This window comes from Streptomyces sp. NPDC014623 (genome assembly GCF_043088245.1).
Lineage (GTDB): Bacteria > Actinomycetota > Actinomycetes > Streptomycetales > Streptomycetaceae > Streptomyces.
In genome coordinates, this window is the sequence record NZ_JBIBZU010000002.1 from 57,672 (window position 1) to 108,333 (window position 50,662).

A 50,662-nucleotide genomic window follows, 5' to 3' on the forward strand; every position below is an offset into this window, starting at 1 on the left:
ACCGCTCCCATGTGGTGGACGCCGTCGACGCGTTGCTCATCGAGGGCCGGGCCGTGGCGGAGGGGAAGCTGTACGAGACGGTGCGCGCCCACGGTCTGCCCCAGCCGCTGTGGAACGTGGAGCTGTCGCTGCCGGGCGGCGGCTCCCTGGGAGGCGTGGACGCGTACTGGCCGGAGCAGGCGGTCGCGCTCGAACTGGGCACCCGCTCACCCCGGGAGGAACACGTGGTCTTCGCCGCCGAGCGGGAGCACCTGGAGCGGCTCGGGGTCACGGTGGTGCGGGTGACGCCGAAGCAGCTGCGCGGGCCGGCGGCACAGCTGCCGGTGGTGCTGCGTACGGCGCTGACGGCGGCGGCGGACCGCTGGCCGGCTGTGCACGTGGTGGTTCTGCCCCGGTGAGTGGCGTGATGGCACCGTTGGCGGATCTACGCCATGTCCCTTTCTCGTTCCCTCCGGCTCTCCACAAACCCCTGTCTTTTACGAAAGGCTGAGCGGTCATCGGGTACCGAATTCCGGACTCTCTCTTTCTTTCACCACACAGGGATGCTGATGACCAAGGAATCCCCCAGCTCCATACCCGGGGCGAGACGCGCGGCGCGCATCGCGGCCGCAGCCGGTCTGGCGGCCGCTCTGGCCGCCTCCGGCGCAGCTCCGGCCTTCGCCGCCGGCGACCCGGCGACCTCCCCGGTGAAGCCCGCCGCGGCGGGCGCGAAGGGCGACAAGCTGGGCGAGGCCGACGCCGATGTACTGGCGAAGGCCGAGGCCAAGGGCGAGAAGAACATCACGATGATGGTCGCCACCACCCCCGGTGCGACCGAGCAGGTCGCCGCGCAGCTGGACGCCGTGAAGGGGTCGGTGCCGGGGCGGACGTACGACAAGCTCGGCTATGTCCGGGCGACCGTGCCGACCGCGACCGCCGGTGCCACCATCAAGGCGGCGCAGAAGCTGTCGTCCGTCCTCGGCATCGATCTCGAGCAGGAGATCGAGCTCGACGACCCGACGCCCTCGGGCGACCGGGCCGCCGGGGCGAAGCAGCCGAAGGCGACCGGAAGTTACCCGGCGCCGGGTAAGAACACCCCGGCGAAGAACCCGTACAACCCGTCCTTCGAGACGGGTGCGGTCGACTTCGTCGAGCAGCACCCGGAGGCCGACGGCCGCGGGATCACCATCGGTGTCCTGGACTCCGGTGTCGACCTCGGCCACCCCGCGCTCCGGAAGACCACCACCGGCGAGCGCAAGATCGTCGACTGGGTGACGGCCACCGACCCCGTCAGCGACGGCGACGGAACCTGGCTGCGGATGGACCAGACCGTGACCGGCCCGACGTTCACGAACGGCGGCACGACGTACTCGGCGCCGGAGGGCACGTACGGCTTCCGCGTCTTCAAGGAGTCCGCCACGCGCGGCGGCGACATGGCCGGCGACCTCAACCGTGACGGTGACACCACCGACCAGTGGGGCGTGCTCTACGACCCGGTCACCGGTACCGCGCGGGTCGATCTGAACGGCAACGCGGACTTCGGCGACGACACCGCCATGAAGCCGTACAAGGACAAGCACCAGGTCTCCTACTTCGGGACGGACGATCCGCGGACCCAGGTCGTCGAACGCATCCCGTTCGTCGTCGAGACCCGCGAGGACGTCGTCTTCGACGCGGCCGGCAACACGGCCGACTACGTCAACATCGGGGTCATCCAGAGCGAGCACGGCACGCACGTCGCGGGCATCACCGCGGCCAACGGCCTGTTCGGCGGCAAGATGAACGGCGCGGCGCCCGGCGCCAAGGTCGTCTCCTCGCGTGCCTGCACCTGGTCCGGCGGCTGCACCAACATCGCGCTGACCGAGGGCATGATCGACCTCGTCGTCAACCGCGGCGTCGACATCGTCAACATGTCGATCGGCGGCCTGCCGCCCCTCAACGACGGCAACAACGCCCGCGCCGAGCTCTACAAGCGGCTCATCGACATCTACGGCGTCCAGCTGGTCATCTCGGCCGGCAACGAGGGCCCGGGCGTCAACACCATCGGTGACCCCGGCCTCGCCGACCACGTCATCTCGGTCGGCGCGTCCATCTCCAAGGAGACCTGGGCCGCCAACTACGGCTCGAACGTCACCAAGAAGTACGACATGCTGCCCTTCTCCTCGCGCGGTCCGCGTGAGGACGGCGGCTTCGCGCCGATCCTGACGGCTCCGGGCGCGTCCATCAACACCACGCAGACCTGGATCCCCGGCGGTCCGGTCAAGGAGGCGGGGTACTCGCTCCCCGCCGGCTACTCCATGCTGCAGGGCACCTCGATGTCCTCGCCGCAGGCCGCCGGCGCGGCCGCGCTGCTGCTGTCCGCCGCGAAGCAGAAGAACATCGAGCTGCCCCCGGCCGACCTGCGGACCGCGCTCACCAGTACGGCCACCCACATCAAGGACGTGCCCGCGCACGCCCAGGGTGCCGGTCTGATGGACATCGTCGGCGCGTGGAAGCAGATCGAGAAGAAGGGCGCGGCGGCGCACGAGTACACGGTGAAGGCCCCGGTCGACACCGCGATCGACTTCGCGCTGAAGACTCCGGGCTTCGGCACCGGGCTGTACGACCGTGAAGGCGGCCTGAAGGCCGGCCAGAAGAAGTCGTACGACGTCACCGTCACCCGCACCACGGGTCCGGACAGGGCCGTCAAGCACAAGCTGTCCTGGAAGAACAACGACGGCACCTTCGAGCTCACCGGTCCGGGCACCGTCTCGCTGCCGCTCGGGAAGCCGGTGACCGTCAAGGTCCGGGCGAAGCCCCGTACGGCGGGCGTCCACAGCGCGATCCTGGTCGTGGACGACAAGAAGACCGTCGGCGTGGACCACCAGGTCCTGTCCACGGTGGTCGTCGCCAAGGACCTGGTGAAGCCGGGTTACGCGTTCTCGACGACCGGCTCGGTGAAGCGCAACGGCACCACGTCGTACTTCGTGAACGTGCCGGAGGGCGCCGAGACCCTCGAGGTCGCGATGAGCGCCCTGAGGTCGGGCAGCCAGACGCGGTTCATCTCCCTGCACCCGTACGGCGTGGCCGTGGAGGACAGCTCCACGATCTACTGCTACCCGAACTACGAGAACCCGGCCAACACGTGCCGCCCGGACACGCGCTCCTACAAGGACCCGCAGCCCGGCGTCTGGGAGATCGAGGTCGAGTCCCGCCGTACGTCGCCGCTGCTGGACAACCCGTACAAGCTGGACGTCTCGCTGCTCGGCGCCACCTTCGACCCGGCGGTGCAGACCATCTCCGAGGCGAAGATCGGCACCCCGGCCGCGGTCGACTGGACGGTCACCAACAACGCCGGTGACCTGGAGGGCTCGCTGAAGGGCGGCACGCTGGGTTCGGCCGGCGTCGAGCGACCGTCGATCTCCACGGGGGGCTCGTACGTCAAGACGGTCACCATCGGTGAGGGCGTCGAGAAGCTGGACGTCGCCATCGGCAACACGTCGGACGCCAACGCCGACATCGACCTGTACGTCTACCGGGGCGACACCGAGGTCGGCGCCTCGACGACGGCGGGCTCGGAGGAGTCGGTCAGCCTGGTGGACCCGGCGGCCGGCACCTACACCGTCCTCATCGACGGCTACTCGGTCCCGGCCGGGACCACCGAGTACGACTACCGCGATGTGTACTACGCGCCGTCGCTCGGCGAGATCAAGGTCGACGAGTCCAAGGCCGTGAACCTGGCCAACGGCGCGTCCGCCGAGGTCGGGGCCGAGGTGCTGGTCGCCGGAGCCGCCCCCGAGGGCCGGCAGTTCTTCGGCGAGGTCCAGCTGGTGAACGCCCGCGGCACCGCGGCGGGCACCGGCAGCGTCGTGATCGAGAAGGTCGCGCCGTAACGACCGTGACCGTGTGATTCCGACGACACACGCGGACTGTGGGGCGGGCGCCCGCAAGGGCTCCCGCCCCACAGCCCTGTCCGGGCCCCGTCCGCCTGGCGGACAACGGATTGGACAAGGGAGCTGTGGACATACACATCATGGACCGGCAATCGTGCCTGTTCGCATCTGTGAGGGAGTTCCAGTGAAGGTCGGAATCGTCGGCGCCACCGGTCAGGTCGGCACAGTCATGCGCAGGATCCTGGCCGAGCGGAAGTTCCCCGTCGCCGAGCTGCGCCTCTTCGCCTCCGCGCGTTCCGCGGGCTCCACCCTCGCCTACGAGGGCAAGGACATCACCGTGGAGGACGCGTCCACTGCGGACTACTCCGGGCTGGACATCGTGCTGTTCTCCGCGGGCGGCGCGACCTCCAAGGCGCTGGCCGAGAAGGTCGCCGCGCAGGGCGCCGTGGTGATCGACAACTCCTCCGCATGGCGCAAGGACCCCGAGGTCCCGCTGGTGGTCTCCGAGGTCAACGCCCACGCGATCAGGAACCGCCCCAAGGGCATCATCGCCAACCCGAACTGCACCACGATGGCCGCCATGCCCGTGCTGCGCCCCCTGCACCAGGAAGCGCGGCTCGACGCGCTGACCGTCGCCACCTACCAGGCGGTGTCCGGTTCCGGTGTCGCCGGTGTCACGGAGCTGCACGGCCAGGTCTCCGCGGTCGTCGCCGACGCGGACAGGCTGACGCACGACGGTGACGCGGTGGACTTCCCCGAGCCCGGTGTGTACAAGCGCCCGATCGCCTTCAACGTGCTGCCGCTGGCCGGTTCGATCGTCGACGACGGTTCCTTCGAGACGGACGAGGAGCAGAAGCTCCGCAACGAGTCCCGCAAGATCCTCGAGATCCCGGAGCTCAAGGTGTCCGGCACGTGTGTCCGGGTCCCGGTCTTCTCCGGCCACTCCCTCCAGATCAACGCCCGTTTCGCCCGCCCGATCAGCGTCGAGCGCGCCTACGAGCTGCTGAAGGACGCCGAGGGCGTCGAACTCTCCGAGATCCCGACCCCGCTCCAGGCGGCCGGCAAGGACGCCTCCTACGTGGGCCGCATCCGGGCCGACGAGACCGTCGAGCACGGCCTCGCACTGTTCGTCTCCAACGACAACCTGCGCAAGGGCGCCGCGCTGAACGCGGTCCAGATCGCGGAACTGGTGGCGGAGGAGCTGAAGGGCTGAGCCGCCGGCACGGGAAAGGGCAGCCCCCGGTCTCCGGGGGCCGCCCTTTCCCATGCCTCGGAGGGCGAGGTGCCGCCGCAGGGGGACGAGGGCGATCCGCTCCCCCGGCTCGGCGCCGCGGGCAGCAGCGCAGGGGAACTCCGCTCTCCGTGGCCGTGTACGGGACGCAGGGCCGGCCCGCGCCGCGCCGGTCTTGCGGAGGGTGTCGAGGGCGAAGGCGTCGACCGGCAGCGCCTGGTGGGTGGTCATGATCCGGGCGTGGACCGAGGGCCCCCGCGGGTCCGGCGGAAAACGGACATCGCGTTGCCCTCCCCCACGTGGAAGGATGACGAAAAACGTCGCACATCAAGGAGATGACCGCGTGCCTGGCACGAATCTGACCCGCGAAGAGGCACAGGAGCGGGCGCGCCTGCTGACCGTGGACGCGTACGAGATCGACCTCGATCTCTCCGGCGCGCAGGAGGGCGGCACCTACCGGTCCGTCACCACCGTGCGCTTCGACTGCGCCGAGGAGGGCGCGGAGACCTTCATCGATCTGGTCGCCCCGGCAGTGCACGACGTCGTGCTGAACGGCAAGGACCTGGACATCGCCGCCGTCTTCCGGGACTCCCGGATCACGCTGAAGCACCTCCGGGCCGGCGCCAACGAGCTGAAGGTGGTCGCCGACTGCTCGTACACGAACACCGGCGAGGGACTGCACCGCTTCGTCGACCCGGTCGACGAGCAGGCCTACCTCTACACCCAGTTCGAGGTGCCGGATGCCCGCAGGGTCTTCGCCAGCTTCGAGCAGCCCGACCTGAAGGCGACCTTCCGGTTCACCGTGAAGGCGCCCTCCGGCTGGACGGTGATCTCCAACTCGCCGACGCCCGAGCCCGAGGGCGACGTCTGGTCCTTCGAGCCGACGCCTCGCATCTCCACCTACATCACGGCCCTGATCGCCGGTCCGTACCACGCGGTGCACAGCACCTACGAGAAGGACGGCCGGTCCGTGCCGCTCGGCATCTACTGCCGGCCGTCGCTCGCCGAGTACCTCGACGCCGACGAGATCTTCGCGGTCACGCGGCAGGGCTTCGACTGGTTCCAGGAGAAGTTCGACTACGCGTACCCCTTCGCCAAGTACGACCAGCTCTTCGTCCCGGAGTTCAACGCCGGTGCGATGGAGAACGCGGGCGCGGTCACCATCCGCGACCAGTACGTGTTCCGTTCGAAGGTCACCGACGCGGCGTACGAGACACGCGCCGAGACCATCCTCCACGAGCTGGCGCACATGTGGTTCGGCGACCTGGTCACCATGGAGTGGTGGAACGACCTCTGGCTGAACGAGTCGTTCGCCACGTACACCTCCATCGCGTGCCAGGCGGACGCGGAGGGCTCGAAGTGGCCGCACTCCTGGACCACGTTCGCCAACTCCATGAAGACGTGGGCCTACCGGCAGGACCAGCTGCCCTCGACGCACCCGATCATGGCGGACATCCGGGACCTCGACGACGTCCTGGTGAACTTCGACGGGATCACGTACGCGAAGGGCGCCTCGGTCCTGAAGCAGCTCGTGGCCTACGTCGGCAAGGACGCGTTCTTCAAGGGCGTGCAGGCGTACTTCAAGGCGCACGCCTACGGGAACACACGCCTGTCGGACCTGCTGGGCGCGCTGGAGGAGACCTCCGGACGTGACCTGAAGACCTGGTCGAAGGCATGGCTGGAGACGGCAGGCATCAACATCCTGCGTCCGGAGATCGAGACCGACGAGAACGGCCACGTCGCCTCCTTCACCGTGCTCCAGGAGGCCCCCGCGCTCCCCGCCGGGGCGAAGGGCGAGCCCACGCTGCGTCCGCACCGGATCGCCATCGGCTGCTACGACCTCGACGAGGCCGGGAAGCTGGTCCGCACGGACCGGATCGAGCTGGACGTGGACGGCGAGCGCACAACCGTGCCGTTCCCGGCCGGCACGGCTCGCCCGGCGGTCGTCCTGCTCAACGACGACGACCTGTCGTACGCGAAGGTCCGCCTCGACGAGGAGTCCCTGCGGGTCGTCACCGCGCACCTGGGCGACTTCACCGAGTCCCTGCCGCGTGCTCTCAGCTGGGCGTCGGCCTGGGACATGACGCGCGACGGCGAACTCGCGACGCGCGACTACCTGGCTCTGGTCCTCTCCGGGATCGGCAAGGAGACGGACATCGGCGTGGTGCAGTCGCTGCACCGGCAGGTGAAGCTGGCGCTGGACCTCTACGCCGCCCCGGAGTGGCGCGAGGCGGGCCTCAACCGGTGGACCGAGGCGACACTGGCGCATCTGCGTTCGGCGGAGCCGGCCGGTGACCACCAGCTGGCCTGGGCCCGTGCCTTCGCCGCGACGGCCCGCAGCCCGCTCCACCTCGACCTGCTGCAGGCACTGCTCAACGGCACGCAGGAGATCGAGGGCCTGGCCGTCGACACGGAGCTGCGCTGGGCGTTCGTGCAGCGCCTGGCCGCGACGGGTCTCATCGACGAGGAGGAGATCGCCGCGGAGTACGAGCGCGACAGGACGGCGGCGGGTGAGCGCCACGCGGCGTCCGCACGCGCGGCCCAGCCCTCCGAGGAGGCGAAGGCCGAGGCCTGGGCCTCCGTCGTCGAGTCGGACAAGCTGCCGAACTCCCTGCAGGATTCGGTCATCGGCGGTTTCGTGCAGACCGACCAGCGTGAGCTGCTGGCTCCGTACACGGAGAAGTACTTCGCGGCGGTCAAGGGCGTCTGGGACTCGCGCAGCCACGAGATGGCCCAGCAGATCGCGGTCGGCCTGTACCCGTCCCTCCAGGTCTCGCAGGAGACCCTGGACGCCACGGACGCCTGGCTGGAGTCGGTGAAGCCGAGCGCCGCTCTGCGCCGGCTGGTGTCGGAGTCCCGGGCGGGCGTGGAGCGTGCGCTGAAGGCGCAGGCGGCGGACGCGGCGGCGGCCGCCGCGTAGCCGGGAGTGAGAACCGCCCGGCGGGCAGGCGCATGGCGCGCAGCCGTCCGCCGGGCGGGGACCTGGGGCCACGGGAGCCGGAACTACGCGGCCGACTCCCGGTGGCGGCGGGCCAGTGCGGCCGCGCCCGTCTCCGTGAGCGAGCCGTGCAGACGCATCCGGGCCACTCCCCCGTCGGGGTAGGCGTCCAGGCGTACGTGGGTCACCACGGCCTCGGTGTCCAGGACGAAGCGGTGCAGGGTGTCGGGCTGGACCCGGGTACGGGGGATGATCTCGAACCATTCGCCCGAGTCGCCGTCGCGGCCGTGGAGGCCGATCCAGCCGGCCGCGTTGCCCTTGAGGTAGGCGGTGTCGATCTCGACCGCGCGCACCGCGCCCTGGGCGGGCAGCCTGAAGCGCACCCAGTCGTTCGTGTCCCGGACCCGGCGACGGCGGTTCTCCCAGCCGTCGTCCATCTTGCGAGAGGTACCGGGCAGGATGATCTGGGCCGGCGAGGAGTAGAAGCGGTCCGAGGCGTCCTCGTACATGCCGCCGTTCAGGATCGAGATCAGGTCGATCGTGCCCAGCGCAGCGAGCCAGGCCGGGTCGGGGACGACCTCGCCGTGCACGCGGAGGCGGGCGATACCGCCGTCGGGGTGCTGGCAGATCCGCACGTGCGTGTAGCGGCGGCCGCCGGTGACCTCGAAGCCGTTGGCGGCGTGGCCGCGTACGGGGGCCGGCGGGACGAGCTCCTCCCACTTCACGTCGTCGGCGAGCAGTTCCTCCGGCCCGGGGGCGCCTTCCACGGCCGTCGCCTGGACGGAGACGCGCTGCGGGTAGTTGCCGCGGAAGTGGGCGGTGTCGACGACGATGCCGCGGATGATCCCGGGGGTGCCCAGCCGGACGATCGCCCAGTCGTGGTCCTCGGGGGCGGGGAAGGGGTGGTCCGCGTCCACGCCGCGGCGGCGGCGGGTCTCCCAGCCGTCCATGATCTTGCCCTTGTGGCCGAAGCGCTCGGGGTCGAAGACGGCGGGTTCGCGGATCAGGAGGTTCTCGCGCTCGGCGAAGAACTCGTCGTTGGCCGCGATCACACCCGCGCCCAGGCGACGGTCCGCGAGATCGACGAGCTCGGTGAACGGGAAGTCGCCCGCGCGGTAGTCGGCGTAGGGGTCTCCGCCGCCGTAGGGGGCCGCGTCGTTGGCGTGCGGGTCGCTGGAATCGGGCTCCGTCTGGATCTTGTCGGTCGGCATGGGTCCACTGTGCCGCCCCACCACCGATCAGGTCCATCGAAAGTTTTCACATGGTTCTTTCATTCCTGCTTAAAGGAATGGGCCGCCACCTCCTGCAGCGCCGACAGCACCCGGGTGACCGCCGGTCCGTGTTCCGCGCCCCGCCGCACCGCCGCCACCACGTGACGGCAGGGCCGGTCCGCCCCCAGGACCCGCATCACCACGCCGTCGCGGGGCCGGTCGGAGGCGGAGACCATCCGGGGGACCAGGGCGACGCCCATGTCCGCCCGCACCATCGCGAGGATCGCCGTCCAGCCGGCGGCACTGTGGGCCTGCTCGGGGACGAAGCCCGCGGCCTCGCACGCGGCGGTGGTGATCTCCGACCACGGACCGGACCCGCCGAAGATCCAGGCTTCCCGGGAGAGGTCGGCCAGCCGCAGGGCAGGGGCGCCGGCGAGGCGGTGACCGGCGGGCAGTGCCACGTCCAGCGGATCCGCCAGGAGCGGCAGCAGGGCGAAGCGGGGGTCCCGGGCCGTCGGGGCGTGCGCGGCCAGGGAGAGTGCCAGGTCCACCTCGCCGGCCGACAGCAGCTCGTACGCCTGGGCCGCCTCCGCCTCCCGTACGCGCACCTGGGGGCCGGGCCGGTCCTCGGCCGCCAGGAGCTGCACGGCCGGTACGACGAGGGCGGGCACGGCGGTCGAGAAGGCGCCGACCCGGACCTGGCCCGCCTCGCCCCGCAGATAGCCGGCCAGCTCCGCGTCGGCCCGCTCCAGCTGGGCGAACACCGCCTCGGCGTGGCGCAGCACGAGATGCGCGGCGTCGGTGAGCCGGACGCGGCGGCCCTGCGCCTCCAGCAGCGGCACACCGAGCTGCCCGGCGAGGTTGGTCAGCTGCTGCGAGACGGCCGAAGGGGTCATGCGGAGGACTTCGGCCGTGGCGGTGACCGTGCCGCGGTCGCGCAGGGTGCGCAGGATGCGGAGCTTCTTGACGTCCCACTCGGTCATGGCCGAAACCTACCCGGCTCCCGGACATGCCGGTGCGCCGCCGGTACGTCGTACCGGCGGCGCACTCGCGCGATCTGCTAGGCCTGCTTCTCGGACTTGTCGAGGACCATGACGAGCCCCGCGATCACCAGGAACAGGACGAGCGGTGCCGCGACGTAGAGACCGAGGGTCTCCATCACGTTCAGGCCCGGGCCCGGGTCGTCACCGTCGTCGCGGGTGAGCGCGAGCGCCGGGGACGACATGAGCAGCATCATCAGCGTCGTACCGGCCGCGACGGCGCCGGCGCGCATAGCGTTCTTCTTGTCCACGGTGCAAACGTAGCGAACGCCTACGAGGGGCGCGCGCCCGGGGGTGCCGTACGGGCCTCGGGGCCGTCCGTGAGGACGGCCATCAGCCTGTGCAGCCGGGGCGAGGCGGTGATCTCCTCCAGCGTGACGGGGTGGCCCTCCGCATCGGCGACGGGCAGACGCCAGTTGGGGTACTGGTCCCAGGTCCCGGGGAGGTTCTGGGGGCGGCGGTCTCCCACGGTGTCAGGGAGCCAGATCCCGGCCATCCGGGCCGGGGTGCGCCGCAGGAAGCGGTGGACGGCGCGGACGGCCGCCTCCTCGTCGCCGTCGCCCTCGGGGAGCAGCCGGAGACGGGCGAGGCAGGCCAGCCACTCGGAGGTGTCGGCGGCGTCCTCGGCGAGCTCCTGCTCCAGGCTCCGGGTGAGCAGCCCGAGCCGGTGGCGGAGCGTCACGTGCTCGCCCGTCAGCCGGGCGGCGGTGGAGGGCAGGTCGTGGGTGGTCGCCGTGGCCACACAGTCCTGACGCCACTGTTCGGGGGCGAGCGGGCGCCCGGTGCCGCCCCAGTCGCGCTCGAACCAGAGCACGGAGGTGCCGAGCACCCCGCGCCGGGCGAGCGCCTCGCGTACGCCGGGCTCGACGGTGCCGAGGTCCTCCCCCACGACGACGGCGCCGGCCCGGTGCGCCTCCAGGACGAGGACGGCGAGCATCGCCTCGGCGTCCTGGCCGACGTACGCGCCCTCGGTGGGAAGGCGCCCCTCGGGCACCCACCAGAGCCGGAAGAGGCCCATGACGTGGTCGATGCGCAGAGCTCCGGCGTGGGCGAGGAGGCCGCGCAGGAGATGGCGGTAGGGGGCGTAACCGGACGCCGCGAGGGCGTCGGGACGCCAGGGGGGCAGTCCCCAGTCCTGGCCGTGGGCGTTGAAGGCGTCGGGGGGTGCGCCGACCGACATGCCCTGTGCGAAGGCGTCCTGCTGGGCCCAGGTGTCGGCACCGTCGGGGTGGACGCCGACGGCGAGGTCGTGGACGATCCCGACGGCCATCCCGGACTCCCGCGCGGCGCTCTGGGCGGTGGCGAGCTGGGTGTCCGTCAGCCAGGCGAGCCGGCAGTGGAAGTCGACCCGGTCCAGCAGCTCGGTGCGGGCCCGGGTGCTCTGCGGGGAGCGGGGGTCGCGCAGCCCTTCGGGCCAGGAGCGCCACCGGGGACCGTGCACCTCGGCCAGGGCGCACCACAGGGCGTGGTCCTCCAGGGCCTGCCCCTGCTCGGCGAGGAAGTCGCAGTAGGCGGCGCGGCGGCCGGGAGTCAGGGGGACCTCGTGGATGATCTCCAGGGCCTGCTGCTTGAGGTCCCGGACGGCGTCCCGGTCGATCAGCGCGCCCTTGTTCAGCACGGCCTCGCGCAGTGCCGCGGCTTCCTGGCGCAGGTCGTCCAGGGCCGCCCTGCCGGGCTCGGCGACATGGCCGTACTCCGGGATCGACTCGATGTGCAGATGGACGGGATCGGGGAAGCGGCGTGAGGAGGGGCGGTACGGCGACGGGTCGGCCGGCCTGCCCGGTACGGCGGCGTGCAGCGGGTTGATCTGGACGAAGCCGCTCCCCTGGGTCCGTCCCGCCCAGGTGGCGAGGTCGGCCAGGTCGGCCAGGTCGCCCATGCCCCAGGAGCGTGCGGAGAGCATCGAATAGAGCTGGACGAGGAATCCGTGCGTACGCGCGGGCGGCTGGGGTACACGGTCCGGAGCGACCACGAGCGTGGCGGTGGCGTGGCGGTGGTCCGGGGTGCGGAGGGTCAGCCGGTGCACGCCCAGGGGCGGTTCGGTCCACCAGGGCGGTGCCACCGGCGGCTCCCCGGCCGGGTCCGGGGCGGGGAGTACGCGCATGCGCAGGGCGGAGGGCGTACCGGTGGCCGCCGGTTCGGGGTCGACCGTCAGGACCGCGCCGGGCGGCAGTTCGGTGAGCGCGGCCGGCAGCGGCTCTCCCGACCAGACGACCACCGTCGGCGGGAGCAGCCGGGAGACCGCTGCCGATTCGGCTGCGGCGAGTGATCTCCGCACCTCCGCGGGCGTGCCGGCGTCGACGCCCAGCGCGGCGAGCACGGCCGTGACCGTGTCGTCGGGGACGGGCACCGTGACATCCGCGGACGGGGAGAAGGAGGTGGCGACGCCGTGCAGTGCGGCGAGCCGGGACAAGCCCATTCAGACTCCTGGGGACTCCATGCCCCAAGCGGTGCCGGGTGCTGTCGGCTCGCTGGTCAGAGGGGCGACGGCGGCGAGCGGTGGCTCGCTCGTGAGAGGTGTTGCGTCGGCGAGCGGAGGCTCGCTGGTCAGCGGCGGCTCGGTGATGAGCGGGGCACTGTCGGTGAACGCGGGCTCACCGGTGAGGTGGGAGACGTCCGCGAGCGGCAGCTCGCTGATCATCGGAGGGGCGGTGAGGAACGAGGACTTCTCGCCTGCCAGCGGTTCGGGGTCCGTGGGGCTCGGCACCTGTTTGGAGAGGGCGGAGAGCAGAAGCTGCGCGGAAGCGGGCATGGTGGCCTCCTGGCCGTGGACGACAGGACACAGCAGACCTACCCAGCGAGCGCCGGAGCAGGCGTGGGCGTGACACAGGCGTTATGACAACGACCCCAACGTGCTGTGGGTCACATTTCGTTCCCCCGCACGCCGGGTATGAGATGTTTTCGGCCACTCGGTGCCCCTTCCCGGAACGCCCACGCGCCACGCCGGGCAATACACCGGGCATGTCCGGCATACCGGCCACGCGCATTGACACCCCCGCGCCCGGGTGGTGGGCTCGGACGTCATTGCCGGGCGAGGTCAGAAGAAGGAGTACGGCGTGCAGCTCGGGCGCAGGAGACATGCGGCGGCCGTCGCCGTCGCCGTGATCGGCGGGCTGCTCAGCCCGTTCGCGCCGGCCGCCGTCGCGGCCCCCGTGCCGTCCGTCGGCCCCGCCGAGACCACGCCGGACCGCGCGGGTGACACACGGCCGCCCGCCGTCTGGCCCCGGCCGCAGGCCATCGAGGCGTCCGGTCAGGCCGTCGCCCTGGGGACCGAGGTCACTCTCCTGGCCGACGCGAGGGCGGACCCGTACGCCGTCGAGGCGCTCAGGACGCTCCTGCGCGACGCCGGCGTACGCACGGTGCACGACGCCCTGCCCGGCAGCGGACCGGTGATCCGGCTCGGTGGCACGGACGCGGGCCTGGCGCTGCGGGCCCTGCGCGCACCCGAGCGCGCCGATCTGCCGTCCGGGGGCTACCGCCTCGCCGTCGGCAGGGCCGGCGGCCGGCCCACCGTGGCCCTGGACGGCGTCGGCGAGGACGGCCTCTTCCACGGAGTCCAGACCCTGCGCCAGCTCGTGAGGGGCGGTGCCGTCGCCGGAGTCGTGGTCCGCGACTGGCCGGGAACCGCCGTGCGCGGGATGGCCGAGGGTTTCTACGGGCAGCCGTGGACCCGCGAGGAGCGGCTGGCCCAGCTCGGCTTCATGGGGCGCACCAAGCAGAACCGCTACCTCTACGCGGCCGGCGACGACCCCTACCGGCAGGCCCGCTGGCGTGAGCCGTACCCCGCCGGCGAGCGCGCCGGCTTCCGCGCGCTGGCCGAGAAGGCGCGGGCCGAGCACGTGACGCTCGGGTGGGCCGTCTCGCCCGGTCAGACGATGTGCATGGCCTCGGACGCGGACGTGCGGGCGCTCACCCGGAAGATCGACGCGATGTGGGCCTTGGGAGTGCGGGCCTTCCAGCTGCAGTTCCAGGACGTCAGTTACAGCGAATGGCACTGCGACCGGGACGCGGAGACGTTCGGCAGCGGACCCGAGGCGGCGGCCAGGGCCCAGGCCGGGGTGGCGAGCGCGGTCGCCCGGCACCTCGCCGGCCGGCATCCGGACGCGGAGCCGCTGTCGGTGATGCCGACCGAGTTCTACCAGGACGGCGCCACCGACTACCGCACCGCACTCGCCGCGGAGCTGGACGACCGGGTACAGGTGGCCTGGACCGGCGTCGGGGTCGTGCCGAAGACGATCACCGGGCAGGAACTGGCGGGCGCGCGGGCGGCCTTCCGCCACCCCCTGGTCACCATGGACAACTACCCGGTCAACGACTACGCGCAGGACCGGATCTTCCTCGGCCCGTACACCGGCCGTGACCCGGCGGTCGCCGGCGGGTCGGCGGCGCTGCTCGCCAACGCCATGGAGCAGCCCTCGGCGTCCCGGATCCCCCTGTTCACGGCCGCCGACTTCGCCTGGAACCCGAAGGCGTACCGGCCGCAGGAATCCTGGCAGGCGGCGATGGACGACCTGGCGGACGGCGACGCCGCCGCCCGGGCGGCTCTGGGGGCCCTGGCGGGCAACAGCGCCACCTCGGTGCTGGGCGGCGACGAGTCCGCGTACCTCCGGCCCCTGCTGAGCGCGTTCTGGTCGTCGCGTCCGGCCGCGGGCGGGACGGACGCGGCGTCCCGCGACAAGGCCGCACGTGAGCTGCGGGCCGCCTTCGGTGTGATGCGTCAGGCCCAGGAGCGGCTGAAGGGCCCGGCGAACGGCCGGCTCCAGGACGAGGTGCGGCCGTGGACCGGTCAGCTGGCCCGGTACGGCGAGGCGGGTGAACTCGCCGTCGATCTGCTGCGGGCCCAGGAGCGCGGCGACGGGGCGGCCGCGTGGCAGGACCGGCTGGCGCTCGAATCACTGCGCGAGAAGATCGCGTCGAGTACGGCGACGGTCGGCAAGGGTGTCCTGGACCCCTTCCTGGACCGGGTCCTCAAGGAGGCCGACGCGTGGAACGGCACCGACCGCGACGCGGGGACGGTGAGCCGGGACGCGCACGGCTACACGGTCCGCTTCGACCGCGCCCGCCCGCTGGAAGCAGTCACCACGCTGACCCGGCCCGGCGACAGGTCGGCGGACCCGGTCCTCCAGGCCCATGTCCCGGGCGAGGGGTGGCGCGGTCTCGGCTCCCTGTCCGCGGCGGGCTGGACACAGACGGAGGCGAAGGGCCTGCGGGCGGACGCGCTGCGGGTCACCGTCCCGTCCGCCCGCCCGCTCCTCGTCGGCCCCCCGGCCCCGGGGGCCATCGGCGCGCCCCCGTCCTCGTACACACCTGATGTGCGGGCGCTCGTCCCGTGGTTCGGTGACGAGCCGGCGGCCCGGCTCGCTCTCGCCCGCGAGCGGACGGACGCCGTGATCGGCGGCGGTACGCAGCGGGTCGAGGCGCGGCTGGCCGGCGGGCGCCCCGGCGTGGTGAAGGGGAAGCTCACGGCGAAGGCGCCCGAGGGCATCGAGGTGAAGCTGCCGGAGGAGACGACGGTGACGCGCGGCTCGCGCACCGACGTCCCCGTGGACATCACCGTGCCGGACGGCACCCCGGCCGGCGAGTACGAGGTGCCGCTGCGCTTCGAGGGCGAGGAGCGCACCCTGACCGTCCGGGCCTTCCCGCGCACGGCGGGCCCCGATCTGCTGCGTACGGCCGAGGCGTCCTCGTCCGGCGACGAGACCCCGGACTTCCCGGCGGCGGCGGCCTCCGACGGGGACCCCGGAACCCGCTGGTCCTCACCCGTCGAGGACGGCGCCTGGTGGCAGGCCGAGCTGCCCGCGCCGGTCCGCCTGGGCCAGGTCGTGCTGCGGTGGCAGGACGCCTACGCCTCCCGCTACCGCGTGCAGGTCTCCCCGGACGGCCGCACCTGGCGTACGGCGGCCACCGTGCGGGAGGGCGAAGGCGGACGCGAGTCGGTCCGGATGGACGCGAAGGACACCCGCTTCATCAGGATCCAGGGCGACGGCCGGGCCACGCGGTACGGCTACTCACTCTGGTCGGTCGAGGCCTACGCCGTCGCCGGACAGGACCGCGAGACCCCCTGACCTGAGGCCGGAAGGGCCTCCTCGACGGCCCCGGGGCGCCGAAGACCCGGTCTCTCAGGCGGAAACGCCGTCGATCCGGGCCATCACGTCGTCCGCGCCGAACGGCTGCAGGTAGGGCAGCCAGCGCGGGTCCCGGTGCCCGGTCCCGATGATCCGCCAGGCGAGACCACTGGGCGGCGCAGGCTGGTGGAGCAGCCGCCACCCCAGCTCGGGCAGATGGCGGTCCGCCTTGACGTGGTTGCAGCGGCGGCAGGCCGCCACCACGTTGTCCCAGACGTGCTGCCCGCCACGGCTGCGCGGGATGACGTGGTCGACGCTGGTCGCGGCGGCCCCGCAGTACACGCAGCGACCGCCGTCCCTCGCGAAGAGCGCCCGGCGGGTGAGTGGAACGGGCCCCCGGTAGGGGACCCGTACGAACCGCTTGAGGCGGACGACGCTGGGCGCCGGCACGGCACGGGTGGCACTGTGCATGAAGGCGCCGGTCTCCTCGAGGCAGATGGCCTTGTTCTCGAGGACGAGGACGAGCGCGCGGCGGAGAGGTACGACGCCGAGCGGCTCGTACGAAGCGTTGAGAACCAGGACGTGCGGCACGGTGGATGCCTCCTTGTACGCCGGCGACGCGTGGCTCGCGCCGGGACGATCCGATCTCAGTTTCTCCTCATGCCTGGTCCGAGCGCCACCACGTGCGGGTAACGGGCCGGAGGGATTTTCCTCACGACAGGGGGTCCGCACGGTCCGGGCGCCCTGCGACAGCTGCGCCGCCCGGGCGGAAGGACCCGCTGTGGAACGGGCCACACCCCGTGCGTCCCGGGTGAGACGTGTCTCTCCCCGCCCCACGGCAACGATCCGCTCCCTCTGCTTCGTTACTGTGGTTGGTCTGCCGTCGCCCCACCTGGAGGTCCCCGCCGTGTCCCTGTCCGCCCTTCTGGCCGCGGCTCCGTCACCCGGTGCCGCGGGCTCGCTGGACGAAGCCGCCGAAAGGGCCGGGAACGCCGCAGGCTGGGTCGAGGAGAACTGGTCCACCTGGCTGAACACCGGTCTTCGTATCCTCCTCATCGCCGCGATCGCGATCGTGCTGCGCTACCTGATCCGGCGTGCCCTGACCAACCTCATCGACCGGATGAACCGCAGCGCCCAGGCGGTGGAGGGCACGGCCCTCGGCGGTCTGCTGGTGAACGCGGAGCGCCGCCGCCAGCGCTCCGAAGCCATCGGTTCCGTGCTCCGCTCGGTGACGTCGTTCCTGATCCTCGGCACCGCGGCCCTCATGATCCTGGGCGCCTTCCAGATCAATCTGGCCCCGCTGCTGGCCTCCGCGGGGGTCGCCGGTGTGGCGCTGGGCTTCGGCGCCCGCAATCTCGTCACCGACTTCCTCTCCGGCGTCTTCATGATCCTGGAGGACCAGTACGGCGTCGGTGACACGGTCGACGCGGGTGTGGCCTCCGGCGAGGTCATCGAGGTCGGCCTGCGGGTCACCAAGCTGCGTGGCGACAACGGCGAGATCTGGTACGTCCGCAACGGCGAGGTGAAGCGGATCGGCAACCTCAGCCAGGGCTGGTCCACGGCCGGTGTGGACGTCACGGTCCGCCCGACGGAGGACCTGGAACTGGTCCGCAAGGCGATCGCCGAGGCGGGCGAGGCCATGACCAAGGAAGAGCCCTGGTCGGAGCGGCTGTGGGGCCCGGTGGAGGTCCTCGGGCTGGACGCGGTGCTGCTGGACTCGATGACCGTACGGGTCACGGCGAAGACCATGCCGGGCAAGTCGCTGGGCGTCGAGCGCGAGCTGCGCTGGCGGATCAAGCGGGCACTGGACGCGGCCGGCATCCGGATGATCGGCCCCCTCCCCCTCCAGACCGACGGGGAGTCCACCGCCGATCCGACGGCGGCCATGGCGGCCCCCTCGGCGTACGCGTCGGCGACGTCACCGCAGTCGCTGGCGGCGACCCCGATACCGCCGTCGAACCTGTCGAAGTGACCGGACACGCACAGCGCCCCCGCAGGTAACGCTTTGGTTGCCTCGGGGGCGTCTCCCATTGACGGTTCCGTGGCACCGCCCTACCTTCCTCCCATAGATAGGAAAGTTTACTAACAGAAGGTGGGCGTCACCCATGGCCGGAACCACACCGGGCACTCCCCGCGTTCTGCGCGCCATGAACGACCGGGCGGCGCTCGATCTCCTGGTCTCACAAGGCCCTCTCACCCGTACGCGCATCGGCGAACTGACCGGGCTGTCCAAGCCCACCGCCTCCCAGCTGCTGGCGAGGCTGGAGGGCGCGGGACTGGTCCGCTCGACGGGCAGCCAGAGGGGGCGCCCCGGGCCCAACGCCGTGCTCTACGAGATCGATCCGGCGGCCGCCCACGTCGCGGCGCTCTCCGTCGGGCCCACCGGTATAGACGCCGTCGTGGCCGACATCACCGGCACCGTGGTCGGCTCCTGCCGTGTGGAGGCCGAGGCCGTCGCGCAGGACGTACGCCACCGCACCGCCCAGCTCGTCGCCGAGGCCGTGGACGGCGCCCTGCGTCCGACCGGTCTCGGCCATGACGACCTCTACGCCGTGGTGGTGGGCACCCCGGGCGCGATCGACCCGCACACCGGACAGCTGCGCTACGCGCCCCATCTGCCCGGCTGGCATTCCCGCACCCTGCTGGCGGACCTCGCCGAGGTGGTCGGCAGGCCGGTCGTCATCGAGAACGACGTGAACCTCGCCGCCGTCGCCGAGCAGTACGAGGGCGCGGCACAGGACCACGACCACTTCGTGCTCGTCTGGCTCGACGAGGGTGTGGGCGCCGCGATCGTGCTGGGCGGCACCCTCCTGCGCGGCGCCACCGGCGGCGCGGGGGAAATCGGTTACATGCCGCTCCCCGGCGCCCCGCTCGCCCGGGGGGGTGCGGCCGACTGGGCGGGCCCCGACGCGGGCGGCGGCTTCCAGAGCCAGGTCTCCGTGCCCGCCGTCCGCGGCCTCGCCGGAGGCAGACCGCTGGCCGACGCGCTCGCCGACGCGGGCGTGCGCGCCGAGGTCGCCCGCAAGCTGGCCGTCGGCATCGCCTCCGTCGTCGCCGTGGTCGATCCCGAACTGGTCGTCCTCTCCGGTCTCGTGGCCCAGGCCGGCGGGGAGGAACTCCGCAGGCAGGTCGAGGCCGAGATGACCGGTCTCGCACTGCCCAGACCGCTGCTGCGCGTCAGCGACATCGAGGGGGACCCGATCCTGACCGGCGCCCTTCGAACGGCCCTCGCACAGGCGCGCGACAGCGTCTTCGACACGGCCTGAACCGCCCGCTCCCCACCGTGCCGCCCGTACCCGGCGGTGCGCACGGCACCACCATGCCCGGCGAGCCCCGTCCCGCTCCCCTGCTTCCCCCCTTTCCCTCTGCGAAGGAGATCCGCCATGGCGCTGTGGCGCATTCGTACCCGCGTGCCCCTGGCGCTCTTCCAGTTCTTCTACTGCTGGAACGACTACTTCGGCCCGCAGATCTACGCCGCGCAGAATTCCGGCGCCCGGACACTGAGCTACGGCCTGGAGTCGTTCAAGAGCGCCCACTCGGTCAACTGGAACCTGACCATGGCCGCGACACTGCTCGTCATGGCACCGGTCATCATCGTGTTCTTCTTCGCACAGAAGGCCTTCGTCGAAGGCGTCACCCTCACCGGAGTAAAGGGCTGAGAAGCATGAAGCTCGCAGTAGTTGGCGGCGGGTCCACCTACACCCCCGAACTGATCGACGGTTTCGCGCGGCTGCGGGACACCCTGCCGGTCGAGGAGCTCGTGCTCGTCGACCCGGCGGCCGACCGGCTGGAGCTGGTCGGCGGCCTGGCGCGGCGGATATTCGCCAGGCAGGGCCACCCGGGGCGGATCGTCACCACCTCCGACCTGGACGCGGGGGTCGCCGGTGCCGACGCGGTGCTGCTCCAGCTCCGCGTCGGCGGGCAGGCCGCCCGGAACCAGGACGAGACGTGGCCGCTCGAATGCGGCTGTGTCGGCCAGGAGACCACCGGGGCGGGCGGTCTCGCCAAGGCGCTGCGCACCGTCCCGGTCGTCCTCGACATCGCCGAGCGGGTACGCCGCACCAATCCCGATGCCTGGATCATCGACTTCACCAACCCGGTCGGGATCGTCACCCGGGCGCTGCTCCAGGCGGGGCACAAGGCCGTCGGCCTGTGCAACGTGGCGATCGGCTTCCAGCGCAAGTTCGCCGCGCTGCTCGGCGTGACGCCCGCCGAGGTGCACCTCGACCATGTCGGACTCAACCACCTGACGTGGGAACTCGGGGTGCGTCTGGGCGGCCCGGACGGCGAGGACGTCCTGCCGAGGCTGCTCGCGGAGCACGGCGACGCGATCGCCGGCGACCTGCGCATGCCCCGGCAGATCGTCGGCCGGCTCGGCGTCGTCCCCTCGTACTACCTGCGGTACTTCTACGCGCACGACGAGGTCGTCCGGGAGCTCGGCACGAAGCCCTCCCGGGCGGCCGAGGTCGCCGCGATGGAGAAGGAACTCCTGGAGATGTACGGGGACCCGGCCCTGGACGAGAAGCCCGCCCTGCTGGGCAGGCGGGGCGGCGCCTTCTACTCGGAGGCGGCCGTGGACCTGGCGTCCTCGCTGCTCGGCTCGGGCGGCTCCGCGGTGCAGGTGGTCAACACGTACAACAAGGGAACCCTGCCGTTCCTGCCGGACGACGCGGTGATCGAGGTCCAGGCCCGGGTCGACGGCACGGGCGCGGCTCCGCTCGCCGTGCCGGCCCTGGACCCGCTGCACGCGGGGCTGATCGGGCACGTCACGGCGTACGAGGACCTGGCCCTGGAAGCGGCGTTGCGCGGTGGGCGCGAGCGGGTCTTCAGGGCGCTGATGGCGCACCCTCTGATCGGCCAGTTCGAGTACGCCGAGGCGCTCACCGACAAGCTGATCGCGCACAACCGGGAGCACCTGGCGTGGGCCTGACCGCACATGTGCTCGCGATCGACGCGGGCAACAGCAAGACCGACGTGGCCGTGCTCGGTGCCGACGGCACGGTCCTCGGTGCCGCGCGCGGTGGCGGCTTCCAGCCGCCGGCCGTCGGGGTCGAGGCGTCCATGGACGGGCTGGCGGAAGCGGTCCTGCCCGCACTCGCGCAGGCGGGGGCAGCCGGCGTCACGCATGTCTCGGCCTGTCTCGCCAACGCCGACTTCCCCGTGGAGGAGCGGGAGCTGGCCGAGGCGCTGCTCGCCCGCGCATGGGGCCGCACCGTGGAGGTGCGCAACGACACCTTCGCGATACTGCGCGCGGGGGCCGACGGGCCCCGGGGGGTGGCCGTGGTGTGCGGGGCGGGGATCAACTGCGTGGGGATGCGGCCGGACGGAGCGACCGCCCGCTTCCCGGCGATCGGCCGGATGTCCGGTGACTGGGGCGGTGGTTCGGGTCTCGCGGAGGAGGCGATGTGGTTCGCGGCGAGGGCCGAGGACGGCCGCGGTGAGCCGACCGAGCTGATGCGGACCCTGCCGGGGCACTTCGGGCTCGACTCGATGTACGCGCTGATCGAGGCCCTGCACCTGGGACACATCCCGTATGCCCGCAGGCACGAGCTGACGCCGGTGCTGTTCTCCACCGGCGCGGCCGGTGACCGCGTCGCGCGTGATCTGGTGAACCGGCTCGGCGACGAGGTCGTGGCGATGGCCTCGGTCGCGCTGACCCGGCTCGGCCTGCTGGAGGAGGAGGTGCCGGTGGTGCTGGGCGGCAGCGTGCTGGCGGCCCGTCACCCGGCCCTGGACGAACGGATCGCCGCGCTCCTCGCCGTGCGCGCCCCGAAGGCGGTCGCCCGGGTCGTGTCGGCCCCGCCGGTGCTGGGCGCCGCGCTGCTGGGTCTGGACCACACGGGCGCCGCCCCGGAGGTGCACGACAGGCTGCGGACGCAGTACGCCTGAGGAGCCCGGTCCCGCGGGCGTCCCCCGGCGGTTTCCGCCGGGGGACGCCCCTCGTGCGAGGGAACCGGTCGGGCGTTTCTGACGTATTCATGGTGAGGGGGGCGGGTCCGCGCCGGGGGCGGCCCCGAGGCCTGACCGGCCCATCTCCCCGATCGCCTGCGCCGGCACCGATCGGGTGCGGGGCCCGGCGCGGGATCCGGGCGTTCCTGGTGAATGGCGGCCCCTGGGTCCATACTTCTGGCCAGGACCAGTCGTCCCCCGGTCGGCCGGGAGGATCCGGCCGTCGTCAGTGACCGAGGGGGAGGTCAAGTGACATACCCGCCGAGCGGGACCGCGCTGCGGGAGCCGGATCAGCCGCCCGCGCCCCCGGCCGTGCCCGCGCCGCGCCGTGGCGTCCCGTCCGAGGCCGTCGAGCGACTGCGTGCCGCCGCGACGACCGAGCCGGGCAGGCTCCGGATCATCGGCGCCGCGCTGGCGCTGCTGGTCGTGGCGTTCGGAGCGGTCACCTACCTGGAGATCTCCGGACGGTCCTCGTCCGCGGACGACGTGGTGACCCGCAGTCAGCCGCTGAGCGCGGACGCCGCGAGCATCTACCGGTCGCTGGCCGACGCGGACACGATGGCGGCGAGCGGCTTCCTGGCGGGGGCGGAGGAGCCCGGGGACGTGCACGGCCGGTACGAGGCGGACATCAAGGAGGCCTCCCGGCTGCTGGTGAAGGCAGCGGCGAGCACCGACGCCTCGGCCCCTTCGTACCGGGAGATCACCACGCTGGGTGAGCTGCTCCCGGAGTACACGGGGCTGATCGAGCGGGCCAGGGCCAACAACCGGCAGGGGCTGCCGCTCGGCGGCGCCTATCTGCGCTACGCCAACCAGAAGATGACGGACGAGCTCCTCCCGGCGGCCGAGCGGCTGTACGCGGCGGAGACCGGCCGGCTCGGCACCGACTCGGCCGACGCGCGGCGGTGGCCCTTGTTCTCGCTGGCCTTCGGACTCGTGGCACTGGCCGCGCTGGTGTGGATGCAGCGGCGCACCTATCGCAGGACGAACCGCGTCTTCAACCGCGGGCTGGTCGCAGCGACCGCCGCGGCCACCGTGGTGCTGCTGTGGCTGGCCGTCGGACACACCGTGGCCAGGGCCGGGCTGCACGGCGCGATGGTGCACGGGCAGCAGTCGCTCGATGTCCTCAACAAGGCCCGGATCAGCTCGCTGAAGGCGCGCGCCAACGAGAACCTCACGCTGGTCGCGCGAGGCGCGGCCCTGACCCCGGACGGCATGCGGGACCAGTACGAGACCGACTACAGCACCGGCATGAAGGCCCTCGGCGCCCAGCTCGAGAGCGCGGAGGAACTCGCCGACGACGCCACGGGGAGCAAGCCGGTGGCGGACGCCATCCTCACCGTCTCCGAGTGGCAGGACCGCCACAGGAAGGCCAGGGCGACGGACGACCGGGGCGAGTACGACAGTGCGCTGCAGCAGGTCATCGGCCCGGAGGACTCCACGGGTGCGTCCTTCGAGAAGGTCGACGACGCACTGGAGCAGGCACTCGGCCTGGAGCAGGGCGAGTTCGACGCGGCGGCCGAGGACGGACGCGGGGCGCTGCGCGGGCTGCCGGGCGGAGCCGCCGTGCTCGCCGTGCTGGGCGCGGTCGCCGTGACGGCCGGGGTCAACCGCAGGCTCTCGGAGTACCGGTGAGGGGACGAGCGATGACCAGGGCGGAAGGCCGGGCCGCGCGCGGCGGGCTGCGCGGCTGGGGCGGTGTGACGGGCATGGCGGTGGCCTGTGCCGTCACGGCCTCGCTCACCCTGCTGCCGCTGGCGCACGGCGACGGGGCGTTCGGCGGGCGGAGCGCGGGCCACGGGGCCGCCTCCGCGCCGCCCGTGGAGGCCCAGGAGTGCGAGGACCCGGAGGCGAGCGTGCCGGCGTCGGACGAGGACGGCCCGGGCATCCGGAGGATCAGGGAGCGGGGGAAGCTGATCGCCGGCGTCGACCAGAACAGCTTCCGGTGGGGTTACCGCAATCCGCACCGGGATCCGGAGGCCGGCGGCACACTCGAAGGCTTCGACATCGATCTGGTGCGGGCCATCGCGAAGGACATCCTCGGCGACCCCGATGCGGTGGTCTTCCGCGCCATACCCACCAACCAGCGCATCGCGGCGCTGGAGCACGACAAGGTGGACGTGGTCGTACGCACCATGACGATCAACTGCGAGCGCGCCGCCCGGGTGTCGTTCTCCACGGCCTACTTCCAGGCCGGTCAGCAGGTCCTGGCCCCGAAGGGTTCGGCCGTCAGCGGGTACGACGAGTCGCTGAAGGGCAAACGGGTCTGCACGGCGGAGGGCTCGACCGCCTACGACGCGCTCGCCGAGCAGTCCTTCGGCGCGGTCTTCCAGGACGAGCACGACGGCACCGAGCTGGACGAGGACCGGCTGACCGTCCCCAGCCAGCTGGACTGCCTGGTGCGGCTGCAGCTCGGTGAGGTCGACGCGGTGGTCACGGACAACGCCCTGGCGGCCGGCCAGGCGGCCCAGGACCCGACGGTGGAGCTGAAGGGCGAGGGGCCGTTCACCACCGAGTACTACGGCGTCGCCGCGAAACTGGGCGCCGACGATCTGGTGGCCCGGATCAACCATGTGCTGGTCGCCTACCGCCAGGGCGGTGGGAACAGCCCCTGGATGAAGTCGTACCGCACGTGGCTGGCAAAGGGGATGCCCGGCATCACGGGCCCCCCGGCGCCCGAGTACCGCAGCAACTGAACCCGCCGGGCCCCGGGCCCGGCGGCCGACAGGGAGAGGTGATCGATGGGCGTGGCGGGATCCTTCCCCGGCTTCGCGGGGAGGCCCCCCGGCCCGGTCATGGACCGGGACGAGGCGGACCGTGCGCTGGCCCGGCTCGGTGCGGAGCACGAGGCCATCGAGACCTCGCTCCTCGCCCTGCAGGACCACGCCGGCCGCCGGCTCCTGGAGGGCGCCGACCTGAGCGGCGTCACCAAGGAGCACTGGGCCGCGGCCGAGCAGTCGATCACTCTGCTGTGGGGGTACTTCGACGCCTACGCGGGGGCGCTGGCCACGGCCCGGAAGATCCGGGCCGTGCGCCGCCACCCCAGCAAGGACGACCTGGCCGCCCTGACCGCTCTGCTGCGCGGTGACGGCGTGACCGTCGCGAACCCGGGAGCGGTCCCCTCCGCCGTCGGCCCGGCCAGGCTTTCCGAGCGGTTCACGCTGGAGGAGCTGGTCGCCCGGATGAACGACCTGTACGCCCGCTCGCTGGACGTGGTCGTCGCCGCGGACTCGGTGTGGTCGGCGCTGCCCGCCCGGATAGACCTGCTCGCCGCGGAACTGCGCCGCACACGCTCGCTGGCGCACTCCGTGGGTGTCCGGCCCGGGGAGCATCCGGCCGGGGACGACCTGGAGGCGATCACCCAGGAGCTGATCACGTTGCGGGCGCAGGTCATCTCCGATCCGCTGGCGTTCTGGCTGCCCGGGCCCGGCAGCGCGGCACCCGGCGGCGGGCGCCCCGACACCGCACGCTACGACCGGGCGGCCCGCGCCCTCGATGACGTACGCCGGGAGATCGAGGCGGTGCTCGCGGTCCGGCAGGACGCCGAGCAGCGCCTGGTGCGGCTGCGTGACGTCCTGTCCCGCGCCGACCGCACGCTCTCGGAGGCCCGCTCCGCGCGCGGTGAGGTGCTGGCGAAGATCGCCGCCTCGGAGGTGCCCGCCGTCAGCGGGCCTCCGACCGCGCTGCAGGAGCGGCTGGCCACCGCGTCCGAATACCGCAGGCACGCCCAGTGGAACCGGCTGTCACCACTGCTGGACTCGCTGGAGCGGGAGGCCGAGGAAGAACTGCTGCGCGCCCGTGACTCGCTGACGTCCGTGACGGCACCGCTCGCGGTCCGTGCGGAGCTGCGCGGCAGGCTCGACGCCTACAGGGCGAAGGTGGCCCGGCACGGCCTGGCGGAGGACCCGTTCCTGATCGAACGGTACGACGCGGCCCGCCGGATGCTGTGGAGCGCACCGTGCGATCTGCGGGTCGCCGAACAGGCGGTGCTGCGCTATCAGCAGGCCGCCGCCGACCTGCTGGCACCGCACCGCACGGGCGGGTACGACGGACAGGGGGAGACACCATGAGCACGGAGTGCCAGCGCCCCTCGTGCGAGGGCTGCTACGAGGACATGGGCGGTGGCGAGCTGTACTGCGACACCTGCGGCCTCGCGCCGGTCGTGTCGCCGACGGGCATGGTGAGTTCGCCGCCCACCGGCATCGCGGCCGGCGGCAGGGGAAGCGGCAGCACCTCCCGGCGGACCGGTTCGCAGGCGTCCGCGCGTTCCTCGTCCCGCTCGTCGACCTCACGGCGTCCGGTGTCCGGGCGGCTCTCCCGTTCCTTCTCCAGGGGCTCCACGTCCCGCTCGGTGTCGGTGCGTTCCTCGGGCGCCCCGACGAGCTCCGTCTCCGGGCGCGGCAGGCTGGGCGCGGGCCTCGTCCTCGTGCCCGACGTACCACGGCCCGACCCGCACACCGCGGTGATGGCGAATCCCGAGGTCCCCGAGCGGAAGCGGTTCTGCTCGCGGTCCGACTGCGGCGCGCCGGTGGGCCGGGCCCGTGGGGGCCGGCCGGGCCGTACCGAGGGGTTCTGCACCAAGTGCGGTCATCCCTACTCCTTCGTGCCCAAACTGCGTGCCGGTGACATCGTGCACGGGCAGTACGAGGTCGCGGGCTGCCTGGCGCACGGTGGGCTCGGCTGGGTCTATCTCGCGGTGGACCGCGCGGTCTCCGACCGCTGGGTGGTCCTCAAGGGCCTGCTGGACACCGGGGACCAGGACGCCATGGCGGCGGCCATCTCCGAGCGGCGCTTCCTCGCGGAGATCGAGCACTCCAACATCGTCCGCATCTACAACTTCGTGGAGCACCTGGACCAGCGCACCGGTTCGCTCGACGGTTACATAGTGATGGAGTACGTCGGCGGGAAGTCGCTCAAGGAGATCGCCAACGAGCGCCGTACACCGGCCGGGAGGCGGGATCCGCTGCCGGTCGGGCAGGCCTGTGCGTACGGGATCGAGGCACTGGAGGCGCTCGGTCACCTGCACAGCCGCAACGTGCTGTACTGCGACTTCAAGGTCGACAACGCCATCCAGACCGAGGACCAGCTCAAGCTCATCGACATGGGCGCGGTGCGCAGGACGGACGACGACCGGTCGGCCGTCTACGGCACCGTCGGGTACCAGGCGCCGGAGGTGGCCGAGGCCGGCCCGTCCGTGGCCTCCGACCTCTACACCGTCGCGCGGACGCTCGCGGTGCTCACCTTCGACTTCCAGGGGTACACGAACGTCTTCGTGGACTCGCTGCCCGATCCGGACGGCATCGACGTGTTCCGGAGGTACGAGTCGTTCTACCGGCTGCTCGTACGGGCCACGGACCCGGATCCCGCCCGCAGGTTCTCCTCGGCCGCGGAGATGGCGGAGCAGCTGACGGGTGTCCTGCGTGAGGTGGTCGCCCTGCAGACGGAGCACCCGCGCCCGGCGCTCTCGACGCTGTTCGGCGGGGAAACGCGTGTGACGGACACGGAGTTGTTCGCGGAGCTGACCGGCGAGGTGTCGCGGCTCGGCGTACGGACGGCCGCGCCCGGCGGCGCGGGACGCTTCGGACGCCGTCGTGGGGCGGCCCTCCCGGCAGCCGCCCTCCCCGACCCGGTCCTGACGGGCGCCCCCGCCGCCGTTCCCGTCGCCCCCGCCGGGCCTGCCGCCCCGGCCGGCGCCGGTCCGCTGCACGTCCCGGACACCCATGTCCGGGGCGGCACCGGAAGCGGCGCGCCGGCGTACACGCAGCCGCGGGTGACGGTTCCTGCCCCTCGGGCGGCGGCCTGGGGCCCGGAGGCGCCCCCGGCCGTGTACCAGGGCGCCGCGCCCCGGCTCGCCGTGTTCGACGCGCGGGCGGCCTCACTGGCGCTGCCGGTCCCCCGGGTCGACCCGAACGACCCCGCCGCCGGTTTTCTCGCCGGGGTGATGACGTCGGCGCCCGCGGAGCTGATCGCCGCCCTGCACTCCGTGCCCGCCGCCTCGCTGGAGACGCGGCTGCGGGAGCTCCGCGCCCGCCTGGAGATGAACGAGACCGGTGCCGCCGTGCGGGTGCTGGCGGCGGTGGAGGCGCAGCACCCCGATGACTGGCGGGTCGTCTGGTACCGCGGAATCACCTCGCTGGTGACCGGGGACGACGAGGTCGCCGCACTGTCGTTCGACGCGGTCTACGACGCCTTCCCCGGTGAGCCCGCGCCGAAGCTCGCGCTCGGCGTCTGCGCGGAGGCGCTGGGGCAGCTGGACAACGCCGCGGAGTACTACCGCCTGGTGTGGGCGACGGATCCGGGCTTCGTCAGTTCGGCGTTCGGTCTGGCCCGGGTGCAGCTCGCCGCCGGGGACCGGGCCGCGGCGGTGCGCACCCTCGAGTCCGTGCCCGAGTCGTCGATCCACTACACGGCGGCCCGGGTGGCCGCCGTGCAGGCCCGGCTCCGTGAGCGGGCCCCGCACGAGCCGCTGGCCGAGGATCTGGCGGCCTCCGCCGACCAGGTGACGGCCCTTCGGGAATACGGCCTGGACGCCGTGAGACGGGAACAGTTGTCGGCTGAGGTTCTGGGTACGGCACTCGACTGGGTACTCTCCGGTAGTCCCACGGCTCAGCCGTCGGTTCCGTCCTCCCCCGCAACCGCGGGCCGAAGGACGGTGCTGGGCAGCGAGCTGGACGAGCGGAGCCTCAGGTTCGGCCTCGAACGCTCGTACCGGATGCTCGCCCGGCTCGCGCAGCGGGGCGACGAGAGGATCGAACTGGTGGAGCGGGCCAACCGCCTCCGCCCCCGGACCTGGGTGTGAAGATGTCACAGATCCACCAGCAGGCCTCCTTGCCGGGGTGCCCCAGCTGTGAGGAACCGCTGGAGTCGGGCGACCGCTTCTGCGGAGCGTGCGGGTACGACCTCGCGGCCGTGCCGGCGCCGCCGGCCGGCCGTCCGACGGCCGCCGTCACCGTGCCCCCGCAGGGCGCGGGGGCTCCTGCCGCCGCCGATGCCGTCGAGTGGCCTCCCGCCGCCGGGACGGACAGCGCCGACGTCCCGGCGCCCACGCACCGCCCGGCCGACCTCCCGGGCGTCGACTCGGGCGGCCGGCCCCTGCCCACCGCGGACCGGGTGGCGGTCCGCTCCGACGAGCCGGGCGGCCCGGACGGCACTTCCGGCGGCTCCGAGCCGGCCGCGCCCGACCCCCGTACGGCGGAGCACGCCGCCGCCGCAGCCTCGGCGGCGGGCCCCAAGGTCTGTGTGGCCTGCCGCTCGGGCCATGTGGACACCGACGGCTACTGCGAGAACTGCGGCCATGCCCAGCCCCGTGAGCGGGACCACATGGAGCAGGAGCTCGGCGTGGTGGCGGCGGTCAGCGACCGGGGTCTGCGCCACCACCGCAACGAGGACTCGTTCGCGGTGTCCTGCACCGCCCTGCCGGACGGTTCACCGGCCGTCGTCGCGATCGTGTGCGACGGTGTCTCGTCGGCGAGCCGCCCCGACGAGGCGTCGGCCGCGGCGGCGAGCGCCGCCAACGAGTCGCTTCTGGAGTCGCTGCCCCGCGGAGTGCATCCGCAGCAGGCCATGCGCGAGGCGATCCTGACCGCGTCCGAAGCCGTCAACGCGCTGGCCCAGGAGCCCGGGCAGGCGTTGGAGCACGATCAGCACCGTCATCGGAACGCACCGGCCTGCACCCTGGTCGGCGCGATCATGGCGGGTGGCCTGCTGATCGTCGGCTGGGTCGGCGACAGCCGTGTCTACTGGGTCCCCGAGGACCGCACCGCTCCGCCGGCCCGGCTCACGGAGGACGACTCCTGGGCCGCGCAGATGGTGGCGGCCGGTCTGATGAACGAGGCGGAGGCGTACGCCGACGAGCGCGCCCACGCCATCACGGGCTGGCTCGGCGCCGACGCCTACGAACTGGAGCCGCACACCGCGGCGTTCGAACCGGACAGGTCCGGCCTGGTGGTGGTGTGCACCGACGGACTGTGGAACTACGCGGAAGCGGCGGAGGAGATGGCCGCGGTCGTGCCGCCCGGGGCCTGCGAACGGCCGTTGCACGGAGCCCAGGTGCTGGTCGGTCACGCGCTCGACGGCGGGGGCCACGACAACGTAACAGTGGCGCTGCTGCCGTTCACCGTGGCGGCACGAGGGGCAGGATCGGCCTGAGCCACGGCCGGTCCGCCGGGCGCCCGGCCGGCGTCCCGCCCTGTCCCTACGTCCTTCTCGCTCCGCACCGTGTGCGTCCGTGTCCCGCGGCCTCCGTCCTGGGCCCCGTCCGCAGCTCTGCCTTCGTCACATCCGTCTTCGTCGCATCTGTCTTCGTCGCATCCGTCTTCGTCCGCCATACGTGGGGCCTCAAGGAGCCGATCAGATGGCCAACTTCTCCAAGTCCACCGTGCCGCGGTTCTCCGTGGAGGTGTACCAGAACGAATTCCTGCCCGAGGGCGGCCGCGACGTCAACGCGATCGTCACCGTCACGTCCACGGGCGGAGGGACGGCCGGCGGCGTGCCGCTGACCGACGCCGCCCCGGCGTCCGGGCGCGTGGCGGGGCGGTCTCCGAACGCCGCCGTGGTGCTCATGGTCGACTGCTCGGGATCGATGGACCACCCCCCGGCGAAGATGCGCAACGCCCGCGACGCCACGGCGGCGGCCATCGACGCCCTGCGGGACGGCACGCGGTTCGCCGTCGTCGCGGGCACGCACGTGGCCGGCGAGGTCTATCCGGGCGACGGGCAGCTGGCGACGGCCGGCCCGCGGACCAGGGCCCGGGCGAAGGAGGCCCTGCGCCGGCTGAGCGCGGGCGGGGGCACGGCTGTCGGGACCTGGCTGCGGCTGGCCGACCGGCTGCTCGGGGCGGCCACCGGGGTGGACATCCGGCACGGCGTCCTCCTCACCGACGGACGCAACGAGCACGAGACCCCCGAGGAGCTGCGGGCGGCCCTGGATTCCTGTGCGGGCCGCTTCACCTGTGACGCGAGGGGTGTCGGCACCGACTGGGAGGTGGGAGAGGTCACGGGGATAGCCTCCGCCCTGCTCGGCACGGCCGACATCGTCGCCGATCCGGCAGGTCTCGCCGCGGATTTCACACAGATGATGGAGAACGCGATGGGCAAGGAGGTCGCGGACGTGGCGCTGCGGCTCTGGACGCCCGTCGGTGCCGAGATCGTGTTCGTCAAGCAGGTGGCGCCCACGATGGCCGAACTGACCGGCCGCCGCACCGGGGCCGGGCCTCGCGTCGGCGACTACCCGACCGGCTCCTGGGGCGACGAGTCCCGGGACTACCACGTGTGCGTCAGGGTCCCGGAAGCCGGGATCGGCCAGGAGATGCTGGCGGCCAGGGTCTCGCTGATCCTGCCGGCCCCGTCCGGCGGCGCCCCGCGGACCCTCGCCCAGGGCCTCGTACGCGCCGTGTGGACGGATGACATGGCTGCGTCCACCTCGATCAACCCCCAGGTGGCGCACTACACAGGACAGGCGGAACTGGCACAAGTCATCCAGCAGGGTCTGGATGCGCGTAAATCGGGAGACTTCGACGGCGCGACGGCGAAACTGGGCCGTGCGGTGCAGCTCGCGTCGGTCTCCGGGAACGCGGATACTGCGAAACTGCTTTCGAAGGTGGTCGACGTCGTCGACGCGGCGACCGGTACTGTGCGACTGAAAGCGAGGGTCGCGGAAGCGGACGAGATGACACTCGAAACGCGCTCGACCAAGACGGTTCGCGTCAAGAGATAGCGGCACGAGCGACAGCCGCACGAACGGCAACGACACAGCCGTACGGAGAGCCGCCCCGGCCGACCGGACGGTGCACCGACAAGCATGGCGGCCTCCGGGCCGGACGAGGAGAGGGGGAAGCGCCGACATGCCGACCTGCCCGAACGGACACCAGTCGGGTTCCGAGGACTGGTGCGAGGTCTGCGGACACCGCATGGCCGGGACGGACGCGCCCGCGGGCGCGGTCCCGCCGCCTCCTCCGCCCTCCGCGCCCGGTTACGGCTACCCGCAGGTGCCCGGCACCGGACAGCCGACCGCACAGGCCGAACTCTGCCCGCAGTGCCGCACCCCGCGTGAGGCGATGGCGCCGTACTGCGAGGAGTGCCGCTGGAACTTCCTCACGAACACGGCGACGTCGTACACCCCGCTGGCTCCGCAGGGCGGCACCGGCGGCCCGGCGCCCGGCCTGAATCTGCCGCCCGGGTTCCAGGCGCGGCAGGGCCCGCCGTCGCAGCAGCGGGACCCGTTCGAGTACCAGGGCTCCCGGCCTTCGCAGATGAACCGGCCGGCCGAGCCGCTCTCGCCGGAGGAAGGCAGCCGCCCGGGACCGCCTCCCCCGCCGTCCTTCCAGCAGGGGCCGCCGGCTCCGCCGTCGTTCCAGCAGCAGTCGCCCTCGCCGTTCGAGGCGCAGGGGCAGCAGGGGCAGGCGCCCGGCCGGCCGGACCGGCAGGGTCCCCCCTCGCCGTTCGATCCCCAGGGCCGTCCGGGCCAGCAGGTCCCGGGCCAGCAGGGGCCCGGCCAGCAGGGGCCCGGCCAGCAGGGGCAGGGATCGCAGGGTGCTCCGCCCTCGCCGTTCGAGCCGCAGCGGCAGGGGCCGCCTCCCCCGCCGTCGTTCCAGCAGCAGAGCGCGCCTGCGGCGCCTCAGCGGCCGCAGGCGCCGCAGACCGGTGAGGGCGACGACTGGATGCTGCCGCCGCCCTCGCAGCAGCAGTCTCCGCAGGCCTTCCAGCAGGGCCCGCAGGCGCCTCCGGCCGGCCAGGCGCCTCAGCCCCCGCACCAGCAGTTCCCCGGCCGGGGTCCTGCCCAGGGCGGGCGGGATGAGGGGCCGGGCAGCTGGACGGCCGTCATCGCCCCGGACCGTGACTACTTCCTGGCGATGATGCAGCGCAGCGGTCCCGAGGCGACCGGGCTCAACCTGCCCGCGTACTCCCCGGAACAGCGTCTTGCGCTCACCGGCGGCCAGATCACCGTCGGCCGCCGCCGGCACAGCACCGGTGAGTCCCCCGACATCGATCTCTCCGTCCCGCCGGAGGACCCGGGCGTCTCGCACCAGCACGCCGTGCTGGTGCGGCAGCCGGACGGCAGCTGGGCCGTCGTCGACCAGAACTCCACCAACGGCACCACGCTCAACGGTGCCGAGGACCCGATCCAGCCCTATGTCCCCGTTCCGCTCCAGGACGGTGACCGGGTGCACGTCGGTGCCTGGACGACGATCACGGTCCGCCGCGACTGATCCGGCGGGCCGGACGCCCGTCGGGCGTCGACCGGGGTCCTAGGACCCCGGTCCTCGGCCGACGCGTCTGCGACGATGGACGGGTGACAGAGATTCCGCGCGACACGCTTCAGGAGCAGACCTTCTACGAGCAGGTCGGCGGCGAGGAGACGTTCCGGCGCCTGGTCCACCGCTTCTACCAGGGCGTCGCGGACGACCCGCTGCTGCGTCCGATGTATCCGGAGGCGGATCTGGGCCCCGCCGAGGAACGGTTCGCGCTGTTCCTGATGCAGTACTGGGGCGGTCCGCGCACCTACAGCGACCAGCGGGGCCATCCCCGGCTGCGGATGCGGCACGCGCCGTTCCAGGTGGACCGGGCGGCGCACGACGCCTGGCTCCGCCACATGCGGGTGGCCCTCGACGAGCTCGCTCTTCCTCCCGAGCAGGAGCGGCAGTTGTGGGAGTACCTCACCTACGCCGCCGCCTCGATGATCAACACCGCGGGCTGACCCCCTGCGCGGATTCCGGTGCCACGCAGCCGCATCACGGTCACGATCCCGTCAAGGTGCGCCCACGAGCGGTTCCAGGGGCCCGTGCACTCTGAAAGCATCCGGTACACACCGGGGGGTGTGCGGCTGCTGAGGGTTCGGGGGATCAGGTGACGGGGTTCGTCCTTCTGCGGGTGCGTGCGCACCGGCTCCTGCTCTCCGCCGCCGTCCTGGCCGTGCTGCTCACCACCTGTGCGCTGGCCGCGCTCACCGCGTTCTCCGGTTCCATGGGCGACGCCGCGCTGCGGCACACGCTCACCCACCGCTCCGCCGGGCAGGCCTCCCTCCTCGTCTCCGCCGACGTGGACCGCGAGCGGCGCGAGGAGGCCGACGCCATGGTGCGCCGGTCGGCCCGCAGCACGTTCGACGGGCTGCCGGTGACCGTGCGGAAGCTGGAGAGCTCCGGGGCCTACGCCCTGCCGCGCGCCGTCCGGGCACCTGCCGCGCAGCGCGGTGAACCCGACCTGACGCACCTCGCCTCGCTGGACCGCAGCCGTGTGCGCCTCGTCGCCGGCCGCCTGCCGGACGCCGGGGCGGGGGGCGCGAAGGAGCCCGTGCAGGTCGCGCTGCCGCGCGCCGCCGCCGAGGCGCTGAAGCTGGGGCCGGGCTCCCGGGTCACCCTCACCGACCGGATGACCGAGGCGCCGCTGCCGGTCGAGATCACCGCTCTCTACGAGGCGTCCGACCTGGACGACCCGTACTGGCGGCTGGACGCGCTCGGCGGGCGGGGCGTCCGCGAGGTCGTCTTCACCACCTACGGCCCGCTGCTGGCCGACCCGGCCGTGCTGGGGTCGGCCAGGATCAGCGCCGGCCCGGTGTCCTGGCTGGCGTCCGCCGACTTCCGCACGGTGACGACCGGCCGGACCGGAGCTCTGCACCGCGCGTCGACGGCAGGCCCGAAAGCACTGTCCGGCTCCTCGGTGTTCGGGGACGGGGCCACGGTGCGGACATCGCTGCCGGCCGTCATCGACCGGATCGAGCGTGGGCTGCTGGTGTCCCGCTCCACGGTCGTGATCGTCGCCGTGCAGCTGGTCCTGCTCGCCGGATACGCCCTGCTGCTCGTGGCCGGGCTGCTGAGCGGCGAGCGGGGCGGCGAGACCGAACTGCTGCGCGCGCGGGGCGGATCCGGAGGACGTATCGCTTCGCTGGCCGCGGTCGAGGCGCTGCTGATCGCGGTGCCCGCCGCCGTCTTCGCACCGCTGCTGGCCGGTCCCCTGACCAGGCTGCTCGCGGACCGGAGCGAGCTCGGCCGGATCGGGCTGCGACTGGACGGGGCGGTGGACGGCACGGTCTGGCTGGTGGCGGGCGCCGTCGCACTGGCGTGCGCGCTCGCGGTGGTCGCGCCCGCCCTGGCGGCGGGCGCGGGACGCCGGGGCGCCCGGGCGGCGGCGCTGCCCGCTCCGGTGCGGGCGGGGGCCGACCTCGGGCTGCTGCTGATCGCCGGGGTGGCGTACTGGCAGCTGGACCGGCAGACGGGGACGTCCGGCAGCGGTGTGCTCAGCGGCGGCCGGGAGGGTGAACTGGGCATCGATCCGCTGCTCGTCGCCGCCCCCGCGCTGGCCCTGCTCGCGGGCACCGTCCTGACCCTGCGCCTGCTCCCCCCGGCCGCCCGGCTCGCCGAGCGACGGGCGGCAGGCGGCCGTGGCCTGTCCGCCGCCCTGGCGGGCTGGCAGTTCAGCCGGCGCCCGCTGCGGGGTGCGGGTCCGGTACTGCTGTTGGTCCTGTCGGTCGCGATGGGCATGCTGGCCATCGGTCAGAGCGCTTCGTGGGACCGTTCGCAGCGTGACCAGGCCGACTTCAGGTCGGGTGCGTCGGTGCGCGTGGTCGGCACACCGTCCGGTGACCCGGCGAGGGCCGCCGCCTACACGGATCTGCCGGGCGTGCGGGAGGCGGCTCCGGCGTTCCGCACGACAGCCGGTCTCTCCGGCGGGCGGACGGCCGAGGTGCTCGCCCTGGACACCGCGCACGCGGACGAGCTGATGCTGATGCGCGAGGACCTCTCCGGTACGTCACCGCGGGAGCTGTTCGACGCGATCGCACCGCAGGGGACCGCCCGGGTCGGGGTGCTCCTGCCCGAGGGCAGTGAACGGGTGCTGTTCGACCTCCGGGTCGGTGACACCTCGGCGCCCGGCGGGAGGTCACCGTCGGATTCGGCGGTGCTGGTCAGCGTGCTGCTGGAGGACCGTTACGGCATCGGGTACCGGGTGGGGGCGGGCACCGTCCCGGTCGACGGCCGCGCACACGCCGTGTCCTTCCCCGTGTCGGCGTCGGGAGAGCTGGCGGTGACGGGTTTCGAACTCGACAGCGACGTGCCGGAGGGCCGCGCCGAGACGCGCCTGGTCTCCGTGACCGGGCTCAGGGCGCTCACCGCGGGTGGCGGCGAGCAGCCGGCCCCTGCCTCGGACGGGGTGCGCTGGCAGGCGGGAGTGACCATGGCCGCGGCCGGGGAGGAACAGGCCGGCAGGAAACCGGAGGCGGTGACGGGCACGGGTGCCTCACCGGCCTTCCGGTACGAGACCGGCCGCACCCGCGACGACGGCGTCCTCCACGGCGACCCTGTCAGCACTCTCCGCGTCACCGCGGCCCGCCCGCCGGCCACGGCTCCGAAGGCCGTGGCCACCGACGCGTATCTGAGGTACGCGGGGGCGGAGCCGGGCCAGGAGATCGATCTCACTCTGGCGGGCAGCACGGTCCGGGTGACCCTGGTGAAGTCGGTGCGGCAACTCCCGACCACCGGTCCCGGGGCGGCCTCCGGGTTGCCCGAGGACGCCCCGGAGCCGTCCACGAAGCCGGGCGGCAGCCTGCTGCTGGATCTCAGGGCGGTGTCGCAGGTGCTCGCCCACCGGCCGGGGGCCGCCCTCGCGCCCACCGAGTGGTGGCTGAGCACCGCGCCCGGCGACGGCCCGGAGGTGGCGGCCGAGCTGCGCGGGCTGCCCGGGGCCGATGCGGCGCAGGTGCGGGTGCGTGACGAGGTGGCCCGGGAACTGGCGGACGACCCCCTGGGGGCGGGGCCGCAGGCCGCGCTGCCGGCCGTCGCCGTGGTGGCCGCCGCCTTGGCCGCGGTCGGATTCGCCGTCGGACTCGTCGGCTCGCAGCGCGAACGGGCCGCCGAGTTCGCCGTGCTGCGGGCTCTGGGCGCATCCCGCCGCCGGCTGGCCGGGACGACGGCCGCGGAGCAGGGCGTACTGATCTCCCTGGCCCTGCTGACCGGGCTCGTCCTCGGGGCGGTGCTGACCCGGGCCGTCGTGCCGCTCGTCGTGCTGACCGGGCAGGCCGCCAGGCCCGTGCCGGACGTGCTGGTGCTGCTGCCGGCCGGCCAGGTCGCGGCCCTGCTCACCTCGGTCGCCGCGCTGCCGCTGCTGATCGTCGCCGCGATCACACTGCGCCGCGGCGACCCCGCGGTGTCGCTGCGCCACCAGGGGGACAACTGATGAACGCCACCGAGATCCCCGCCGCCTGCGCCCCTTGGGTGCGTACGAGGCTGCGCACCGCTCCCGGTGTCTTTGCCGCCCTCGCGGTCCTGGTGTTCCTGACCGCTTTCCTCGCCGCCGCGTTCCCGCGTGCCGTGGACGCGTACGAGGCGAAGGCGCTGCGCCACGACATCACGACCGTCCCGCCCGGGCAGAGTGTGCTCGAGGTGACGTCGCCGCCGCCCCCGCTCTCCGCGCCGCGTCCGGTGCGGGAGCAGGCCATGCGGGAGGAGTCGCTGGCCGGCGGCCACCACGCGCTGGTGAAGGCGCTTCCCGAACCCGTACGCGTGGATCCGCGGTTCTCCTCCTACGGGGTGCACACGGCGAAGCCGATCGTCGCGGAGGAGCCCTGGCTGCCCCGCCCCGACGCGATGCCCCCGCAGCTGCACTACGCCGTCCCGTCGGCACTCGGCGAGCACAGCAGGCTGGCCGCGGGCCGCCTGCCCGTCGCGCGCGGTGAGGTGACCGCCGGCGCCGGTGAGGTGGAGGCGGCCGTCACCGAGGAGACCGCGGCGGAGCTGAGGATGAAGCCGGGTTCCACGATCACGGTGCCCACCCAGGGCGGGAAGCCGCTCACCGTCCGGATCACGGGCCTCGTGAAACCGCTGCACCCGGAGAGCGGTTACTGGGCGGTCGATCCCCTCTACCGCGCCCCGTCGCTGATCCAGGATCCGGGTTCCCCGACACCGGTCCTCTACTGGACGGCGACACTGCTCCTGGCGGAAGGCACCGGGCCGGCCCTGCTGGACACCACGGGCGAACCCGAGCTGTACTGGCGCCTCGCCCCGGACGCCACCGGTCTCACCGCGGCCGACGCCCCCCGGCTGCGGGACGCCGTCGCCACGCTGGAGAACGGCCCCGGGCTGCTGGAGCTGCGTGCCCTGGTGGGGCCCAACGCGACGCTCACCACGAACCTGGACGCGGTCCTCGGCAGCTATTTCGCGATGCGTCAGGCCATCGGCCCCGTCGTCACGGTCGCCGCGGCCGGGATCGGGGCGGTCGCCGCCGTCGTCCTGCTGATGACGGGCGGGCTGATCAGTGCCCGCCGTCACCAGGAGCTGGCCCTGCTGCGCGCCCGCGGAGGCTCGCTGCGGGGCATCGGCGGGCGGCTGCTGGCCGAGACGGCGGTGGCCGCACTGCCCGCGGCGGCGCTCGGCCTGCTGTCGGCCGTGCTGCTCTTCCGCGAGGCCCGGTTCCCGCCCGCCCTGTTCGGCGCAGCCGCCGTCGCGGCGCTCGTCTGCGCGGCCCTGCCCCTCCGTACGGCCGTGCGACACCGCAGGCCGCTGCTGCACGGTGCCCGCGACGACCTGGTGGACTCCAGGCCCAGCAGGCGTCGCACGGTCGCCGAGCTGACCGTGCTGGTCCTCGCGGCCGGCGCGGTCGCGGCGCTGCGCCGCCGCGGCACGGTGGCGGGCTCGGGCACCGATCTGCTGGCCAGTGCCGCGCCCGTCCTGGTGGGGCTGATCGCCGCGCTCGTACTCGTGCGGCTGTATCCGCTGCCCCTGCGGCTGGCGGCCCGCCCTGTGGCGCGGCTGCGGGGGGTGGTCGGCTTCCTGTCGCTGGCCCGGGCGGGCCGGGCCCCGGCGGGTGGCACACTGCCCCTGCTGGCCCTGCTGATCGCGCTGACCACAGCGGCGTTCGGCGGCTCGGTGCTCGCGGGGGTCACGGACGCCCGCGACGACGCGGCACTGCGGGCCGTCGGCGCGGACGCCCGGATCAGCGGGGAGGGCGGGCTGTCCCCGGTCTCCGACGGCACCGTCCGCCGGGTGCGGGCGGTGGACGGCGTCCAGGACGTCACACCCGTGCGCATCGAGTACGGGACCCCGCTGGCGTCAGCCCAGGACACCGGACCGGACACGAAGCGCGCGACCCTGATGGGCGTCGAGCCGGAGTCGTACGCACGTCTGGCACGCGGCACCGGACTGCCGGTCTTCCCCACTGCCCCGCTGAGGAACGGGCCGGGACAGGACGAGGCGCTCCCCGCCCTCGTCTCGCCCGCGCTCGCGGAGCGGCTCGGTGAGCGGCCCCGCACCATCCGGTCGCAGGCGGGGGACATCACGGTGCGGGTGGCCGGGGTGATCTCGCGTACCTCCGCGGTGAGCGAACCGGAGTTCCTGATCGTCGACGCGAAAGGACTCGCGCCGGGGGGGCCCACGACGCTGCTGGTCACCGGGTCCTCGCTCGACGGGCAGGAGCTGCGGGCGGCCGCGCGTGAGGCGGGGCCGGAGTTCGAGGTGCGGCTGCGGACGGAGGAGCGCGAGAAGTTCGTGGACACCCCGATGCAGTCGGGTGCCGAAGGGATCTACGGAGCGGCCGTCGTGGCGGGCGCCGGATACGCGCTGCTCGCCGTGCTCCTGTCCCTGCTGCGGACCGCACCGGAGCGCACCACGCTCCTGGCCCGGCTGCGCACCATGGGGCTCACCACCCGTCAGGGGCGGCGGCTGCTCGTGTTCGAGGCGCTGCCGCAGGCGCTGATGGCCGCGTCCGGCGGGCTCCTCGTCGGCTGGGCGAGCATCGTCCTGCTGGCGCCCGGTGTCGACCTGGGCGCACTGGCGCTGGCCGGTGGCGCCCCCTCGGCACCGCACACCGCTTCGTTGCGGGCCGACATCCGGTCGCTGGCGCTCCCGGCGGCCGGTGCGGTCCTCCTCGCCACCGCCGTGGCCGGCGTCCAGGCGTGGTGGGCGAGCCGTCGTGGATCGATCAAGGAACTCAGGGCAGGAGACACCCGGTGACACCGTCGACAGAGACCACCCTGGCGGAACTCGAACAACGGGCCGCCGCACGCCGTGACCGGCCGGAGTACGGGCACGACGCCCTGATCGCCTGCGACCGGCTGGTACGCGTCTTCTCCACGGACGGTGTGGAGGTGCAGGCGCTTCAGGGGCTCGACCTGCTGGTCGCTCAGGGCGAGTTGATGGCCCTGGTCGGGGCGTCGGGCAGCGGGAAGTCGACCCTGATGAACATCCTGGCCGGTCTGGACGTCCCCACGGCCGGGTCGGCGAAGGTGGCGGGCTGCGACCTGCTGGCGATGGGGCAGAAGGAGCGGTTGCGCTACCGCCGCGACATCGTCGGCTTCGTGTGGCAGCAGACCTCCCGCAACCTGCTGTCGTACCTGACGGCCGTACAGAACATCACGCTCCCCATGCAGTTGCGCGGTGGCGGCCGCAGCCGCGAGCGGGCCGCACGGGCCGAGTCGCTGCTGGAGATGCTGGAGGTCACGGACTGCCGCGACCGCCGTCCCGCCCAGATGTCCGGCGGCCAGCAGCAGCGGGTGGCGCTCGCGGTGGCCCTGGCGAACAGCCCTTCGGTGCTGCTCGCCGACGAGCCGACCGGGGAGCTGGACTCCGCGACCGGCGAGCAGGTGTTCGCCGCGTTCCGCCGTGCCAACGAGGAGCTCGGTACGACGATCGTGATCGTCACCCATGACCAGGCGGTGGCGGACGAGGTGCGCCGCACCGTTGCGATCCGCGACGGCCGTACGTCGTCCGAAGTGCTGCGGCGCACCGAGGTGGACGCCGCGACGGGACAGGAGTCCCAGGTGGCGCGGGAGTACGCGATGCTCGACCGGGCGGGCCGGCTGCAACTGCCCGCGGACTACACCGAGGCGCTGGGGATGGAGCACCGGGTGATGCTGGAACTGGAGCGGGACCACATCGGGGTGTGGCCGGACACACCGAAGGAGTAGACCCCTCGAAGAGACTTCCGGGCGCTCCCCGGGAAGGCCCTCAGGCGGTGCCGACCGTCACGGCGAGGGTGCCGAGGCCTCCGCCCGGGCCCCGCAGGGCGATCGAGCCGAACGGCGTGCGCAGCCGCAGCCAGACACCGGCGGTGAGCAGCGCGACGGGGAAGTCGGGGGCCGGGCGCAGGAATCCCAGGGACTGGGCGGCGTGCACGGCGCGCAGGGGGAGGCCCGTGCCGCCGACCGTCCGGGACCAGATCTCGCGGCCGATCAGTTCGCGTTCCGCCCGGGTACGCCGGTCCTCGGGCAGCGCCGCGTCGCGGGCCCGGAATTCGGCCACGGCGTCGGCGAGCCGGGTGCGCAGGCCGACGGGGTCCGGCAGTCCGGGGCGCTCCTGCCAGCCGCCGCGCGGCGGCAGTATCCCGGCCCAGGGCGGCCCGGTGACGGGCGCCGGCAGGGCGCTCAGGCCGGCCGTCTCGTCGTCCCCGTCCGTGTTCAGCGCTTCGAGGAGTTCACCGGCCGAGACCGTGACGTCGAAGTCATGGGTGCCGGCCAGGCGGACCGTGCGGATCGCGAGGACCTCGAACGACGGCGGCCTGCCGAAGACCGCCAGCGCGCCGCCGCCCGCCTGGAGGCGGACGGCGGCGGCCCGGTCGTAGTGCAGCAGCCTGCCGAGGAAGGCGGCGAGATCCGCCGCCTCCCTCGCGTCGGCGAACCGCGGCGACCGTACGGGCACTGTCATGCGAGGGCGGGCTCCTGGTCGAGGTACTCCTGCAGGAAGAGCTTCTCCTCGGCGGTTATCCGCCGCGGCCGCCCCTCGGCCAGGTTGTAGGGCACGACGACCGTCGACGCCCGTACGTACACCTGCTCGGGGTCCTTGACCTCGTAGGCGATCGTCAGCGACGCCGCGGTGATCTTCGTGACCCATGACTCGATGGTCACCGGCGTGTGCCGGTGGACCAGCGGCCTCACGTAGTCGATCTCGTGCCGGGCCACGACGGAGCCACCGGAGAAGGACGGCGAGCCGTCCCCCGGCGCCAGCCGGAACATGAAGTCGATGCGCGCCTCCTCCAGGTAGCGGAGGAAGACCACGTTGTTCACGTGGCCGAAGGCATCCATGTCCGACCAGCGCAGCGGGCAGCTGTAGATGTGACGGGCCAAGTCGATCAGCCTCGCGTGAGCTTCTTGTACGTGGCACGGTGCGGGCGGGCCGCGTCCGCACCGAGACGCTCGATCTTGTTCTTCTCGTAGGACTCGAAGTTGCCCTCGAACCAGTACCACTTGGAGTCGCCCTCGTACGCCAGGATGTGCGTGGCGACGCGGTCCAGGAACCAGCGGTCGTGGGAGATGACCACAGCGGCCCCGGGGAACTCCAGCAGTGCGTTCTCGAGCGAGGACAGGGTCTCGACGTCGAGGTCGTTGGTGGGCTCGTCGAGGAGCAGCAGGTTGCCGCCCTCCTTGAGCGTCAGCGCCAGGTTGAGGCGGTTGCGCTCACCACCGGACAGGACGCCGGCCGGCTTCTGCTGGTCCGGGCCCTTGAAGCCGAACGCGGAGACGTACGCCCGCGAGGGCATCTCGACCTGGCCGACGTTGATGTAGTCCAGCTCGTCCGAGACGACGGCCCAGAGGGTCTTCTTCGGGTCGATGTTGGCGCGGGACTGGTCGACGTAGGAGATCTTGACCGTGTCGCCGACCTTGATGGCGCCGGAGTCGGGGGTCTCCAGGCCCTGGATCATCTTGAACAGCGTGGTCTTGCCCGCGCCGTTCGGGCCGATGACGCCGACGATGCCGTTGCGCGGCAGCGTGAACGACAGGTCGTCGATGAGGACCTTGTCGCCGAAGGCCTTCGAGAGGTTCTCGACCTCGACGACGATGGAACCGAGCCGCGGGCCCGGCGGGATCTGGATCTCCTCGAAGTCCAGCTTCCGCATCTTGTCCGCCTCGGCCGCCATCTCCTCGTAACGGGCGAGACGTGCCTTGGACTTGGTCTGACGGCCCTTGGCGTTGGAGCGGACCCACTCCAGCTCTTCCTTGAGCCGCTTGGCGCGCTTCTCGTCCTTGCGGCCCTCGACCTTGAGGCGGGTGGCCTTCTTGTCGAGGTAGGTGGAGTAGTTGCCCTCGTAGGGCAGCGCGCGGCCCCGGTCGAGCTCGAGGATCCACTCGGCGACGTTGTTCAGGAAGTACCGGTCGTGCGTGACGGCGACGACGGCGCCCGCGTACTTCGAGAGGTGCTGCTCCAGCCAGTTCACCGACTCGGCGTCGAGGTGGTTGGTGGGCTCGTCGAGGAGGAGCAGGTCCGGGGCCTCGATGAGGAGCTTGCAGAGCGCCACACGGCGCTTCTCGCCACCGGAGAGGTTCACGACGGGCCAGTCGCCGGGCGGGCAGCCCAGGGCGTCCATGGCCTGCTCCAGCTGGGCGTCGAGGTCCCACGCGCCTGCGTGGTCCAGGTCCTCCTGGAGCTTGCCCATCTCGTCCATGAGCGCGTCGGAGTAGTCGGTCGCCATGAGCTCGGCGACCTCGTTGAAGCGCTTGAGCTTGCTCATGGTCTCGGCGGCGCCGTCCTGGACGTTCTCCAGCACGGTCTTGTTCTCGTCGAGCTCCGGTTCCTGCATGAGGATGCCGACGCTGAAGCCGGGGGACAGGAAGGCGTCACCGTTGGACGGCTGCTCCAGGCCCGCCATGATCTTCAGCACCGTGGACTTACCGGCACCGTTGGGCCCCACGACACCGATCTTCGCGCCGGGCAGGAAGTTCAGATTGACGTCATCGAGAATCACCTTGTCGCCGTGCGCTTTGCGCGTCTTGCGCATGGTGTAGATGTACTCAGCCAAGAGAAACCGTCCGGCAGCAATAGAGGTGTGGGCAGATACACCCATCTTGCCTGACGCACGCACCCGGACGGAAACCAGTCCGGCCCCCGGAACGCTCCCGGCGTGTCCGTCCGGACCGCCGGGAACGGCCCGGTGACGCGAAAGGCCTGGTACGGGGGTCCGTACCAGGCCTTTCGCCGCGCATTCCCGCTGCGCCTGTGCTCAGTCACTCACCGCTGTTGTGCGGCTTCTTCCGGCGGAGCAGGAGGACCGCGCCGCCGCCGAGGACGACGAGGGCGATGGCGACGCCCGCGATGACCGGGGTGGCGCTGGAGCCGCCGGTCGCGGCGAGGCCGCCCTCGGCGCCCGCGGAGCCGGTACCGGTCCGGGCGGGCACGGGCTCGGCACCGCTCTGGGTGGTGACGTCGTCACCCGGAACGGGGGTTCCGGCGGTCGCGCAGTCCAGCACGCCCCTGAAGTTCTTGCTGAAGCCCCCGGGGACGGTGATCGTGAAGTCGTACGCCTGGTCCTCGGGGACCGGGATCGTCACCGTGCGGGTCTCACCGGCCGCGATGGTGTGCTCGATGCCTGCCAGCTCGAAGGTGAAGGCCTCGTCGCCCTCGTTGCCCGCCGTGATGTCCACGCCGCCCTTGGCGCAGTTCTTCCGCGCGGTGAGCGCGGGCACCGCGCCCTTCTCCGCCCAGGTGGCGCTCGCCGTCGCGCTGACCGTGGACTCGCTGGAACCGGCGAGGATCATGGTCTGGCTCTTGGTCAGCCCGGCGAAGACCCGGCCCACGGGTACGGACGTGGTGGCCTGGACGGTCAGCGAGGCCGAGCCGTCCGCGGCGTCCTCGGGGATGTCGAAGTAGAGGCCGGAGCCGTCGGTCGCCTCGGTGACGGGCTTGCCGTCCTTGTCGGTGACCTTGACCCCGCCCGCGGCGGCGTCGGCGGGCGGGGTCACGGAGACCTGGCCCGCGTCGGTGCGGACGGTGACCGGACCGACCCGCTCACCGGCCTTGCCGGAGACCGCGGTGGGCTCCAGGGCCACGGAGGCCTTGGGCTCCGCGACACTCCGCGCCTTCTTCTCGAGCCAGTCGGCCAGCTTCTCCGCGTGCGCGTCCTTGGCCTCGACATCGGCCTTGTCCGAGAAACGCCAGATCGCGACCTGGGTGCCCGCAGCCGCAGTCTTCGGGGTGAGCGGCCCGGTACCGGCCTCGTCGGCGAGCCCCGCGAGGTCGTCGACCTGCGGGTACGAGTGCTGCAGGATCCAGCGGATCTTGCCGGCGCTCTCGTTGGCGCCGAGCGAGGTCTGGTCCCAGGGGGTCTCCAGGTACTTCGCCCGGTCCTGGGTGGGGTTGTGGATGTCGATGCAGTACGTCTTCAGCTGGCCGCCGCCCTCGACGTCCAGCTCGAACAGGCCGGCGGGAAGCTCCTGCGTCGTGTTCGCCTCGCCGCCCTCGCCACCGGTGCGGAGCACGGCGCTGTCATAGGTCTTCAGCCCGTCCAGCACGGCGGTCGCCCCGCCCTGGTGCAGTCCGGCCTCGTCCGCGGCCGCCGACGTCGCGCCGACGAGGGTTCCCGCGGCCACCAGTCCGCCGGCCAGCACCGCCGCTGCCGCTCTGACGAGACCACGGCCCCGGCCGTTCCCGGCAGGCTCCTGGCCGTACCGCCTGTTCCCACTCCGGCTCCGGCTCCCTATGGAGCCCTCCGCCGCCGCCGTCGACGACGAAGTGGACGCTGAAGACACAGAAAACACAGAATTCCCCTCCGGGCGAGACCTCACGCATGACGCGCGTGTGGGAGGTGTCTCGCCAGCAAACTCAAGTGCCGCATGGGTACTGGGGAATCGTAAGGAGCGAGCGAAGAGGAATCCCCCGTCATGCCGTCAGACAACCATTCCGACTCATAATCGTTATAGCCCTGTTCGGCGCGCCCCCTCCCCTTCAGGACATGGATACTGTTTCCGTGGCCGGTTTCTGACGACGCGTAGGCGCCGTCAGTGCCGGATCGCCTCTGACCACCCGCCGGAACGCTGCCGTGCCCCTGGTCAGGTCGTGTCCCACCGCCAGGGCCTCGACGTCCACGGAGGTCTTCCACACCCCGTCCCGCTCCTCCTCGCGCACCTTCAGCCGGCCGTGCACGACGAGCGGCTCTCCGACCGAGACCGAACCGGACAGATTCCCCGCGAGTGTCCGTCGTGCCCATACCGTGTAGAAGCTGGTGCGGCCGTCCGCCCAGATCTGCTGCTCCCGGTCCCACCGCCGAGGTGTCACCGCCAACCGGAATCGCGCCGTCGATCCGGTCCCCGCCTCCCGGAAGTCCACCGGCGTCGCGGCGTTTCCCACCAGCGTCACCAAGGTCTCGTTCATTTCCCGTCCCCCGATTCCCTGCCGTATTCCGTCCGTTTTCCGTCCCGCTGCCCGCCCCGCACCGATGCGGTGCGACGGCGTGCGGTCCGGTACGTCTGTCTGATCCGCTGTGACCATGCTGGACGGAAACCGGGAATTCCGCGGAGGCCTGTGGATTACCCGCCGGTTGTGGACAACTCCGTCACCGCCGCATACCGCTCCCGCACCTCGCGGTAGCGCGCCAGCTCCGCGGCCACCGGGTCCAGGACCCTGGCCCTGCCGCAGCCGGCTGCCGCCTCGCGGAGCCGCCGTTCCGCCTCCTGGCCGTACCGGCGCGCGGGGCCCCGTGCCGCGGCCGCGCACGACCATTCGACGAGCGGCCCGCCGAGCACTCCGGCCAGCATGAGCAGGGCGGGGACGATCAGGCCCGGTTCGAGCACGCCCACGATCTGGCCGAGCAGCCACAGGCCCCCGAAGAGCTGGAGCAACGTCATGGAGGCCTGGACGAGTACCGCCGCAGGCCACCATGCCGGGCGTGGCGGCCTGGTGCCACGGCTGCCGGGGCCCCGCGCGCCGGGCGCGGCAGTCGTGTCCGGGGCCCCGGAGCCACGCCTCCCCCGCCCCGTCGCCGGACTCCGCCCGCCCGGGCCGTGCCCGCCGGAACCCGATTCACCGGAGCCCGGGACGGCCGCAGCGGGTCCCGTGTCCCGGTTCGCTCCACGGCCCCGGCCACCGGTCGGTGTGTTCCTCGTCAGCTGGTCCAGCGCCTCGGGCAGTCCCTTCGCCCCGTTCACCGCCGCCTCACGCACGGCCTGCGCCCAGGGTGCGGGCAGGCCCTCCACCGCGTCGTCGGCCAGCTTCCGCACGGCCTGCTCCACACGCTGCCGGGCGGTGAACTCCTCCTCCGGCGGCGGCGCGAGCACCTTCGCCATGAGGTCGAGACCGCCCAGCTGCCGGGTGGACTCGTACCAGCGCCACAGCCGCAGCCAGGGCGTCCCGCAGGCCCGCCCCGCGTTCCTGCGCCACTCCCGTTCCGCCGCCTGCCCTGCCGCGACCGCGCCGACGGCTTCCGCGAGCCGGTCGGTGAAATCCTCGCGGGCCCGCTCGCCGAGCCCCGGCCGCCCCTCGGCGACGTACTGCGGCCGGAGCCGCGCGGCGGCCGCGTCCACATCGGCGGACAGCCTGCGCGCCGCCGCCGTACGGGCCTGGACGAACCTGCCCAGCACCTCGCGCAGGTCTCCCACCCCCGCCCCGGTGAGCGCGGACAGCGACATGACCGTGACGCCCGGCTCGCCGTGTTCCCCCACCGCCATGCCGTCCTCGTCGAGCAGTCGGCGCAGATCGTCCAGGACCAGGTCGGCGGCCTCGCCGGGCAGCCGGTCGATCTGGTTGAGCACGACGAAGGAGATCTCGGCGTGCCCGGCGAGGGGCCGCAGATAGCGTTCGTGCAGGGCCGCGTCGGCGTACTTCTCCGGGTCGACGACCCAGATCACCGCGTCGACCAGGGCCAGTACCCGGTCCACCTGCTCCCGGTGGCCGGTCGCCGCCGAGTCGTGGTCGGGCAGGTCCACCAGGACGAGCCCCTGCAGCGCCTCGTCGGTGGGCGTACCCCCCTGTACGGGCCTGCGCCGGAGCCGGCCCGGGATGGCCAGCCGGTCGAGCAGTCCGGCGGCGCCGTCGGTCCAGCTGCAGGCGATCGGGGCGGAGGTGGTCGGCCTGCGCAGCCCGGTGTCGGAGATCTGGATGCCCGCGAGCGCGTTGAAGAGGGTGGACTTGCCGCTGCCGGTGGCTCCCGCGACGGCGACGACCGTGTGCCGTGAGGAGAGCCGCTGGCGGGCCGACGCCTCGTCGAGTACGCGCCCCGCCTCGGCGAGGGTCTCCCCGTCGAGCCGGGCGCGGGAGAGCCCGACCAGTTCCCTCAGCGCGTCCAGCCGCGGCCGCAGGGGGTTGCCGGGCAGTGCGTAGGCCTCGACCTGGGGCCCCGGGTCGTCCTGGGCAGCCGGTCCGCCCTCCACGCCCTCCGGCGCGACCTCGGTGGCACGGCGCGCGATGAGCCCGTCGTCCCAGCGCCGCCCGTCGTCCTGCCGGGTCTCCTCCACGCCCTCGTCCCGGCTCCGGTCAGTGACGGCAGTCATCGCTGCCACCTCTCCTTCTGCAGTACGGACAGCGCTGCGATCAGTTCGGCCTGCGGATCGGGGGTGACCTCCAGCGCGTCCAGCGGTGCGATCCGCCGGTCGCGCTCCCCGTGCATGACCTGGTCCAGACAGTCGGTGAGCAGTGCCCCGCCCTTGTCGCGGAGGCGCAGTGCCCCCTGGGCACCGATCCGTTCGGCGAGCTGTTCTCCGGCGCCCCTGGCGCGGCGTCCGCCGAGGAGGGTGGCGGCCAGCAGCGCCGCCACCGTCTCGGCGTCGGGTGCCGCGTTGCGGTCGAGCAGCCGCGTCTCCTCCTCGGCGAGTTCTTCCAGCACCCGCCGCCAGCGCCGTACGGCCATGCCGATCCGGCCCTGGATGTCCTCGGCGGGCCCCCACCCGCCCTCCTCCCGGCCGGCGTCCTCGAACCGGAAGTCCCTGGCGGCGGGCTCACGCCGCCAGGTCGCACGGATCTGCTCGTCGGAGGCGGCCACGGCGCACTGCAGCAGGGCCACCAGGCTCTCCACGAGTGCGTCCAGCAGCTCCTCCGCGGTGCTGTAGAGCGGATATCCGCGCCACCGGGTGCGGGCACCACCGGCGAGCACCGCGCCGTCCCGGAGCCATCGCCGTACGCGCCCCAGCTCCTTCCCGTACGCCGCCTCGACCACACCGGTCAGCCGCACGGCCGCGGCGTACTGCGCGGCCACCGCCCCGGCCAGCTCGGGCATCCGTACGTCGAGCGAGTCGATGACCCCGGACGCCGTACGCCCCACTGCCTGCTGACGGGCCGCCGGGTCCTGCACCCGGTGGGTGAGCCAGGCACGCAGGGGCGCGACGGCTGTGGTGGGCAGCAGGCCACTGCCGCCGCCCGCGGACTCGGGCAGCTCCGGAATGGTGAAGCGGGGGACATCGCCCAGACCGGCCCGGGTGAGCAGGGCCGCGTACTGCCGGGACACCTCGGCGATCATCTGGTGCGGTACCCGGTCCAGGACGATGACGAGGGAGGCGTCGTACTCCTTGGCGGTGCGCAGCAGGTGCCACGGCACGGCGTCCGCGTACCGGGACGCGGTGGTCACCATCACCCACACGTCGGCGGCGCAGATGAGCTCGGCGGCCAGGACCCGGTTCCGTACGACGAGTGAGTCGATGTCGGGTGCGTCCAGGAGGGCGAGCCCCCGGGGCAGGGTCGCCGCCGTCTCCACGCGCAGCACGGTGTCGTCCCGGTCGCCCCCGGCCCCGAAGTGGTCGAGGCCGTCCGGGTCCGGCACCTGCCCCGGGGGCAGCCACACCCGGGTCAGCTGCGGCAGCACCCGCGCCCCGGCGAACCAGTGGTGGTCGTCGGGGTGGCAGACGAGCACGGGGGTCCGGGTGGTCGGGCGCAGCACACCTGCTTCGCTGATCCGGCATCCCACCAGCGAGTTGACGAGCGTCGACTTGCCCGCGCCGGTGGATCCTCCGATGACCGCGAGCAGCGGTGCCTCGGGATCCTTCAGACGGGGCACGAGGTAGTCGTCGAGCTGGGCGAGCAGTTCGGTCCGCGTCTGCCGGGCGCGTGGAGCCTCCGGCAGCGGAAGTGGGAGACGCACGGCAGCGACACGGTCGCGCAGGGCGGAAAGTGCGTCGATGAGCTGGGGCCGTACGTCCATGGTTACCACATGTGAAGAATGCCCAATTTTGAAGCCTTTTTGAAGCGTATAGGCCCCTCTGCGCGGCGAATCCGCCTCGGGGACAGAGGGGACGAGTGGGGCACAGGCATAACGACTGCACAACACCCGGGCCGTGAAACGCCAAAAGCGGTGCACGAATCGCACGTACCTGCGATTATCGGTTCGCTTCACCGAACCTCCACATCGTGCCACGCAGGTGAAGCAACCGGGACGAGGTGATCGGAGCCCTATCCTTGTCCCGGCAAGGTCACGGATGGCTTGAACCAATGCCCTCCGGGGCATCAGGCCGACACCCGGCCCCCGTAGCTCAGTGGATAGAGCAGGCGCCTTCTAAGCGCTTGGCCGCAGGTTCGAGTCCTGCCGGGGGCGCTCATCGCGCACCACTGTGAGGCCCTCCACCCCGGAGGGCCTCTTTTCCAGGCCCGGAACAGTAGCCAGGGCGGCGTAGCGAACGCGTAAGCGCCGGACCCCCAGGTCACGGTGGGGGCCCGGCGCCGCCTGACTTCAGGGGCGGTCAGCGATTCACTTCGGCTCGACCGGCGG

The 50,662-nt window shown here is 72.8% G+C and carries 33 protein-coding genes, 1 tRNA gene and 1 pseudogene (1 of these 35 running past the window's edge); 22 read left to right on the forward strand and 13 right to left on the reverse strand.

The window, feature by feature from the left end:
- The 4 genes from ACF1FZ_RS04345 to pepN all read left to right on the forward strand — a co-directional run.
- Positions 1-398 carry the end of a hypothetical protein gene (locus tag ACF1FZ_RS04345; protein ID WP_391771854.1) on the forward strand. Its footprint begins 610 nt before the window's first position, so the window shows 398 of its 1,008 coding nt (coding positions 611-1,008); its start codon lies beyond the left edge, outside the window; the stop codon is at positions 396-398.
- Between the two features lie 144 nt (positions 399-542).
- Positions 543-3,851, forward strand: a complete 3,309-nt coding sequence (locus ACF1FZ_RS04350) for a S8 family serine peptidase (RefSeq protein ID WP_391771855.1) — start codon at positions 543-545, stop codon at positions 3,849-3,851.
- Between the two features lie 184 nt (positions 3,852-4,035).
- Complete coding sequence (locus tag ACF1FZ_RS04355) at positions 4,036-5,064, forward strand: aspartate-semialdehyde dehydrogenase (RefSeq protein WP_391771856.1); 1,029 nt, start codon at positions 4,036-4,038, stop codon at positions 5,062-5,064.
- A 361-nt stretch (positions 5,065-5,425) separates the two neighbouring features.
- Positions 5,426-8,002, forward strand: coding sequence for an aminopeptidase N (gene pepN / locus ACF1FZ_RS04360; RefSeq protein ID WP_391771857.1), 2,577 nt, complete (start codon positions 5,426-5,428; stop codon positions 8,000-8,002).
- Between the two features lie 83 nt (positions 8,003-8,085).
- On the opposite strand, the gene alc is transcribed toward pepN, so the two are convergent.
- From alc to ACF1FZ_RS04385, 5 genes are all read right to left on the reverse strand, one after another.
- Complete coding sequence (gene alc / locus ACF1FZ_RS04365; protein WP_391771858.1) at positions 8,086-9,231, reverse strand: allantoicase; 1,146 nt, start codon at positions 9,229-9,231, stop codon at positions 8,086-8,088.
- Between the two features lie 59 nt (positions 9,232-9,290).
- On the reverse strand, positions 9,291-10,214 hold the full coding sequence (locus ACF1FZ_RS04370) for a LysR substrate-binding domain-containing protein (protein WP_391771859.1): 924 nt from the start codon (positions 10,212-10,214) through the stop codon (positions 9,291-9,293).
- A gap of 77 nt (positions 10,215-10,291) precedes the next feature.
- A complete protein-coding gene (locus tag ACF1FZ_RS04375) occupies positions 10,292-10,504 on the reverse strand; it encodes a hypothetical protein (protein WP_391772207.1) in 213 nt (70 codons plus the stop codon).
- Between the two features lie 38 nt (positions 10,505-10,542).
- The gene (malQ, locus tag ACF1FZ_RS04380; RefSeq protein WP_391771860.1) at positions 10,543-12,690 is read right to left on the reverse strand and encodes a 4-alpha-glucanotransferase; all 2,148 of its coding nucleotides are present in this window, start codon (positions 12,688-12,690) and stop codon (positions 10,543-10,545) included.
- Positions 12,691-13,023, reverse strand: a complete 333-nt coding sequence (locus ACF1FZ_RS04385) for a hypothetical protein (protein ID WP_391771861.1) — start codon at positions 13,021-13,023, stop codon at positions 12,691-12,693.
- 304 nt (positions 13,024-13,327) lie between these two features.
- Here ACF1FZ_RS04385 and ACF1FZ_RS04390 point away from each other — a divergent pair, with 304 nt between their 5' ends.
- On the forward strand, positions 13,328-16,336 hold the full coding sequence (locus ACF1FZ_RS04390; RefSeq protein WP_391771862.1) for a beta-N-acetylglucosaminidase domain-containing protein: 3,009 nt from the start codon (positions 13,328-13,330) through the stop codon (positions 16,334-16,336).
- 54 nt (positions 16,337-16,390) lie between these two features.
- On the opposite strand, the gene ACF1FZ_RS04395 is transcribed toward ACF1FZ_RS04390, so the two are convergent.
- Positions 16,391-16,927, reverse strand: a complete 537-nt coding sequence (locus ACF1FZ_RS04395) for an HNH endonuclease (protein WP_391771863.1) — start codon at positions 16,925-16,927, stop codon at positions 16,391-16,393.
- Between the two features lie 316 nt (positions 16,928-17,243).
- Between ACF1FZ_RS04395 and ACF1FZ_RS04400 the strand changes: the two genes are divergently transcribed.
- The 16 genes and pseudogenes from ACF1FZ_RS04400 to ACF1FZ_RS04475 all read left to right on the forward strand — a co-directional run bounded on the left by ACF1FZ_RS04400 (position 17,244) and on the right by ACF1FZ_RS04475 (position 41,171).
- Positions 17,244-18,308: a mechanosensitive ion channel family protein gene (locus tag ACF1FZ_RS04400; protein ID WP_391771864.1), complete on the forward strand. Its 1,065-nt coding sequence runs from the start codon at positions 17,244-17,246 to the stop codon at positions 18,306-18,308.
- Positions 18,309-18,441: 133 nt separating this feature from the next.
- A complete protein-coding gene (locus tag ACF1FZ_RS04405; protein ID WP_391771865.1) occupies positions 18,442-19,602 on the forward strand; it encodes an ROK family transcriptional regulator in 1,161 nt (386 codons plus the stop codon).
- A gap of 150 nt (positions 19,603-19,752) precedes the next feature.
- Positions 19,753-19,995, forward strand: a pseudogene (locus ACF1FZ_RS04410) (carbohydrate ABC transporter permease); the annotation flags it as partial.
- A gap of 5 nt (positions 19,996-20,000) precedes the next feature.
- The gene (locus tag ACF1FZ_RS04415) at positions 20,001-21,266 is read left to right on the forward strand and encodes a 6-phospho-beta-glucosidase (protein ID WP_391771866.1); all 1,266 of its coding nucleotides are present in this window, start codon (positions 20,001-20,003) and stop codon (positions 21,264-21,266) included.
- On the forward strand, positions 21,257-22,225 hold the full coding sequence (locus tag ACF1FZ_RS04420; RefSeq protein WP_391771867.1) for an N-acetylglucosamine kinase: 969 nt from the start codon (positions 21,257-21,259) through the stop codon (positions 22,223-22,225). The genes ACF1FZ_RS04415 and ACF1FZ_RS04420 overlap by 10 nt, the downstream gene beginning before the upstream one ends.
- A gap of 309 nt (positions 22,226-22,534) precedes the next feature.
- Positions 22,535-23,917 carry a hypothetical protein gene (locus tag ACF1FZ_RS04425; RefSeq protein ID WP_391771868.1) on the forward strand — a complete coding sequence of 461 codons (1,383 nt, stop codon included), beginning with the start codon at positions 22,535-22,537 and terminating at the stop codon, positions 23,915-23,917.
- An 11-nt stretch (positions 23,918-23,928) separates the two neighbouring features.
- Positions 23,929-24,978, forward strand: a complete 1,050-nt coding sequence (locus tag ACF1FZ_RS04430) for a glutamate ABC transporter substrate-binding protein (protein WP_391771869.1) — start codon at positions 23,929-23,931, stop codon at positions 24,976-24,978.
- 45 nt (positions 24,979-25,023) lie between these two features.
- The gene (locus ACF1FZ_RS04435) at positions 25,024-26,352 is read left to right on the forward strand and encodes a hypothetical protein (protein ID WP_391771870.1); all 1,329 of its coding nucleotides are present in this window, start codon (positions 25,024-25,026) and stop codon (positions 26,350-26,352) included.
- Positions 26,349-29,081 carry a tetratricopeptide repeat protein gene (locus tag ACF1FZ_RS04440; RefSeq protein ID WP_391771871.1) on the forward strand — a complete coding sequence of 911 codons (2,733 nt, stop codon included), beginning with the start codon at positions 26,349-26,351 and terminating at the stop codon, positions 29,079-29,081. Before ACF1FZ_RS04435 ends, ACF1FZ_RS04440 begins: the two co-directional genes overlap by 4 nt.
- A gap of 2 nt (positions 29,082-29,083) precedes the next feature.
- A complete protein-coding gene (locus ACF1FZ_RS04445) occupies positions 29,084-30,430 on the forward strand; it encodes a PP2C family serine/threonine-protein phosphatase (RefSeq protein WP_391771872.1) in 1,347 nt (448 codons plus the stop codon).
- Between the two features lie 205 nt (positions 30,431-30,635).
- Positions 30,636-31,997, forward strand: coding sequence for a VWA domain-containing protein (locus ACF1FZ_RS04450; protein WP_391771873.1), 1,362 nt, complete (start codon positions 30,636-30,638; stop codon positions 31,995-31,997).
- 127 nt (positions 31,998-32,124) lie between these two features.
- A complete protein-coding gene (locus tag ACF1FZ_RS04455) occupies positions 32,125-33,489 on the forward strand; it encodes an FHA domain-containing protein (RefSeq protein WP_391771874.1) in 1,365 nt (454 codons plus the stop codon).
- A gap of 83 nt (positions 33,490-33,572) precedes the next feature.
- Positions 33,573-33,977: a globin gene (locus ACF1FZ_RS04460; RefSeq protein WP_391771875.1), complete on the forward strand. Its 405-nt coding sequence runs from the start codon at positions 33,573-33,575 to the stop codon at positions 33,975-33,977.
- Positions 33,978-34,126: 149 nt separating this feature from the next.
- On the forward strand, positions 34,127-37,447 hold the full coding sequence (locus ACF1FZ_RS04465) for an FtsX-like permease family protein (RefSeq protein ID WP_391771876.1): 3,321 nt from the start codon (positions 34,127-34,129) through the stop codon (positions 37,445-37,447).
- Positions 37,447-40,218, forward strand: a complete 2,772-nt coding sequence (locus ACF1FZ_RS04470) for an ABC transporter permease (protein ID WP_391771877.1) — start codon at positions 37,447-37,449, stop codon at positions 40,216-40,218. Before ACF1FZ_RS04465 ends, ACF1FZ_RS04470 begins: the two co-directional genes overlap by 1 nt.
- Positions 40,215-41,171: an ABC transporter ATP-binding protein gene (locus tag ACF1FZ_RS04475; RefSeq protein WP_391771878.1), complete on the forward strand. Its 957-nt coding sequence runs from the start codon at positions 40,215-40,217 to the stop codon at positions 41,169-41,171. Before ACF1FZ_RS04470 ends, ACF1FZ_RS04475 begins: the two co-directional genes overlap by 4 nt.
- Positions 41,172-41,211: 40 nt before the next feature.
- Here the strand turns inward: ACF1FZ_RS04475 and ACF1FZ_RS04480 are convergent, their stop codons facing one another.
- The 7 genes from ACF1FZ_RS04480 to ACF1FZ_RS04510 form a co-directional block, all read right to left on the reverse strand.
- Positions 41,212-41,907 carry a hypothetical protein gene (locus ACF1FZ_RS04480; RefSeq protein WP_391771879.1) on the reverse strand — a complete coding sequence of 232 codons (696 nt, stop codon included), beginning with the start codon at positions 41,905-41,907 and terminating at the stop codon, positions 41,212-41,214.
- Entirely contained in the window at positions 41,904-42,326 is a 423-nt protein-coding gene (locus ACF1FZ_RS04485; protein ID WP_391771880.1) for an acyl-CoA thioesterase, read from the reverse strand. The genes ACF1FZ_RS04480 and ACF1FZ_RS04485 overlap by 4 nt, the downstream gene beginning before the upstream one ends.
- A 5-nt stretch (positions 42,327-42,331) precedes the next feature.
- A complete protein-coding gene (gene ettA / locus ACF1FZ_RS04490; protein ID WP_391771881.1) occupies positions 42,332-43,996 on the reverse strand; it encodes an energy-dependent translational throttle protein EttA in 1,665 nt (554 codons plus the stop codon).
- 205 nt (positions 43,997-44,201) lie between these two features.
- On the reverse strand, positions 44,202-45,731 hold the full coding sequence (locus tag ACF1FZ_RS04495; RefSeq protein ID WP_391771882.1) for a Cys-Gln thioester bond-forming surface protein: 1,530 nt from the start codon (positions 45,729-45,731) through the stop codon (positions 44,202-44,204).
- Between the two features lie 187 nt (positions 45,732-45,918).
- The gene (locus tag ACF1FZ_RS04500; protein WP_391771883.1) at positions 45,919-46,344 is read right to left on the reverse strand and encodes a single-stranded DNA-binding protein; all 426 of its coding nucleotides are present in this window, start codon (positions 46,342-46,344) and stop codon (positions 45,919-45,921) included.
- Between the two features lie 155 nt (positions 46,345-46,499).
- The gene (locus ACF1FZ_RS04505; RefSeq protein WP_391771884.1) at positions 46,500-48,458 is read right to left on the reverse strand and encodes a GTPase; all 1,959 of its coding nucleotides are present in this window, start codon (positions 48,456-48,458) and stop codon (positions 46,500-46,502) included.
- A complete protein-coding gene (locus ACF1FZ_RS04510) occupies positions 48,455-50,098 on the reverse strand; it encodes an ATP-binding protein (protein ID WP_391771885.1) in 1,644 nt (547 codons plus the stop codon). The genes ACF1FZ_RS04505 and ACF1FZ_RS04510 overlap by 4 nt, the downstream gene beginning before the upstream one ends.
- 317 nt (positions 50,099-50,415) lie before the next feature.
- Between ACF1FZ_RS04510 and ACF1FZ_RS04515 the strand changes: the two genes are divergently transcribed.
- Positions 50,416-50,488 (forward strand) — tRNA-Arg (locus tag ACF1FZ_RS04515).
- Positions 50,489-50,662 lie beyond the last annotated feature (174 nt).

Bases quoted from the DNA above. Each gene is read 5' to 3' on its own strand.
- ACF1FZ_RS04405 (WP_391771865.1), top strand. From the start codon at position 18,442: ATGGCCGGAACCACACCGGGCACTCCCCGCGTTCTGCGCGCCATGAAC.
- ACF1FZ_RS04480 (WP_391771879.1), bottom strand. From the start codon at position 41,907: ATGACAGTGCCCGTACGGTCGCCGCGGTTCGCCGACGCGAGGGAGGCG.
- ACF1FZ_RS04455 (WP_391771874.1), top strand. From the start codon at position 32,125: ATGCCGACCTGCCCGAACGGACACCAGTCGGGTTCCGAGGACTGGTGC.
- ACF1FZ_RS04350 (WP_391771855.1), top strand. From the start codon at position 543: ATGCTGATGACCAAGGAATCCCCCAGCTCCATACCCGGGGCGAGACGC.
- ACF1FZ_RS04370 (WP_391771859.1), bottom strand. From the start codon at position 10,214: ATGACCGAGTGGGACGTCAAGAAGCTCCGCATCCTGCGCACCCTGCGC.
- alc (WP_391771858.1), bottom strand. From the start codon at position 9,231: ATGCCGACCGACAAGATCCAGACGGAGCCCGATTCCAGCGACCCGCAC.
- ACF1FZ_RS04505 (WP_391771884.1), bottom strand. From the start codon at position 48,458: ATGACTGCCGTCACTGACCGGAGCCGGGACGAGGGCGTGGAGGAGACC.
- malQ (WP_391771860.1), bottom strand. From the start codon at position 12,690: ATGGGCTTGTCCCGGCTCGCCGCACTGCACGGCGTCGCCACCTCCTTC.
- ACF1FZ_RS04435 (WP_391771870.1), top strand. From the start codon at position 25,024: ATGGGCGTGGCGGGATCCTTCCCCGGCTTCGCGGGGAGGCCCCCCGGC.
- ACF1FZ_RS04470 (WP_391771877.1), top strand. From the start codon at position 37,447: ATGAACGCCACCGAGATCCCCGCCGCCTGCGCCCCTTGGGTGCGTACG.
- ACF1FZ_RS04445 (WP_391771872.1), top strand. From the start codon at position 29,084: ATGTCACAGATCCACCAGCAGGCCTCCTTGCCGGGGTGCCCCAGCTGT.
- ACF1FZ_RS04450 (WP_391771873.1), top strand. From the start codon at position 30,636: ATGGCCAACTTCTCCAAGTCCACCGTGCCGCGGTTCTCCGTGGAGGTG.
- ACF1FZ_RS04430 (WP_391771869.1), top strand. From the start codon at position 23,929: ATGACCAGGGCGGAAGGCCGGGCCGCGCGCGGCGGGCTGCGCGGCTGG.
- ACF1FZ_RS04510 (WP_391771885.1), bottom strand. From the start codon at position 50,098: ATGGACGTACGGCCCCAGCTCATCGACGCACTTTCCGCCCTGCGCGAC.
- ACF1FZ_RS04500 (WP_391771883.1), bottom strand. From the start codon at position 46,344: ATGAACGAGACCTTGGTGACGCTGGTGGGAAACGCCGCGACGCCGGTG.
- ACF1FZ_RS04385 (WP_391771861.1), bottom strand. From the start codon at position 13,023: ATGCCCGCTTCCGCGCAGCTTCTGCTCTCCGCCCTCTCCAAACAGGTG.
- ACF1FZ_RS04375 (WP_391772207.1), bottom strand. From the start codon at position 10,504: ATGCGCGCCGGCGCCGTCGCGGCCGGTACGACGCTGATGATGCTGCTC.
- ACF1FZ_RS04440 (WP_391771871.1), top strand. From the start codon at position 26,349: ATGAGCACGGAGTGCCAGCGCCCCTCGTGCGAGGGCTGCTACGAGGAC.
- ACF1FZ_RS04415 (WP_391771866.1), top strand. From the start codon at position 20,001: ATGAAGCTCGCAGTAGTTGGCGGCGGGTCCACCTACACCCCCGAACTG.